The organism is Promicromonospora sp. NPDC057488, assembly GCF_042802395.1.
In the GTDB taxonomy this organism is placed as follows: Bacteria; Actinomycetota; Actinomycetes; order Actinomycetales; family Cellulomonadaceae; genus Promicromonospora.
Genome location: NZ_JBHVEG010000021.1, coordinates 1 through 56,016 on the forward strand (window position 1 = coordinate 1; position 56,016 = coordinate 56,016).

Consider the following 56,016-nt stretch of genomic DNA (forward strand, 5'->3'; position numbering starts at 1 on the left):
CCGCCCGGCCGGGCGGCGCCCCCTCTCGTCAGTCGGCCGGACCGGCCCTCACTGGTCCGTGAACACGGGGTCCACCCAGTACCCGGTGCTCTGCCAGGTGAACTGGGGGTACCCGCCGCCGTAGAGGTAGGTGCCGGCGTTCGCCGGCGCCGTCAGCGGGCCCACGGTGCGCGCCTGGGAGAAGTACCCCGACCCCGCCGCGTAGCCGCCGTTCGGCGCCAGGTACGACACGGTGAACGTCGTGCCCGCGGTGACCGCCACGCGCTGCGGCAGCGTGACCGTCTGCCAGCCGTCGCTCCCGCCCGACGGCGCCTGGGCGGTCGCCAGCCGGGTACCGGCGGACGACCACACCGACACCGTCTGCGTGCCCGTGTTCGCCGGCCCCCGGTAGAAGCGGACGGCGGTGACGTACCCGGCGCGGTTCGCGGAGAACCGGGTGCCGAGCTCCACCGCCGCGCCGTCGTCGGCCGAGGCCTCCGGCGGCACGTCCGAGCCGAAGATCGTGCACGGGCACTGGCCGTCGGCCGCCTTGGTGGTGAACGACCACGAGCTCGCCGCGATCGTCTGCCCGCCCGTGGTCCGGCCGGTGAACGACGCCGTGTAGGCCGTGCCCGGCGTCAGGGCGCTGCCCGGCGTCAGGGTCGCCGTGGTGCCGGAGACCGCGAGGCTGCCGGAGACCGCCTGGTTGCCGGGTCCGGCCAGCGTCAGCGTCGTGCCCGAGGTGGCCAGCGGCTGCGACGTGGTGACCGAGACCTTGGTGCCCGTCGCCACGTCGACCGCGCCGCCGGACGGCGTCCGCGACACGACGGCGGGCGTCGTGGCGGCCGGCTCGAACTGCACGTCGACGCTGTAGGACGTGGACGTCTGCGTCGTGGGTCGCCCCGTGCCGTAGGTGTACACGCCCGCGTTCTGCGGCGTGGTCAGGTCGCCGACCGTCTTCGCGGCGCCGAGCGCCCCGAGCGTCACCGGGTAGCGGCCCGACGGCGCGCGGTAGCCCACCGTGTACTCCTGGCCGGCGGTCACGTCGGCCGGCGTGGAGAACGTGACGTCCTGCCAGCCCTGTGCCACCGGGTCGGAGACGGTCGCGGTCGCGACCACCTGCCCGGACGGACCCCACAGGGAGGCCACGAACGGGCCGGTCATCTGGGTCGACTTCCAGAACTGGAGCCCGACCACCTTGCCGGTCACCCGGGGCGAGAAACGCGTGCCCAGGACGACGCCGGCGGTGTCCGCGGCGGCCGCCGTGCCCGGCACCGTCGTCTCGTCGAACAGGCCGCACGGGCACACCGCGGACGGCGGCCGCAGGGTGCGGAAGCTCCACGTCCCGCCGTCGGACAGCGTGGTGCCGTCGGCGGTCCGGGCGGTGGCCGCCACCCGGTAGGTGACGAACCCGGCCAGCGCCGAGGAGGGCGTGAAAGTGGCCGTGCGGGTGTTCGCGTCGTAGGCCACCGTGCCGGGGGCCGTCTGCCCGGCCTCGTCCGTCAGCGTGATGCCGACCGACGACGCCACGACGGCCTTCGAGAACGTGATGCGCACCGGGCTGTCCAGGCGCACGCTCACCTCACCGGGGACCGGGGTGCGCGCGGAGGCGACCAGCGGCGAGCTGTCGTTGATCGTGTAGACCGGGTCCACCCAGTAGGCGGCGTTGTCCCAGTTCTGCGTCGGTACGGTGCCGGGCGACCCGTACAGGCCCGAGGGGTCGGCGGTGAACCCGCCCGGCACGGTGAGCGGCCCGGCCTCGCGCCCCAGGGTCTGGAAGGCCCATGGCGTGGAGGTGTAGCCGCCGTTGGGCGCGGTGTAGGACACCACGTACGACTGCCCCGAGACGACGGGCACCGGGCTGGTGAACGATGCCTCCTGCCAGCCGGTCGCCGTCTCGCCCGAGAACCGGACGCTGGCGAGCTGCTGGCCGGACGCGCTCCACAGGTACCCGGTGTGGGTGCCCGTGTTCCCGGACGTCTTGTGGAACCGGACGCCGCTGACGTAGCCGTCGGAGGACGGGACGAACCGCATGCCGAGCTCGACCGCCGACGAGTCGTCGGCCGGCCCGTTCGGTGGCGTGGTGGTGCCGAACACGGTGCACGGGCACGTCACGGTGGAGCCCACCGTCGCCACGGCCCCGATGTTCGCGGAGTCGTCGATCGCGCGGGCGCGGAGCTGGACCGCCCCCGAGCCGAAGACCTGGCCGGTGTACTGCCAGCTCGCGCGGCCCTCGGCGGGGTGCCAGGTCTTGCCGCCGTCGAGCGAGACCTCGACGCCGGCCACACGGCCGGAGGCGTCCGTGGCCGTGCCCTTGACCGTGACGCTCGCCCCGCCGCGGTAGGACTGCCCCGCGGCCGGGCTCGTGATCTGGGTGGTCGGCCCCGTCGTGTCCGTCGTCTTGGTCGCCGCGGTGATGCCGGACGCCAGGGTGTTCGGCTGCACGCCCATGTCGGCGAACAGGTTGACGGTCGCCTGGCGCATCCGGGAGTCCGCGGGGGCGCCGTCGCCGTCGTGCGTCTGGTCCAGGCCCCAGGCCCACTGCACGGTGCCGGCGGAGAACACCAGCGCGCCGCTGCCCGCCCGGTACATCGTGATCGTGTGCTTGGTGACGCCGGGCGCGACCGTGTTGCCGAAGTCCTGCAGGTACTCGGGCACGTTGCCGACCGTGGTCGACATGCGGATCAGGCCCGCGGGTCTGAAGCCGTTGTCCAGGTCCTCGTTCGACTCGTACCCGACGGTGTGCTGCGCCAGGGCCTGCGAGGTCCCCGCCGGCAGCGAGCCGAGCGTCGTGCCCCGCCAGATCCGCAGCTTGCCGTCGTCGGACGTGACCGTGAGCGGCAGGTCGGAGTAGTTGGTCGTGTAGAGGGTGCCGATGACGCCGTTCTCGGGGCGCCCCGCGCCGGCCGCCGAGCTCGCGTACCGGGGGTCGCGCCAGGTACCGGTCCACTCGCTGGAGGGGTCGATCTTGTCCCGGCCCCAGGTCTCCTTGTACGACACCAGGGTGCGGTGGTCGGACGGCTGCCCGACGGCGGACGGCTCCCAGCGCGTGCGCCAGTACATGTCGTTGCCGGCGAAGAACCCGAGGTGCACGCCCGCGTCGCGGGCGCGCTCCACGGCGGCGCGCTGCGGCCCGGACCAGTACTCGTCGTGCCCCACGGACAGGAACGCCTTGTGGTCCAGCAGCCGGCCGCCGTCGCGGTCGGTGTCCACCCCGGCGATGTAGGTGACGTCGTAGCCGTTCTGCTCCAGGAACCGGACCATCGCGTACTCGGAGCTGAAGTAGAAGTCGCGGCCCTTCTCCAGCCCGCGGGTGGCGAAGGGGCGGTTGTAGCTGAGCTTGTAGGCGCGGCCGTTGGCGCCGCCCGTGTAGAAGCTCGACCCGCCGTACGTGTTGTAGGCCTGCCACGTGGTGTCCGACGTCTGGAAGACGATGTCGGACGTGGAGCCGTCGTCGCGCACGACGAACGTGATGTGGCTCTGCCCGCCGGTGTCCGTCCGGGTCAGCAGGGCGATGTACACCCCGGACACGGCGGTGGACGGCACGTCCCAGCCCGCCGAGACGCCCCAGCTCCCGCAGTCGACCAGCTCGGTCGTCTCGTCCCAGGCGCACTCCGGCTGCCGCTGCGGCAGTGTGGCGCTCGGCGAGACCGACGCGATCTTGCGGGCGCCGAGGCCCTGGTACCAGCCGGTGCGGTAGATGTCGATCGTGTACGCCCGGGCGTCGGTGTCGATCTTGAACGAGACGCGGCTGCCCGTGTCGACGCTCATCTCGGTCGCGAAGCCCTGGATGCTGGCGTCGCCCGACCTGTCGATGTCCCAGACCTCGGGAGATGTGCCGGGCTTCGAGTTCTCGCAGACGACCGGCTTGCTACCGGGTGCGCACGGGTCGGCCGCGTTCGCCGCGGGGACCGACGCCAGCAGCGCTGACGAGCCCGCGAGGACGGCGACCACGAAGGCCGCCAGGGAACGGCGGGCCCGGCGGGTCCGGTGTGACGAAATTGCGAAGGTGCTGCCCACATCGCAACCCTAGGAGCGGCGATGCCCAGGATGTCGCGCCAGAACGGGGAGATCACCCCCGGTTCACCCGGTTTCGAACAGCGCTGTCAGGCGCCCTCGACGGGCCCGGTCCCGGCCCCGCTCCGGCCCCGCCCCGGGCTCAGGCCTTGGCGACGTGGAACTTGCCCTGGGCCGCCAGCAGACCCTGCGTGAGCAGCATCTCGACGGCGTCGGCGGCGTCGTCGACGAGGATCGGCAGGTCCTTCTTCTCGGTCCCGCTGAAGTCGCGCAGCACGTAGTCCGCGGTGTCCATGCGGCCGGGCGGGCGGCCAACCCCGACGCGGACCCGGTGGTAGTCCTTGGTGCCGAGCGCCTTCGTGGTGTCGCGCAGCCCGTTGTGGCCGCCCTCGCCGCCACCGACCTTGAGCTTGATGGTGTCGAAGGGGATGTCCACCTCGTCGTGCACCATGACCACCTGGTCGGCGGGCACGTCGTAGTACTTGGCGAGCGCGCTGACGGGGCCGCCGGACGTGTTCATGTACGTGGCCGGCTTGGCCAGGATGACCCGGGGGCCGGGGGCCCCGCCGGGCAGCACCCCGAGCCGGGTCTCCGCCACGACGGCCTGGGCCCGCGCGTGCTTCGAGAAGCGCGCGCCGGCACGCTCGGCCAGCAGGTCCAGCACCATCTGCCCCACGTTGTGCCGGTTGCCGGCGTACTTGGGACCGGGGTTGCCGAGCCCGACGACGAGCCAGGGCCGGTCGCTCATGTCACGTTCCTTCCACGACAGCGGTCACGGTGGTCACGACGGCGGGGCCGCCCGCCCCGCGGCGGATACAGGTCGGGCCGAGGTGGAACCCGCGCCGCGCACGATCTTCTCGTGCGCGCGCCAGGAAGTTCCACCTCGGCCCGGTACGTCCGGCTCAGGCCGGGACGTTCTGGGACGCCGGAGGGGCTCAGCCCTCCGTGGACGCCTCGGCGGCCGAACCGGCGGACTCCGCCGACTCCTCGGCCTCGTCCGGGCTGGCCTCGCCGCGCGGCTCGGTGATGAGCACGACGACCGCGTTCGGGTCGGTGAGCAGCGTGGAGCCGGCCGGGAGGGTGACCTCGCTCGCGTGGACCTGCGCGCCGGTCTCGAGGCCCTCGATGGAGACCTCGACCGACTCGGGCAGGTGCGTGGCCTCGGCCTCGACGGAGAGGGTCTGCTCCTCGACCAGGTGGATGGTGCCCGGGGCCGACTCGCCCACGATGTTCACGGTGATGTCGACGGTGATCTTCTCGCCGGCGCGCACGACCTGCAGGTCGATGTGCTCGATGACGTTACGGACCGGGTCGCGCTGGATGTCCTTGGCGACGGCCAGCTGGCCCTTGCCGTCGAGCTCGATCGAGAACAGCACGTTGGCCTGGCGCAGCGCCAGCATCGACTCGTGGCCCGGCAGGGTCACGTGCACCGGGTCGGTGCCGTGCCCGTACAGGACGGCGGGAATCTTGTTGTCGCGGCGGATGCGGCGGGCCGCACCCTTGCCGAACTCGGTGCGGGGCTCAGCGGCGAGCTTGATCTCGGCCATGGGAACTCACTCCTGGAAGATATGTGTGCAACTCGAAGATGGCGGCTGCGTCGGCGCGGGACACGTGACGGGCGCGGAGCGGGCACGCGGGGCGAGGTGCTGGAGGGGTACTCCGCCCGGGGCCGCCGACGGCCGCCCAGTCGATCACGGACGCCGGCCGAGTGCTTGCGGGATCAGGTCCCGCCGCGGCCGTCAGACGTCCCTCGCCGAGGCAACCTGACTACTGTACCCGCTCGTCGGCGCGATCCGCACCGAGAGGCGGTGTGACGCCGATCGCCGGCTGCGTGCGCCGGGGCTTGTAGACGACCTGGACGTGGAACACGAAGCGCAGCAGGAACGCGACGACCAGGGTCACGGCCTGCACCAGGACTGGCCACATGCCGGTGTGCTCGACCAGCCACCACAGCACGGGCAGGCGGATCGCCGCCTCGGTGCCGTTGAACGCGAACGAGTGCGCGAACCGCGTCCAGACGCCGCGGCCCTCGTTGCGCAGGTCGCGGAACACGAACCGCTCCTGCAGCAGGAAGTTGATCAGGATCGTCACGACGGCGGAGATCACCGCGGCCTGCACGTAGTGCACGCTCAGCGCGGTGAGCAGCCACAGGATGAGCACGTTGAGCACGGCGCCGAAGCCGCCGATGATCGCGAACCGCGACATCCGCCCGAACCGCAGCGCGGCGAGCTGCTCCAGGTAGCGCAGGCCGGTCTTGAAGGTCGCCTTGGAGTGCCCGGCGTACCGCTCGCCGAACACGAACGGCTCCTCGCCCACGGCCAGGGTGTTGCGCGCGAGCAGCTCCAGCAGGATCTTGAAGCCGCGCGGGTGCAGGGCGTCGAGGTCCAGGGCGTCCACCCGGGCCGCGAAGAAGCCGGTGAGCGGGTCGGTGACGTTGCGCAGCCGCACCGGGAACATGGACCGCGCCAGCAGCGCCGACCCGATCGAGACGCCGTGCCGCCACCAGCCGTCCAGGCCGCCGGCGTCGCCGTCGCCCGTGTAGCGGGAGGCGACCACGAGGTCGAGCCCCGACTCGCGGCCACGCGTGACCAGCGCGGGCACCAGCTCTGGCGGGTGCTGAAGGTCGCCGTCCATCACGACCGCCCACTCGGTGGTGACGGTGCGCAGGCCCGCCACCACGGCGCCGCTCAGCCCGCCCTGCGGCGTCTCCCGGTGCAGCAGCCGCACCGGGACGGGCGCGGTGGCCGCGACCTCGCGGATCCGGTCGGGGGTGTCGTCCGTCGAGTCGTCGACGAAGAGGATCTCCGCCAGGGCGGGCGCCCCCACGGGGGCGGGCCCGCCCTCGGGTCCCTGCACGACGCCGGAGGCGCGACCGCCGTCGGGCAGCACTCCGAAGGCGGCGCACAGCCGCTCGGTGAGCGCCCGGACGTTCGGTCCCTCGTTGAACGTCGGGACCACGACGGTGACGGTCACTGACCCTCCCCCATAGATGTCAAGACACGGTCTCCCGTTGACCGCGCCTGAGTCAAGTGCCCCGCCCGGCGCTGCGGATCAGGAGTTGCCGTCGAACAGCGAGGTCACGGACCCGTCGGAGTGGACCTCGTTGATCGCCGAGGCCAGCAGCGGCGCGATGGAGAGCACCTTGAGCGTGTCGAACCGGCGGTCCTCCTCGATCGGCAGGGTGTCGGTGACGACCACCTCGCGCGCGCCGCACTCCGTGAGCCGCTGCTTGGCCGGACCGGACAGTACACCGTGCGTGGCCGCGACGGTGACCGACTTGGCGCCCGCGGCCATGATGACCTTGACGGCCTCGGCGATGGTGCCGCCGGTGTCGATCAGGTCGTCCACCAGCACGCAGTCCTTGCCCTGGACGTCGCCGACGACGCGGTTGGCCACGGACTGGTTGGGCCGCGTGACGTCGCGCGTCTTGTGCACGAACGCCAGCGGGCCGCCGCCCAGCTTGGACGCCCAGATCTCGGCGACGCGGATCCGGCCGGCGTCCGGCGACACGACGGTCACGTTGTCGACGTCCACCCGGGTGCGCACGTAGTCGACCAGGATCGGCATGGCCCACAGGTGGTCCACGGGCCCGTCGAAGAAGCCCTGGATCTGCGCGGTGTGCAGGTCCACGCTCATCAGGCGGTCCGCGCCCGCCGTCTTGAACAGGTCCGCGATGAGGCGGGCCGAGATCGGCTCGCGGCCGCGGCTCTTCTTGTCCTGCCGGGCGTAGCCGAAGAACGGCGCCACCACGGTGACGGAGTGCGCCGAGGCGCGCTTGGCGGCGTCGACCATGAGCAGCTGCTCCATGATCCACTGGTTGACCGGCATCGTGTGCGACTGCAGGAGGAACAGGTCCATGCCGCGCACGGAGTCGCTGAAGCGGACGTAGGTCTCGCTGTTGGCGAAGTCGTACGCGGACACGCCCAGCAGGTCGATGCCCAGCTCCTTGGCGACGTTCTTCGCCAGTTCGGGGTGTGCTCGGCCCGCGGCCAGGACGAGCGGGTGGCGGTTGGGTCCGGGAGTGGAGTTGGACATCAGTGGGACTTTCCTTCCTTGTCGGCCCCAGGTGCGGGGGCCTGGTCGGCCGGTTCGGCCTGGGTGGCCGCGGCCTGCGGGGCCACGGGGGCCCCGACTGCGTTCTGCTGGGCGAGCTGGCGCTGCGCCTGGTCACCCAGACCGGACTCGGCGCCGAGGGCGCTGGCGGCGGCGTCCGCCGCGGCCGTGCCGGGCCGGCGGCGGCCGACCCAGCCCTCGATGTTGCGCTGCTGCCCGGCGGTGACGCCGAGCGCGCCCGCGGGCACGTCCCGGCGGATCACGGAGCCGGCGGCGGTGTACGCGCCGTCGCCCACCGTGACGGGGGCCACGAACATGTTGTCCGCACCCGTGCGCGCGTGGGAGCCGATCACCGTGCGGTGCTTGTGCACGCCGTCGTAGTTGACGGTCACCGACGCGGCGCCGATGTTGGTGTGCTCGCCGATCGAGGCGTCGCCGACGTAGGAGAGGTGCGGCACCTTGCTGCCCTCGCCGATCTCGGCGTTCTTGGTCTCGACGAACGTGCCGATCTTGCCCTTGCGGCCCAGGCTCGTGCCCGGGCGCAGGTAGGCGAACGGGCCGACGGAGGCGCCCTCGCCGATCACGGCGAGCGAGCCGTGCGTGCGGACCACGGTGGCGCCGGCCCCGACCTCGACGTCGGTGAGCGTGGTGTCCGGGCCGATCGTGGCGCCCGTGGCCACCACGGTGGCGCCCTTGAGCTGCGTGTTGGGCAGGAGCGTGACGTCCGGGGCGAGCTCGACGTCGACGTCGATCCACGTGGTCGCCGGGTCCTGCACGGTCACGCCCGCGCGCTGCCACTCCTCGACGATGCGGCGGTTCATCTCGCGGGCCAGGACCGACAGGGCGACGCGGTCGTTGACACCCTCGACCAGCATCGGGTCGTCGGCGAGCAGGGCACGCACGTGCAGGCCCTGCGAGCGGGCGAACGCGACGACGTCGGTCAGGTAGACCTCGCCCTGCGCGTTCTTGCTGTCCAGGCCGGCCAGGCCGCGGCGCAGCGTGTCGGCGTCGAACACGTAGACCGACGAGTTGATCTCCCGGATGGCGAGCTGGTCCGCGCTCGCGTCCTTGTGCTCGACGATCTCGAGCACGTCGCCGGTGTCCTTCTCGCGGACGATGCGGCCGTAGCCCGTCGCGTCGTCCACCTCGGTGGTCAGGACCGTGACGGCGTTGCCGTCGGCGTGGTGCGCCGCCAGCAGCTGGCCGAGCGTGGCGCCGTCGAGCAGCGGGACGTCGCCCGCGACCACGACGACGGAGCCCTCGATGCCCTCGCCCACGACCTCGCCGTCGGCCAGGCCGGCGGCGGCCGCGGCGGCCTGCGCCTTGGAGTCGAGCGCCGCCAGGGCGCACTGCACGGCGCGGCCCGTGCCGGGGATCTCGTCCTGGTCCACGAGGATCGCCTCGGGATCGAGCTGCCCGACCTCCTCGGCGACCAGGTCACGCTCGTGCCGGACCACCACCGCGACGCGACCGGGCTGGAGCTCCCGGGCGGCGGTCAGCGCGTGCCCCACCATCGGCTTGCCGCCGAGCGGGTGCAGGATCTTCGGCAACGCTGACTTCATGCGGGTGCCCTGGCCGGCGGCGAGGACGATCACTGCTGCCGGCTGAGGTGTCTCGGTCACGAGTGCTCCGATCGGTGGGTTCGTCAGATCCGGATGGCTCCGCCCCCAGGATTCGAACCTGGACTAAAGGCACCAAAAACCTCTGTGCTGCCGATTACACCAAGGCGGACCGGGCGCGCGGGAGGCTCCGTCGTGACCCGAAGCAGGCGTGTGCCACCGTCGCACGTCCGTGAACAGTCTGCCAGGTCCCGGGGTATGCCCCATGCCGGACGGGTGGAGTCGTCAGCCACATCCACGCACATCCGCGGGCACACGCGCGCACACGGGCCGCCAGGCAACGCCCGGAACGCCCGCTCGGGCACAATGAACCCCATGGCCGCCGAAAACCGACGTACCCATAGACCTCGCATGACGGCCAGCCAGCGGCGTGAGCAGCTGCTCACGGTCAGCCGCGGCCTGTTCGCCCAGAAGGGCTTCGAGGGCACCAGCGTGGAGGAGATCGCGTCCCGCGCGGAGGTCTCCAAGCCCGTCGTCTACGAGCACTTCGGCGGCAAGGAGGGCATCTACGCCGTCGTCGTGGACCGCGAGGTGCAGGCACTCACGCACGCCCTGTCCGGAGCCCTGGGCTCCGGCGGGCACCCCAAGGTGCTCCTGGAGCGGACGGCGCTGGCCCTCCTGGACTACATCGAGTCGTCCGAGGACGGGTTCCGCATCCTCGTGCGCGACTCCCCCGTCGCCCAGGCGACCGGCACGTTCTCGAGCCTGATCGGTGACGTGGCCACCCAGGTGGAGGCGATCCTGGAGCCGCAGTTCCGCGCCAACGGGCTGGAGACCAAGGCCGCGCCCCTCTACGCGCAGATGCTGGTCGGCATGATCGCCCTCACCGGCCAGTACTGGCTGGACGCCCGCAGCCCCAAGAAATCAGAGGTGGCGGCACACCTGGTGAACCTGGCGTGGAACGGGCTGCACAACATGGAGAAGAAGCCCGCGCTGACAAAGCTGGGCCGCTGAGGCGGAACCGCCGAATAACTGACGGACCGTCAGCAGCACCAGCGAATTGCCGGACAACCCTGAAATGCCCGAAGCAGTCAAGTCAGTTTGCGCCCGCGCAACAATGTGTGCGCGGACGCAAAAGAACGAATGCCCTCTGCGCTTCCTGCGCAGAGGGCATTCGCTTTAGCTGGGGATGTTGCAAGCGCGGGTTTAAAACACCGCGCCCTCGTTCTCCCTGCTCAGAGACCCAGCAGGATGCGGATCTGCGCCAGGGTGATGCCGAGGGAGTCGAGCAGGGTCGAGACGATGTCAACAACAGACATGGTGCTTTTCCTTCCGGAAAACGGGAATCGCAGGATGATCACCTGCGAGCGGAACAGTGTTCGCGTTCCATACATTAAGCACACGACACGGACTCTGCAACGGGAAATGGATATTCACGTTTAATGAGCGCCCGGTTTCACCCTGTGATATTAGGGGTGAAACTGAACCATGGTCCGCCATGAAGTGGACATATTTCTGAGCGAGAGTCAGTTGCCAGGGACGACGCCAGGCCGCCCCAGGGCTCAGCGGGCAGGCGCACACCCAGTGGCATAGAGTTCATGCACGAGAAGGCGAGCTCCGAGAGTCCGGGGCTCGCCTTCGTGCATCCACGACGACAGGAAGCCCGTGCGGCCGACCGACGCCCACCGCCAGAAGACCGAGCACCAGACACCGGATCAGGTGCCGCGCCGCGCCCATGTCTTCGTCGACGAGTCGAAGTCGCGGGGGTACCTCATGGCGGCCGCCTTCGTCCACGCCAGGCACCTGCAGTCCCTTCGCCGTGCACTTCGTCAGCTCCGGCCACGTGGCCGGCGCAGCGTTCACTTCAACGGAGCGCGGGACGAGCTCCGCCATGCCGTCCTGGACGTCCTGGTCGCGCACGACGTCACGGCTGTGGTCGTCCAGGCCACCGGGCGGCGTGGACCGCAGCAACGGGAGGTGTGCGTCCGCAAGGTCGCACAGTGCTGCGTCGCGACGGAAGCCGGTGTGGTCGTCCTAGATCTTGACGAGAGCGTCGTCAGCAAGGACCGCCGCTGGTTGTACGAGGAGCTGCACAAGAGCGAGACCCGCTACGACCATCTGCACCGTCACGAGGAGCCGTTGCTCTGGGCCGCGGACGCGGTCGCCTGGGCCTGGCAGCGAGCCGGCTCCTGGCGCGACCGCGTGCGGCCCATGGTCACCCAGGTGCACGAGGTGTCCTGACAGCGCGAAGCCCGGGCCACCCACCTGAAGGGTAGGCTCCCGGGCTCACTTCTCGGGGCTAGTGCCCCTCGCACCGCCAATGATACTGCCGTCCGCGCGCCCGGCAAGCACCGGGGACGATCTAGGCTGCGGCGCGTGACGTCCTCCGAGCAGCTCGCGACCGTCCGTGCCGACTACGACGACAAGGCCCAGGCCTACACGGCCTTCATCGGCGAGGCGTTCGCCGGCCAGCCCCTGAACCACGTCATGGTCCAGGCCTTCGCCGACCTCGTTCGGCAGTCGGGCGGCGGCCAGGCGGGCGGCGGCCAGGTGGCCGACGTCGGCTGCGGGCCCGGGCACGTGACCGGCTACCTGCGGGAGCGCGGCGTCGACGCGTTCGGCGTCGACCTCTCGCCGGAGCTGGTGGCGATCGCCCGGGCCGCGCACCCAGGAGTGCGGTTCGACGTCGGCGACATGGGCGCGCTCAAAATGCCGACGGCGAGCCTGGCCGGGGTGCTGGCGAACTACTCGGTCATCCACACGCCGCCCGACGCGCTCCCGGCGACGCTCGCCGAGCTGTGCCGCGTGCTGGCGCCCGGCGGTCACCTGCTGATCGCGTTCCAGGCGCTGGACGCCGCGGACGGGACCGCCGAGGCCTTCGACCACAAGGTGTCGCCCGCCTGGCGGTACTCGCCCGACCATGTGCTCGGCCTGCTCGCGGGGGCGGGCGTGACAGAGGTCGCCCGCCTGGTGGTCGCGCCGGGCGAGGACCCGGTGCGCGGCTTCCCGCAGGCGCACCTGCTGTGCCGCAAGGGCGCCTGAGCCCACCGGGCAGGCCCCTCGGGCGCGCTCACCAGGGTCACCAGGCGGCGAGCAGCAGCTCCTCGACCTCGTCCGCGACGACCGGGCGCGGGTTCGGGTAGGGGGCGGCCGCCACCCGCTCGGCCACCTCGCGCAGCGCGGTGCGGGGCAGGCCGAGCGCGCCCAGCGTCGTCGGGCCGTCGTGGCGGGCGGCGAGCGCCGCGACCGCGCCGGCCGGGTCGCCGTCCGCCACCCGCGCGAGGCGGGCGGCCGGATCGGGGGCGGCGGGCAGGTCGAACCGCATCACGTGCGCCAGCAGCAGGGCGTGCAGCTCCGCGTGCGGCAGCCCGTAGGTGCCGCCGAGCACGTGCGCGAGCTGGTGGTGCAGCCCCATCCGCGCCTGCGCCAGGCAGGCGCCCGCGAGCCAGGCCGCCTCCTGCAGCCGGGCCCGCGCGTCGACGTCGCCCAGGTGGTCGAGCACCGCGGGGAGCGCGGAAAGGATGCCGTCCGCCGCCTCGACGCCGAACGCGCGGGTGGCCGCGCTCGCCTCGGCGTCCCACAGGGCCTCGACGGCGTGGGCCAACGCGTTGAGCGCGGAGGTCAGGGTGAGCCCGTGGGGCATGGACAGCGTGAGCTCGGGGTCGTACACGACGGTGCCGGGCGCGAGCGCCGGGTCGCGCCGCGTGGTCTTGACGCCGTCCTCGGTCTCGCCGAGCACGGGGGTCGCCTCGGAGCCGGCGTACGTGGTGGGCACGGCGACCTGCGGCATGCCGGTCCGCACGGCGAGCGCCTTGGCGAGCCCGATCGCCGACCCGCCGCCGATCGCGACGAGCGCGTCGGCGCGCACCTCGCGGGCCAGGGCCAGCGCCTGCGCGGTCACCTTGACGGGCGTGTGCTGGACGGGGCGGCCGAAGGTCGCGGCGTACCGATCCCCCAGGCTCGTGGCCACGTCCTGCGCCGTCTCGGCGGACGACGGCGCGGCCACCACCAGGACCCGCCGCGCCCCGAGCCGTTCGATCTCGTCGGGCACGAGGGTCCGCGCCCCGGCACCCTGCAGCACTCGACCGGCGTATACCTCGTGCACATGGATGTCTGTTCCCACGATGACTGAGCCTACGGTCGCCACGCCGCCGCCGACCACGTGCTTCACCCCGTGCATCCTGTCGAGATTCTTGATATCGAGACATCCGGTAGCCTCTCGCCATGGAGCACTCAGGTCACGGCGACGAGGTCGACCGCATCGTCGCCGCGTGGCACCACGTGCGCCCCGACCTCGACCTCGAACCACTGACGGTGTTCAGCCGGGTGTCCCGGCTGGCGCGGCACCTCGATCTCGCGCGCCGCACCGCGTTCGCCCGGCACAGCCTGGAGACGTGGGAGTTCGACGTGCTCTCGGCCCTGCGCCGCGCCGGCGAGCCCTTCCGCCTGTCGCCCGGCACGCTCGTGACGCAGACCCTGGTGACCAGCGGCACCATGACCAACCGGATCGACCGGCTGGAGTCGCGCGGGTTCGTCAAGCGGCACCGGTCCCCGGACGACCGGCGCGGCGTGCTCGTCGAGCTCACCGACGAGGGCCTGGCGCGGGTCGACGCCGCGATGAGCGACCTGCTCGACATCGAGGCCAAGGTGCTGACCGCCCTGTCCCCCGCGGAACGCCCACAGCTCGCGGCGCTCTTGCGCGCGGTCACCGCACAGTTCGACGAGTAGGACGGCTCAGCGGTCCCGCTTCACCATGACCTTCTCGCGGCCGACCTGGTCGGGCAGGAAGAACAGGTCGTCGGCGTCGGCGACGTACAGCGGCAGCTCGCCGAGCTCGGCCGGCATGCCGTCGGCGTCGGTGACCGTCAGCTCGACATGGTCCGCGGAGCTCTTCGAGTTGTACTTCCAGGTGCCCTCGATCTCGGCGGGGGCGTCGCCCACCACGTCGCCGAGCAGCTCGTCCGGAACTCCTACGGCGGTGAACGTCCGGTCCTCGCCGAGGGCGACGACGGTCGCGGCGCCGTCGCCCACGTAGGAGCCCACGAACTCCGGCTCGGTGTAGTCGATCTTGCCCAGATCGAAACCGCAGCCCGACGTCAGGAGTACGCCGACGAGTGCTCCCACCGCGGGGAGGACCTGTCGCTGGTTCATTCCACACCTCAGTTGTTCCAGTCGTGACCGGTCGCCCAATCTAGCGGTGATGCCGTAATACCTCCTGGCGGAACCGGGATGACAAGCAGCACACCCTGTGGCGATGTGATGGACGCCCCGCGCAACCAACCGACGCCGTCACGCACAATGAATGCATCATGAGCAACATCCGCACTGCGGCCGGCGGCTCCGCGCTGCTCGTCGCGGTACTCGTCTTCGCCCTGAACCTGCGCACCCCCATCACCTCGCTGCCGCCCGTCATGGGCGACGTCGCCGCCGGGCTGGGCCTGGACCAGACCCTCGCGGGCCTCCTCGTGGGCATCCCGGCGCTCTGCTTCAGCGTGGTGGCGCCGGCGGCGTCGACCCTGATCGCCCGGGTCGGCCCGTACGCGGCGGTGACGGTCGCCCTGGTCGGGGTGATCGCGGGGACGCTGATCCGGTCGGCGGGCTCGGGCACGGCGGGTGTGGTCGCGGCCTTCACGGGCACCGTGGTGCTGGGCGCGGCCATCACGGTGGGCAACGTGGTGGTCCCGGTGATCATCGCGCGGGACTTCCCGGCGCGGACGGCGCTGGCCACCGGCCTGTACTCCTCGGTGATGAACCTCGGGTCGGTCTTCGCGACGTCGCTGACCGCGCCCTTCGCGGCACTGCTCGGCTGGCGGGGCGCCGTCGCCTCGTGGGCGGTCGTCGCGATGGTCGCGCTCGTCGTGTGGCTGCTCACCACACGTCGCCTGCCGGACCCGCAGGCCCGCCCCCGGACCCGGCGGCCCCGCCGGGGCGGGGCGGACGACGGCGCCGCGCCGGGCGAGACCCCCGCCGGGTCGCTGGTCGACGGGCCCACCGGGACCCCCGCGCCGCCCCTGGTGGAGCTGCCGGGGGAGACCTGGGGCGGCGTGCTGCGGCGTCCGATCACGTGGGTGCTGACCATCGCGTTCGCGGGCCAGTCCTTCTCCTACTTCGCGGTCACGGGGTGGCTCCCGGAGCTGCTGCGCGACCTGCTGGGCGTGTCGGTGACCACGGCGGGCAACGCGGCCGCGCCGTTCCAGGGCCTCGCGATCGCGGGCAGCGTGCTCGTGCCGCTCGCGCTGGCGGCCCGCGTGCCGATGCGCGGCGCAGCCGTGGTGATGGGTCTGCTCTGGGTGTCCCTGCCCGTGGGCCTGCTGCTCGCCCCGCAGTGGTGGCTGGTGTGGGTGAGCCTCGCGGGCATCGCCCAGGGCGGCAACTTCGTGGTGATCTTCACCCTGGTGGCGCAGCAGTGCCGCACCGTCGCGCAGACCCGGCGGACGGTCGCGGCCGTGCAGGCGTTCGGGTACGCGGTGGCGGCGTCCGCGCCCGCGGTGATCGGCGCGGTGCACGCGGCGTCGGGCGGCTGGACGGCGGCGCTGCTGGTCATGCTGGGGTCCACGCTGGCACTGGGCACCGCCGAGCTGGTCGCGACCCGCCGTCGGGCCCCTCGGCCATAGCAGGAACTTTTCCAGAATCATTGAAAGTTGGCAGGATCATTGCCTACCTTTCCAGCATGACGACACACCTTGAGCCCACCGCTGTGCTCCCCACCCTTCGCGAGCACCTCCTGGTCGACGGGTTCGACCTGGTCCTCGACCTCACCCGGTCGCACGGCTCCACGCTCGTCGACGCGCGGGACGGCCGGGAGTGGCTGGACCTGTTCACCTTCTTCGCCTCCTCGCCGCTCGGCATGAACCATCCCGCGCTGGCCGACGACCCGGCCTTCCGGGAGGAGCTCGCCACCGCCGCGATCAACAAGCCGTCCAACTCCGACATCTACACGGTCGAGATGGCGCGCTTCGCCGACACGTTCGCGCGGGTGCTCGGCGACCCCGCCCTGCCGCACCTGTTCTTCATCGACGGCGGCGCGCTCGCCGTCGAGAACGCGCTCAAGGTGGCGTTCGACTGGAAGTCCCGCCAGAACGAGGCGAACGGCCGGTCCCCGGAGCTCGGCACCAAGGTGATGCACCTGGAGCACGCGTTCCACGGCCGCTCCGGGTACACGATGTCGCTCACGAACACCGAGCCGGGCAAGGTCGCGCGGTTCCCGAAGTTCGACTGGCCGCGCATCCCCTCGCCGTACATCGCCGAGGGCAAGGACATGGACGCCGCCGAGGCCGCGGCGCTCGGGGCCGCCCGTGCGGCGTTCGAGGCGAACCCGCACGACATCGCGGCCTTCATCATGGAGCCCATCCAGGGCGAGGGCGGCGACCACCACTTCCGTCCGTCGTTCCTGCAGGGCATGCAGGCGCTGTGCCGGGAGTTCGACGCGCTGTTCGTCATGGACGAGGTGCAGACCGGCGCCGGGATCACCGGGACCGCCTGGGCCTACCAGCAGCTCGGCGTGGCCCCCGACGTCGTCGCGTTCGGCAAGAAGACGCAGGTCTGCGGCATCATGGCCGGCGGCCGCGTGGACGAGGTCCCGGACAACGCGTTCGCCGTCTCCTCGCGCATCAACTCCACCTGGGGCGGCAACCTCACCGACATGGTGCGCTCCCGCCGGATCCTGGAGACCTACGAGGAGGAGGGCCTGGTCGACCGGGCCCGGACCATGGGCAAGCAGCTCCAGGACGCCCTGGGCGAGCTGGCCGCGCGGCACGAGGGCGTGACCGACGTGCGCGGCAGCGGCCTGATGTGCGCGCTGACCCTGCCGTCGCGCGAGGTCCGTGACCGCGTGCTGGCCGCGCTCACCGAGCGCAGCGTGCTGCTGCTGGGCTGCGGCGAGCGGTCGGTGCGGTTCCGTCCCGCCCTGACCGTCACCACCGAAGCGCTCGAGGCCGGCGTCCAGGCCCTCGACGAGGCGCTGACGGCCGCCCTCTGAGACCGGTCAGGCGCTCGGGCTCCCAGACCTCCCGAGCGCCTGACCCCCGTTCACTCGTCGTCGGCCGCGACGCTGTCGGCGATCCTGATCAGCTCGGCCACCGACGGCCCGGCGTTCGCCGTCGGCGTCCGGCCGACGGTCGAGAGCAGCAGGTAGGACCCGGCGTCGTCGGTCCACTCGACGCGGACCGGGCCGAACCCGTTGTTGTCCACCCGGGTGACGCGCGCCTCCAGGCCGGACTCCTTGAGGTCCTGCCACTCGATCGTCACGTTGTCGCCCGCGAGCTTGCCGGACAGCTCCTGCGCCCCCGGGTAGGCCACGTAGATCACGGCCGACGCCGGGTGGTACGCGCCGCTGCGCACCTCCTCCTCCGGCCACGCGGGGCCAGGGCCGCCGCGGAACGTCTCCTCGTTCTCGGCGCCGTCCAGCACGTACGTGATCCAGGTGCCGAGGTGGTCCTCCGCGGTGGTGCGGCCCATCCCCGCCGAGATCTCGGCGGGGCACTCGACCACGGCGCGCCGCACGTCGTCGGGCACCCAGTGCGGCTGGCGAAGGTCCTCGGCACAGGTCCCGGCGGTGAGCTCCGTGGCGTCCGCGGGGACGACGACGGGCTCGTCCTCCCCTGCGCCGAGCACCATCGTGACCACCACGATGATGATCGCGCCGAGCAGCGTCACGGCACCACCGAGCAGCCACTCGGGCCGGATCCTGGGCTCGTCGATCGTGGTGACCACGTCAGCCCCCGCACTCGATCTCGGTCACGGCGTCCCGCGAGAGCGCGATGATCTTGTTCGACGAGACGGGGCTGCGCGCCACGCCGGGCAGCACGTAGGAGCCCCAGTCGCAGTCGTTCTCGGCGAGGTAGGCGTCCCGCGCGCCGTCCGGGGCGGCGTACCGGATGCGGTGGTCGGGACCCTGGCAGCTGTAGTCCGGGTCGCACAGGGAGATCGCCAGCGCGCGCATGGTCACCCAGGTGCTGGTGTCCACGCAGCCGTCGACCGGCAGGCCGTTGTACGCCTGGAACGCGCGGGTCGCGACCTCCGACTCCGCGTCCCAGTTCCCGTCCACCGGCTCCAGCCCGGTGGCGGCCGACAGCACGTTCTGGGCCGCGACCACCTGGCCGCCGGAGGTCTTGCCGCACTGGCCGACCGGGTCGTTCGACACCCACGTCGCGCTCGAGTTCGCCGCCTGGACCACGGCGGCGACGATCAGGGCGACGACCACGGTGCCACCGCCCGCCTGCAGCCAGGTTCGGGTGGTGGGCATTCCCTCGGCGCTCCTTCGTGCCCGACGGCGGAGCCGGGCGGATCTACTGGCAGTTGCGAGCGTAACAATCTGCACTTACAAGACGGAAGCGACGCACCAGTCGAAACCGGATCTCATGCCTTTCGATGGGTCACCGGGTCGTGTGCGCTCCCCCGTTCACGTGCAGCGTCTGCCCCGTGACGTGCCGGGCTGCCGGCGAGGCGAGGAACGCGACCAGGGCGGCGACGTCGTCGGGCAGGCCGGGGCGCTTGTCGTGCGTGGCGGCGACCAGCCGCTCGCGGCGCTGCTCGCTGAGCCGCCCCTTGAAGTACCCGGTCTCCGCGATGTAGCCGGGCGCCACGCAGTTCGCCGTGATGCCGCGCGGCCCCACCTGCGCGGACAGGCCCGCGGTCCACGCCTGCACGGCCGCCTTGGCCACGCCGTACGACGTGCCGGCGTACTCGGCCCCGATCGAGCCCACGGTGACGACCGAGCCGCCCGCCGGCATCCGCTCCAGGACTGCGGTCGCGACCAGCACGGTGCTCAGCAGGTTCGCGTCCAGGTTGGCCCGCCAGGCGTCGGCCACCGCGGCGAGCCGGGCCGGCTCCGGCTCGACGGGCGCGGGCCCGTCAGCCGGCGGCCCGTCGAAGTCGGTGTTGCCGCCGGCCATGGCCACGAGCACGTCGACGGGCGCGTCGAGCCGCGCCACGAGCTCCTCGACGTCGTCCGGCCGCCCCACGTCGCAGCGGATCCCCCGCGCGCCCGTGGCGGCCGCGGCCCGCTCCAGGCGGGCGGCGTCGCGCCCGGTGATCACCACCGTGTCGCCCTGCTCGACGAACCGGCGCGCCACCGCGCTCCCGATGCCGCCCGAACCGCCGGTGACGAGTACGAGTGCGGACATGCTGCTACCTCCCTACGTTGTATGTTTAGACCTAAACGTACAGGAGGTCCGTGTGTCCGAGTACCCCTTCGACGGGACGGCGGCCGTGCCGCCCGACGCCATCGCCGCGGCGTGGGAGCGCGAGCTGCCGGGTGTCCCGGTGTCGTCCATCGGCGTGATCACGCCGCTCTGGCGCGCCGCCAAGACCCTGGCCGACGAGCGCCGCCGCACCCTGCACCGCATCGGGATCGACCCCGGGACGCTCGACCTGCTCAGCACCCTGCGCCGCGCGGGCGCGCCGTGGTCGCTGACCACGCGCGAGCTCGCGGCGCTCACGCTCGTCACGGCCGGGGCCATCTCGCAGCGGGTCGCGCGGGCGGAGGCGGCCGGTCTGGTCGCGCGGTCGTCGTCCGACGCCGGACGGCGGGCCGTCGCGGTGACCCTGACCGACGCCGGGCACGAGCTGGTGGAGCGCGCCGTGCGGGAGCTGCTCACCCACGAGGAGGAGCTGCTGGCCGGGCTGCCGGCCGAGGACCGCCGGCTGCTGCCGGGCCTGCTCGGCCGGTTCACCGTCGCGCTGCGCAGCCAGATTTCAGATGAGTGAAAGAAAGTGGCGCCGCCGGGCGCACGCCGGACCAGGGGGTAGCGTCGGCGACATGCTGCGTCCCCTGACCAGCCCGCCGCGCCTGCGCCCGGGCGACACCGTCGCCGTCGTCGCCCCGTCCGGCCCCGTACCGGCCGACCGGCTCGACGACGGGGTGCGCCACCTGCGGGACTGGGGACTCGACGTGCAGGTCATGCCGCACGTCCTGGATCGGCACCCGGGCCACGCCTACCTGGCCGGCACCGACGAGGCGCGCGCGGCCGACTTCCAGGAGGCCTGGCTGGACCCCGACGTCCGGGCGGTCGTGGCGGCCCGGGGCGGGTACGGGGCGGCGCGCATGGTCGACCTCGTCGACTGGGACGCGCTCGCCGCCACCGACCCCAAGGTGCTCGTCGGGTACAGCGACTGCACGGTGCTGCACCAGGCGGTCGCGAACCGGCTCGGGCTGGTCTCCCTGCACGGGCCGATGTCGGGGACCGTGTCGTTCCTCAAGTCGGAGCCCGCCCGGGAGCACCTGCGGCGCACGCTGTTCGAGCCGGGCAGCACGCAGGTGCTCACCGGCCCGGACGCCCATCCGCTGGTCGGCGGCACCGCCCGGGGCATCACGACCGGGGGCTGCCTCTCGCTGCTGACGACGTCCACCGGCATCGGGCCCACCTCGCCGTCGGCCGCGGGCGGCCTCGTGCTGCTGGAGGACATCGAGGAGAAGGCCTACCGGATCGACTCGTTCCTGACCCACCTGCTGCGGTCAGGCTGGTTCGACGGCGCGACCGGCATCGTGCTGGGGTCGTGGCAGGACTGCGAGCCCGCCGAGCCGGTCGTCCTGGACCTGCTCGGGCCGCTCGGCATCCCGATCCTGGGCGAGCTGGGGTTCGGGCACGGGCCCGACCCGCTCACCGTGCCGTTCGGCGTCGCGGCGGAGCTGGACGCCGACGCCGGCACGCTCACGCTGGACCACCCGGCCCTGGCGCCGCACTGAGGCGCCGGGCCCGGCTCGGTCGCCGGGCTCGGCCCCCGGGCTCGGCAGAGCCCTGCCCGTCGCGCCCGGCTCAGTCGAGCTCGGCGGCCTGCCCCTCGAAGTACGTCTGGAGCACCACCGTCGTGCGCGTGGACACCTTGGCCGTGCGCCGGATCTTGCCGAGCAGCTCCTCCAGCGCGCGCGGCGACGCCACGCGCGCGGTGAGCAGGTAGTTCGCGTTGCCGGCCACCGAGTAGCACGACTCGATGCCGGTCATGCCGCGCAGCCGCTCGGGCGCGTCGTCCTCCTGTGCCTGGTCCAGGGGCGTGATCTCGATGAAGGCGGAGAGCGGCAGGCCCACCGCCTCCGGGTTCACGACCGCCCGGTAGCCCGTGATGACGCCGCGCGCCTCCAGCTTGCGCACCCGCACCTGCACCGCGGACAGGGAGAGCCCCGAGATCTCGGACAGCACCGCGAGCGTGGTGCGGCCGTCCTTGCGCAGTGCGTCGACGAGTGCTCTGTCGACCCCGTCGAGCGGTGTCAGCTCGTTGTCGGTCATCCCGCCACCTCCGCCGCTTCCAACCAGGCCGCCTCGAGCTCGTCGCGTTCGGTCACGAGGTCGCGGAGCTCCGCGTCCAGCCGCGCGACGGCCTGGTAGTCCGTTGCCTGCTGCGCGATGGATTCGTGCAGCTCGGCCTCCTTCTGGGCAATCTTCGCAAGTTGCCGCTCGATTCGGGAGACCTCCTTCTTCGCGGCGCGGATGTCGCGCTGCGAGAGCTCCTCGGCCGGGGCGCCGTCCGACGCCGGGGACGCCCCCGCCGTCGCCCCGCCGGAGCCGTTGCCGGAACCCGTGCGCGTGCCGGCGCCCGCGGCCGCGCCCGAGGTGCCGGTGGACCTGGCCGCCGCCCGCAGCCGCAGGTACTCCTCCACGCCCCCGGGCAGGTCGCGGATGGTGCCGTCGCCGAGGAGCGCGACCTGTCGGTCGGCCACCCGCTCCAGCAGGTACCGGTCGTGCGAGACCACGATCAGCGTGCCCGGCCAGCCGTCCAGCAGGTCCTCGACGGCGGCCAGCGTGTCGGTGTCGAGGTCGTTGGTGGGCTCGTCGAGCAGCAGTACGTTGGGCTCGGACACCAGCAGCCGCAGCAGCTGGAGCCGACGCCGCTCGCCGCCGGACAGGTCCCGCACCGGGGTGTAGGCCCGCTCGCGCGTGAAGCCCAGCTTCTCGGTGAGCTGCGCCGCGGTGAGCTCCTTGCCGTCGACGACGACCCGGCCCTTCTCCTGCTCGATCACCTCGACGGCCTTCAGCGGCCCCAGCTCGTCGAGCTCGGCGACGTCCTGCGAGAGCTCCCGCACATGGATGGTCTTGCCGCGCTTGACCCGGCCCGAGTCCGGTTCGCGGCGGCCGGCCAGCAGCGCCAGCAGCGTGGTCTTGCCCGCGCCGTTGACGCCCACGACGCCGTACCGGTCGCCCGGGCCGAGGCGCCAGGTCACGTCGTCGAACAGGACCTTGCCCGGCACCGCGACGCTCACGGACTCCAGGTCCAGCACGTCCTTGCCCAGCCGCCGCGTGGCCATGCGGGTCAGCTCCATCGAGTCGCGCGGCGGCGGCTCGTCGTCGATCAGGGCGGACGCGGCGTCGAGGCGGAACTTCGGCTTCGACGTCCGGGCCGGCGCCCCGCGGCGCAGCCAGGCGAGCTCCTTGCGCAGCAGGTTGTCCCGCTTCTCGGCGGCCGTCGCGGCCTGCCGGGCCCGCTCGGCGCGCGCCAGGATGTAGGCCGCGTACCCGCCCTCGTACCCGTCGACGGCGCCGGTCCCGTCGCCCCGCACCTCCCACATGCGGGAGCAGACCTCGTCGAGGAACCAGCGGTCGTGGGTGACGACGACGAGCGCGCCCGACGTGCCCAGGCGGCCGTACCGCTCGCGCAGGTGGGCGGCGAGCCAGGCCACGCCCTCGACGTCGAGGTGGTTGGTGGGCTCGTCGAGCAGCAGCACGTCCGGGTCCTGCACGAGCAGGGCCGCGAGCGCCACCCGGCGGCGCTGGCCGCCGGACAGCTTGGCGACGGGGGCGTCCCAGGCGAGCTCGGCGATCAGGCCGTCGTGGACCTCCCGGACGCGCGCGTCCGAGGCCCATACGTGGGTCTCGGCGTCGCCGTGCACGATGTCGAGCACGGTGGCGTCCTCGGGCAGCTCGTCGCGCTGGTCGAGCATGCCCAGGGTGGAGCCGCCCACCCGGGTGACGCGGCCGCCGTCGGGCAGGGCTGTGCCCGCGAAGATGCGCAGCAGGGTGGACTTGCCCGCGCCGTTGGGACCGACGATGCCGACGCGGTCGCCGTCGTCGAGCCCCAGCGAGACGTCCGCGAGGAGGGTGCGAGTACCGATGGTCAGCGCGATGCCGTCTGCGCCGAGGAGATGTGCCACCTACCAAGGGTAGTCGCGCGCTACGCTCACCCCGGCCGACGGTGACCACGCAGCAGGACTTCGCCGCCGCACCCCCAGAACGACGACGCCGAGGAGCACAACGTGGCCCAGTTCGACATGCCGCTGCCCGATCTCGAGAAGTACACCCCGGAGGTCGACGAGCCCGGCGACTTCGACGAGTTCTGGTCGACCACGCTGGCCGAGGCCCGTACGTTCGACACGGCGCCGCAGGTGGAGCGCGTCGACGTGGGCCTCACCGAGATCCTGGTGGACGACGTGACGTTCCCCGGGTTCGGCGGGCACCCGGTCAAGGCGTGGCTGACGCGGCCCGCGCACGCGGCCGGCGACCTGCCGGTGGTGGTCGAGTACCAGGGCTACGGCGGCGGCCGGGGCCTGCCGCACGAGCGGATCCAGTGGGCGGCCGCGGGCTACGCGCACCTCATGATGGACACGCGCGGCCAGGGATCCGGCTGGGGTGCGGGCGGGGACACGCCTGACCCGGTGGGCTCCGGCCCCGCGTCCCCCGGGTTCATGACCCGCGGCGTGCTGGACCCCCACGACCACTACTACCGGCGCGTCTTCACGGACGGCGCCCGCGCGGTCGACGCGGTGCGCGCGATCGACGGGCTCGACCCGGCGCGCGTGGCGCTGAGCGGCGGCAGCCAGGGCGGCGGCATCACCATCGCGGTCGCGGGCCTGGTGCCCGACGTCGTGGCCGCGATGCCCGACGTGCCGTTCCTGTGCCACTACCGCCGCGCGGTGTCGATCACGGACAACGCGCCGTACAGCGAGATCACCAAGTACCTCTCGGTGCACCGCGACCCGGCGGTCGAGGAGCAGGTCTGGCGCACGTTCTCGTACCTGGACGGGGTGTCGTTCGCGCGGCGCGCCCGCGGGGCCGGCCTGTTCTCGGTGGCGCTGATGGACGGCACCTGCCCGCCGTCCACCGTGTACGCCGCGTACAACGGCTGGGGGCCGGGCGGCTCCCGCGCGGTGGACAAGGAGATCGACGTCTACCCCTACAACAACCACGAGGGCGGCGGGGACTACCGGTTCCCCCGCAAGCTCGCATGGCTGAACAAGGTCATCTGACGGCCGGGGGCCGCGGACCGGCGTCTGGAGTGTCGGGGACTGGCGGTACGCTCCGAGCGCACGCCCAAGACCCGGAGGTACCGCCCGTGCCCGAGTACGACCTGCCGCTCGTCACGGTGGCGCCGGCCGCTCCGCCCGCCACCGACGAGCCCGAGGACTTCGACGCGTTCTGGGCGGCGAACCTCGCCGCCCACCGGGACATCGAGGTGGCGCCGACCCTCGTGGCCGCCGGCACGCGCTCGCGTGACCTGCAGGCGGAGACGGTGACGTTCGCCGGGTTCCAGGGCCGCCCCGTGACGGGCTGGCTGCTGCTGCCCGTCGGCGCGGCCGCGACGCTGCCCGGGCTGGTCGAGCTGCGCCCGGCCGGCGGGGCCGCGGCGCGCGACCTCGAGTGGCTCGCGTCCGGCGGGTTCGCCCACCTGGTCGTCGAGGTGCCGCCGGACGACCTCGACGACCCGTACAACCGCGGCGCCTTCACCGACGCGTTCCGGGCGGTGCAGGCCCTGCGGACGCTGGAGAGCGTGGACCCGTCGCGGGTAGCGGTGCTGGGCACCGGCCCGGTGGCGGCCGCGGCGGTGGCCGCGGCCGGCCTGCTGCCCGACCTCGCGTGCGCCCTGGTCGAGGGCGACATCCCGGCGGCGCACAAGGACTCGCTGGTCGCGTTCGCCCGCCGGGCGAGCACGCCGCTGCAGCTCACCCAGGGTGCGGGCGCCCAGGTGCTGCTGGAGGAGTGGGGCCGTAACGCCGCCCTCGCGCTCGCCGCGATGACGGGCTCGGTCGAGCGCGTGGTCGAGTGCGTGCTGACCGCCGAGAGCAACCTGACGACGCGGCGCACCCGCTGGGTCACGCGGCACACGCACCTGACGAACGTCTTCGTGCCCCAGGTCGCGTACTGACCCGTCGCCGACCGCCCCGGTGCGTGCTCAGGCGCGCATCGGGGTGACGACCTGGGTCCCCGGGGCGGGCCCGGTGGCGCACCAGACCGCGTCGACGACGTCGGCCGCCGTCCACGCGGCGCCCAGCGCGAGCGCGTGCTGCCGGGACCGGCCGAGAGCCGCGACCGTGGGTCCGGACCCGGAGACGATGACGCCGAGGGCACCGGACTCGGTGGCGACCTCCACCACGTCGGCGAGCTCGGGGCGCAGGTCGAGCGCCGGTCCCTCCAGGTCGTTGTGCAGCGCCTTGCCGAGGGCCACGGGGTCGCCCGCGCGCAGCGCGTGCATGATCGCGGTGTCGTCGGTGGGCGCCACCCGCGGCGTCGACGGGCCGGCCAGCTCGTCGAACCGGCGGAACACGGTGGGCGTCGAGAGGCCCTCCCGCTGCGTCGCGAAGCACCAGTGGAACTCGCCGCGCGTCATGGCGGGCGTCAGCAGGTCGCCCCGGCCCGTGCCGACGGCGGTGTGCCCCAGCAGCGAGAACGGCACGTCCGCGCCGAGCTCGGCGGCCAGCTCCACGAGGTCCGGACGGGGCATGCCGGCCTCCCAGAGCGCGTCGCAGGCCACGAGCGCCGCGGCGGCGTCGGCCGAACCGCCCGCCATGCCGCCGGCGACCGGCACGCCCTTGGTGATGTGCAGCTGGACGTCGGCCGCCAGGCCCGTGCGCTCGGCCAGCAGCGCGGCGGCGCGCCAGGCGAGGTTGGACTCGTCGGTCGGGACGCCGTCGGCCTGCGGCCCCGAGACCGTCAGCGTGATGCCGGACCCGGGCGTCACCTGGGTGGCCGTCACCTCCTCGTAGAGGGAGACGGCCTGGAAGATCGTCGCGAGCGGGTGGTAGCCGTCGTCGCCGACAGGACCCACGCGCAGCCCGAGGTTCACCTTGCCGGGCGCGCGGACCCGGACGGACGGCGGCGGAGCCGCCGCGAGACGCGGGATCACTGGTCCTCCTCCTCTCGCTGATCGAGCTTGTCGAGATCCGAGGTCTCGACAGGCTCGACCGACGAAGTCGCAGAAAGCTGCTCCGCGATGCGCGCGAACTGCTCGACCACGAGCGTCTCACCCCGGGCGCCCGGGTCGACGTCCGCGGCCCGGAGCGCCGTCTCGGCGGCGGCACCGGAGCCGAACACCCCGGACAGGGCGGCGCGCAGCGTCTTGCGGCGCTGCGCGAACGCGGCGTCCACGACGGCGAAGACCTGCTCGCGGGACGCGGTGGTCGACGGCGGGTCGCGGCGCTCGAGGTACACGAGCGCGGAGTCGACGTTCGGGGCGGGCCAGAAGACGTTGCGCCCGATGGTCCCGGCCCGGCGAGCCGACGCGTACCACGCGGCCTTCACCGACGGGATGCCGTAGATCTTGTTCCCCGGCACGGCGGCGATGCGGTCGGCCACCTCGGCCTGGACCATCACCAGCACGCGCTCGAGCGAGTCGAACCGCTGCAGCATGGTGAGCAGCACCGGGACGGCCACGTTGTACGGGAGGTTCGCGACGAGCGCCGTCGGCGCCGCGCCGGGCAGGGCGGTGACGTCCAGCGCGTCGGACAGCACGACCTCGAAGTCGGAGTCCGGGAACCGGGTGTGCACGGTGTCGGCGATCTGCCCGGCCAGGACCGGGTCGATCTCGATCGCCACGACGGAGGCGCCGGCCTCCACGAGGCCCAGTGTCAGGGAGCCCAGCCCGGGCCCGACCTCCACGACCCGCTCACCGGGCCGCAGCCCCGCGGTACGCACGATCTTGCGGACGGTGCCGCCGTCGTGCAGGAAGTTCTGGCCGAGCGTCTTGGTGGGCCGGACGCCCAAGCGCCCTGCCAGGTCGCGGATCTCCGCGGGACCGAGCAGGGCGCCTGAGGTGTCGTTCATGCAGGTGAGCCTAACTGGAGATTGTCACCATCAGCGGATCAGTACCAACCCACCGACTCCGAGTGGCCCCACGCACCGCACGGCGTGCCGTAGCGGTCCGCGATGTAGCCGAGGCCCCACTTGATCTGGGTGGCCGGGTTGGTCGCCCAGTCCGAGCCCGCGGAGCCCATCTTGGAACCGGGGAGCGCCTGCGGGATGCCGTAGGCGCCCGACGACGGGTTGGCCGCCTTGTAGTTCCAGCCGGACTCGCGCTCCCAGAGGGACTCGAGGCAGGTCCACTCCGAGCCGCTCCAGCCGCGCGCGGCGGCCATCTGCTGACCGATCTGCTTGACCGAGCCGGACGGCACCGAGGTGCTGGTGGATTTCTTGGTGGAGGTCGCCTGGACCTTCTCGACCGGGCGCTCCTTGGTGCCGAAGACGACCACGCGGTCGACCGGCTCCTTGGTCACCTTGTTGGAGAGGACCTTGCGGTGCACGACCTCGCCGTCGACCGTACGCACCTGGATCACCTTGGTGCGGACACCCTTGGTGCCCTTGCTCTTGACGAGCTTGCCCTCGTCCTCGTAGCGGTCGGAGTCCTTGCTGGTGTGGGTGTCGAAGCCCACGGCGCCGTCGCGGCTGACCTTCTTGGTCTCGACGCGCTGCACCTGGACGGCGACGTCCGCGCCCGCCTTCTCGGCGGTCTCGGCGGACTTCGCGTCGATCGCCTTGTCCTTCGCCAGGGTCGCGACTGGGACGACGTTGACGAGGTCGTCCTTGTCGAGCTCGATCTCGGTGCTGTTCAGCACGCTGTCGACGCTGTCGGCGTGGTCCTCGATCACGCGCGTCTCGCCGTCCGCGACCACGGCGACGGGGCCGTCGTCGTTCAGGCGGAGCGGGAGCGAGGCGCGGTCGCCGGAGCGGGACGCCACGAGGGCGACGTCGCCGCCGCGCTCGGCGAGCGTGGTCAGGGCCTCGGCGGCGTCGGTCACGTTGACCCAGACGTCGCGCTCGTCCTCGCCGTCGGACATGGTGACCTGGCGGGCGTAGCGGACCACGATCTGGTCGCCGTCGGAGAGCTTGGCGCCGGTCCCGGGGGCGACGACGTCGCGCTCGCCCAGACGGACGCCCTGCGAGTCGAGCATGCCCTGGACGGAGCCGGAGTAGGTGGTGACGGTCTTGACGGTGCCGTCGAGGTCGAGGGTGACGGTCTTGCGCGCCTCGGCGAAGGCGACTGATCCGGAGGCGGCGAGCGCTACGGCTGCGAGGCCGGCGACCAGGGGCCAGCGGCGGCGACGCTTCGTGGGGGTCGTCCGAGAGCTCGTGGCCTCGGACTCTGAGTTGATGCTGGGGATGGAGCCAGAACTCTGCTGCTCAGAACGGGGGTTCACTCGTGTCCAGTCGTCGGACGTCCCGGGCACGGGCGGCGAGCCGGGGCACGCGCAGGCGCGAGTGTCCCTACCACGATTCGGCCTGGGGGCCAGGCGACTCTTGCGAGCCGTCGCGGTCTCGACCGGCCGATCCGGCGGTCTCACACCGGGCGCGAAATACCGCGTCCGGTGCCGCCCCTGCCGGCGTGGTGACGCTGTGGCCTACACCACTTCGCACCCTCACGCCAGCGAGGACAACCGAACGTAACTGATCCGTTATCGTCCGGCCAAGTTTCTCGGTGCTGTCAGGCTGTGTTGTCGATCACTCGTCTAGGACAACCGTCCAACTCGCTCCCCGTGTCAGACGCACAGATCACTCGGGTGACCTGTACGTCTGACACGTCGGGAGAGGTCAGAGCAGGCCGAGCTTCGCGGCACAGCCGGGCCACTGTCCCCAGCCGGACTGCGCCTGGAGCTTCTGGGCCCGCATGGTCTGCTCGCTGGCCGAGGCGTCCGACGGGAGGCCGGAACCGCCCATGGCCGCCCAGGTCTGCTGCGAGAACTGGTAGAGGCCGTAGTAACCGTTGCCGGTGTTGGTGGTGGGGTCGCCGCCGGACTCGCACTGCGCGAGCTGGGCCCAGACGCCGCTGGTCGCCACGACGTCCGCCTTCGGCTTGGGCGCCGCCTTCTGCACCTTCTCCCGCGCCACGGGCTTCGGTTCCGGCTTCGGTTCCGGCTCGGGCTCCGGGCGGGCCTTGGTGCCGTACACGGTCACTTGGTCCACGGGCTTGCGCTCGACCTTCGACGAGAGCTTCTCCCGCTCCACGACCTTGCCGTCCACCGTGGTGACGTCCCACGTGGTGACGCGCTTGCCGACGACGCCCTTGGTCGCCACGTAGGACGCGAGGTCCTCGAACCGGTCGGGGTCCGCCTTCCGCACCTTGTCGTACGACAGCTTGGTCACGGTCTTCCGCTCGGCGGTCCGCACCTGCTCGACGACGACGGACAGCGTCGGCGTGCCGGCACTGACCGACCGGCCGCCCTCGGCGGCGTCCCGCTGGACGGTGACCCGGTCGTCGGCGTCGACGGTGACGTCGTTCGCGGCGAGCAGGTCGTCGAGCTGCGCGGCGCCGTCGGCCACCCGCTGGGTCTTGCCGCCGACCACCAGGTTGACCGGGCTGTCGGCGTCGAGCCGCAGCGGGAGGGACACGCGTCCGCCGGAGCGGGACGGGACCAGGGCGACGTCGTCGGCTCGTTCGGCGAGCGTGGCGAGCGCCTGGTCGGCGTCGAGCGCGGTGACCCAGGTCGACCGCTCCTTGCCGTCGGCCCGCAGGGTGACCTCGTGGCCGTAGCGGACCACGACCATCCCGCCGTCCCGCAGGGTGCCGTCCGTGCCGGGCGTCACCGCGTCCCGGCTCGTGACGTCGACGCCCTGGTCGGCCAGGAGGCCGGCGACGTCGCCCTGGAAGGTCTCGACCGTCGTGACCCTGCCGTCGACGTCCAGCGTGACGGTCTTGTGGGCCGAGGCGAAGGCGGTGATGCTGCCGGCGCCGACGACCGCGATGGCCGCGGCCCCGGCGAGGAAGGCTGCTCTGCGGCGGGGTCTGCGCGGCGGGGCCGGCACGGGGGTGACCGGTACTTGGATGACCGGTTCGGTTGGGGTGCGATCCGTTGGGGGCGGACCGAAGATCTCGGTGATTCCGGCGGGGGCGCCGGCCTCAGGGTTGGGGGGCAGTTCGTCGGGGATGCCCTGAGCTGGGTGGGGAGATGACACGCGGGTCCAGTCCTCGCGCGGTCCGGGCACGGGGGCCGGGACGGCACGAGTCGCACGCACCTCCCGCGCGGGGCGCGGGCCCGACCGGCCGATCCGGCGGTCCAGGAGACCGTAACCCTGCCGTTATCAATTGCAAGACCTATCCGAGAAATGCGGCGGAGAAACGTATGGTTAGGTCCTGCAATGTCCCAAATGTTCCAGGGTGAAAAACCCTCGGATCAGTACCAGCCGATGTCCACGGAGTGCGCCCAGGCGCCGCACGGCGTGCCGTAGCGCCCGGAGATGTAGCCCAGGCCCCACTCGATCTGGGTGGCCGGGTTGGTCAGCCAGTCGCTCCCGACGGTGGCCATCTTGGATCCCGGGTTGGCCTGGGCGATGCCGTACGCCTGGCTGCTCGGGTTGTCGGCGTTCCAGCGCCAGCCGCTCTCCTTCTGCCAGAGCTGGTCCAGGCAGGAGAACTCGTCGGCGCCCCAGCCGCGCTCCGCGGCCATCGCCTGGCCCAGGGCCCGCGCGGAACCCGGGTCGACGGGCGCGGTGGCGACGTCCATGGTGCCGACCACGAGCACCTCGTTCACCGGCTTGCGGGTGACCTTGCGGTCCACCAGGGTTCGTTCGACCACGGCGCCGCCGACCGTCTTGATCTCGTACGTCGCCTTGGCCTCGCCCGCCACGCCCGCGGTCCGGATGGACTCGTAGCCCTGGGGCAGGCTCGGGTCCTCGACCGTCTCGGTCTCGAACGGCACCACCTCGGTCACCGTGCGCGACGACGACGCGTCGCGGCTGACCATGACGATCATCCCGTCCACCGCCGCGGCGTCGAGCGGCACCGACGTGACGTCGCCCTTGGCCAGCGCGATGCCCGCCTCCTCGAAGACGGACCGCACCGTGGACCCGGTGGTGCTGAACTCGAGCACCGATCCGTCCACGGCGATGTTGACTTCCTTGACCGTGGAGAACCGCACCGGGTCACGGTCGAGTTGCGTGGTGCGGGAGGCCGTGGCGACGGCGCCGTCGCCGCGCGGCCCGAGCGCCGCGAGCAGCTCGCCCACCGTGCCGGCGGTGGTGCGCAGCGTCATGGTCTGGCCGTCGAGCTCGACGGTGACGTCGCGGCTCGTGCGGACCACCACGGTCCCGCCGGCGCCGACGGCGGACGTGGCGGCCGGCTGCACGACGTCGTCGCGCTCCAGGTCGATGTGCTGCGAGGCGAGGGCCTCGGCGACGGTGCTGCCGTAGACGCCGACCGTACGGACGTCGCCGTTGTAGTCGATCGTGAGCGTCGCCGCGTTGGCGACGTACATGCCGCTGGCGCCCGCGAGCACGCCGACGACGGCACCACGGACCAGCCAGCGGGCCGGTTTGCTCGCGAGCCACGGCCGTGCGTACCTCACCACGAGCACCAGACCGTAACGGAACAAACCTCGCAGGAAAAGACGTGGGGTTATGAAATCAAATGCCGCTTTCTTCGCCCCAATGCGCCATTCTTACCAGTTGCCGTAGACACGCCCGGAGTTGGCGCTGATGTCGGCACACAGCGTGGCGAGGTCTTCGCCCAGGTGGGCGGCCATGGCCCGCACCGTGTGGGCCGCCGCGAAGGGGGCGTTCGGCTGCCCCCGGTACGGGTGCGGCGTGAGGTACGGGGCGTCGGTCTCCAGGAGGACGAGCTCCCGCGGCGCCACGGTCAGCGCGGCGCGCAGGTGGTCGTTCGCCTTGAACGTGACGGGGCCGGCGAACGACAGGTACCAGCCGTTCTCGGCGCAGACCCGGGCCATCTCGGCGTCGCCGCTGTAGCAGTGGAAGACGGTGCGCTCGGGCGCGCCGTCGGCCAGCAGGACCTCGATGACCTGGGCGTGCGCGTCCCGGTCGTGGATCTGCAGGGCCAGGCCGAGCTCCTTGGCCAGCGCGATGTGCGCGCGGAAGCTCTGCCGCTGGGCCTCCTCGCCGCGCGGGCCGGTGCGGAACAGGTCCATGCCCGTCTCGCCGATCGCGCGGACGCGGTCGTTGCCCTTGGCCAGGTCGGCGATCTCGGCGATGGCGTCGTCGAGGCCCACGGCGTGGTGCTCCTGGGGCTCCGGCACGAGGCCGTCCGGGCCCACCTCGTCGATGCCCGCGTGCAGGGTGGCCTCGTTGGGATGGATGGCGAGCGCGCCCACCGCCCGCACCTCGTCGCGGACGAGGGCGTCGGTCCACCGGGCCGACGGCAGGTCGCAGCCCACCTGGACCACGCGGTCCACGCCCGCGGCCGCGGCCCGCGCCAGGTGGTCGGCGACGGACGGCGGCCAGGTGCCCGGCTCGCCGTCGGGCGCCGTGGGTGGCAGCACCGAGGCGATGTGGTCGAGGTGGGTGTGGTTGTCCACGACGGGGACGGGCAGGGGCTCCGGGGCAGCCGGGAACCCGCGTTCGCGTGTGCGCTTGGCCATCGTCGGCTCAGGCGGCCGTGTCGTCGAGGCGCGGGAACAGGGCGGCGCCCTTGGTCACGGTGGTGCCCGCGGGCAGCGCGCCGAACGTCGCCGCGCCGTCGAGCGGCTGGGCGTCCAGGGCCCCGAGCGTGGCCTCCGCGCCCAGCAGCTCCCACAGCCCGGCCGCCGCGCGCGGCGTGATCGGGTTGAGCAGCACCGCGAGCGAGCGCAGCGCCTCCGTGGCGGTGACCAGCGACGTCGCCAGGCGGCCGCCGTCGACCCCCGCGCCGGACTCGTCGACCTCGCCGGGCTCCTTGGCGAGCTTCCACGGCTGGGTGTCCGCGAGGTAGCCGTTGGTGGCGTCCACCAGGGTCCAGACCGCGGAGACCGCGTCGTGGATGGCCAGCCGGTCGATCGCCGCCTCGGCGTCGGCGACGGCCTGGGCCGCGACCCGGGCGAGGCCGGTCTCGGCGTCGGTGAGCAGGCCCGGGGCGGGCAGCGAGCCGCCGAAGTACTTGCCGATCATCGCGGCGGTCCGCGAGGCCAGGTTGCCGAACCCGTTGGCGAGCTCGCCGTTGTAGCGGGCGGTCATGTCCTCCCAGGAGAAGGAGCCGTCACCGCCGAACGCGATGGTCCGCATGAAGTAGTACCGGAACGCGTCCGAGCCGAACGTGTCGATGATGTCGGCCGGCGCGATGCCCGTGAGCTTGGACTTGCTCATCTTCTCGCCGCCCACCAGCAGCCAGCCGTGCGCGAAGACCGTCCTGGGCAGCGGCAGCCCGGCGGCCATCAGCATCGCCGGCCAGATCACGGCGTGGAACCGCAGGATGTCCTTGCCCACCAGGTGCACGTCGGCCGGCCAGGTGCGCGCGAACTGCTCCTTGCACTCCGGGTCGTCGCTGTCCAGGCCCACGGCCGTGGCGTAGTTGAGCAGCGCGTCGAACCAGACGTAGAGCACGTGGGAGGTGTCCCACGGGATGGGGACGCCCCAGTCGAACGTCGAGCGCGAGATCGACAGGTCCTGCAGGCCCTGCCGCACGAAGCTGACCACCTCGTTGCGGGCCGACGCCGGCTGCACGAACTCGGGGTGCTCCTCGTAGAGCGCGAGCAGCCGGTCGGCGTACGCGCTCATCCGGAAGAAGTAGTTCTGCTCGGAGAGCATCTCGACGGGCCTGCCGTGGATGGAGCACACCTTCTGCCCCGCGTACTCCCCCGTGCCGTCGAGCAGGTCGCCCGGGAGCTTGTACTCCTCGCAGTCCACGCAGTACGGCCCCTCGTAGGAGCCCTCGTAGATCTCGCCCTTGTCGTACAGGTCCGTCAGGAACGCCTGCACCGCCGTCTCGTGCCGCTCCTCCGTGGTCCGGATGAAGTCGTCGTTGCGCACGTCGAGGGTCTGCAGCACGGGTTTCCACGCGGTCTCGACCAGCCGGTCGGCCCAGACCTGCGGGCTCACGCCGTTGGCCTCGGCGGTGCGCAGCACCTTCTCGCCGTGCTCGTCCGTGCCGGTCAGGAACCAGACGTTCTCCTGCCGCTGGCGGTGCCAGCGGGTCACGACGTCGGCGGCAACCGTCGTGTACGCGTGCCCGATGTGCGGGGCGTCGTTCACGTAGTAGATCGGCGTCGTGAGATAGAAGGACTTCTGGGCTTCCGGCATGGCGTCAATGGTAGTTGCGCGGGGCCTGCTGACCACGCGGTTATCCACAGGCCTGGGCGGTGGCTCAGCGGGCGACGGCGGGGTCGATGTCGTCGGCCCAGTCGAGGAATCGCGCGACGATCTCGGCGCGCCAGTCCTCACCGACCTCGTAGGCCGCGAACTCGGCCGCCTCCTTGCCCCGCGCTGCCCGGAACCGGTCGGCGAGCATGGCCCGGTCGAACGGCAGCGCCTCCTGCCGGTCGCCGATCGCGAGCACCTCGTCCCGGGAGAAGCGCCCGGACTCCACCACCGCGTCGATGTCGATGAAGTCGCGGGTCTCGCCGCGCGACCAGAGCGCGCTCATCTTTCCCGCCACGGCGTCACGCACGTCGAGCACCGGCCCGATCTCGAACCTCGCCGGGGCGAACTCCCGGTAGTTCACGCCGATCTGGATCGAGCTGGTCTCCTGGGTCGCCTCATCGGTCACGTTGAAGTCGGCGAAGGTCTGGCCGATCAGGTTGTCGTGGACCGAGAACCCCGCTCCCAGGAACGCGGCACGGAGCTTGGCCACGGCGACCTCGAACAGGCTCGGCGCGTAGACGTTGGTGAACAGGTCGACGTCGGCGGACGGCCGGTCCCCGATGCCGTTGGTCGAGATGGCGTAGCCACCGGCAAGCACGAACCCGTGACTCTCCAGCGCCTGGAGCCCGATCCGGGCCAGGCGCTCGTGGAACGGCAGCATCAGGCGACCCGCTGCTTTCCGGACCGGGCGGCCAGCACCGGGAACTTGCGTTCCCAGATCGTCCTGCACCTGTCCGGCAGGTTCAGCGACGGCCAGAGCACCAGCAGCGTCCGCTGGTCGAGGAACCGGACCTGGTCAGGTACGAACCCCGACCGCACGACTCGTGCGTACAGGTTCCGCTGCCGGTCCGGGTCGCCCAGGTCGTAAGTCGGGTTCAGGCTCGTGTCGATGTGCGGCCCGACCGTGACGACCCCCGTCGTCGGCCCCTTGAGGTCGTCCAGCGACTCCGGCGTGACGTAAGGGATGTGGTCGGCATAGACGTAGCCGCGCGGCACCGTGCGGTACCCGCCAGGTTCTGCGGACATCCTGTTCACCCCTTTCGAAAGCCGGTGGTCCGAGCCTACGACGCGGCCCCTTCCCGGCGGCCAGGATATCCACAGACCTAGACGTCTGCCAGTGGATACCCGTGGGGCCGGCCGGCCCGCCGGGTGGCTACTCCGGCGGCGTCAGCGTGACCCGCAGCAGCCGGTCGTCGACCACCCGGCCGTCCTCGGTCGCGGGCTCACCCCGGCCGTCGGTGTTGCTGGTCAGCACGTACAGCTCGCCGTCGGGCCCGGCCTGGACCGCGCGCAGGCGACCGAGCTCGCCTGCCAGCAGCGCCTGCGGCTCACCGAAGCCCGGGCTCTCGCCGGCCTCGATCTCCTCTGCCGTGCCGAGCAGCGGCACGCGCCACAGCCGCTCCCCGCGCAGGGCCGCCAGGTAGACCGCCTCGTCGGTGACCGCGATGCCCGACGGCGACGCCTCCGACGTCGGCCACCACGCCACCGGGTCGACGAAACCCTCCTGGTCACCCGGCCCCTCGACGTCGGGCCAGCCGTAGTTGCCGCCCGGCTCGATCACGTTCAGCTCGTCCAGCCGGTCCTGCCCGAACTCGCTCGCGAACATGCGGCCGCTCGCGTCCCAGCCCAGGCCCTGCACGTTGCGGTGCCCCAGGGACCACACGGGCGAGCCGGGGTCCGGGTTGCCCGGAGCGGGCTCGCCGTCGGGCGTGATCCGCAGGATCTTGCCGCCCAGCGAGTCCGGGTCCTGCGCGTTCGCGGGGTCGCCGGCGTCGCCGGTCGCGACGTACAGGTACCCGTCCGGGCCCACCGCGAGGCGGCCACCGTTGTGGTTGGACGAGCTCGGGATGCCGTCCAGGATCGTCGTGACGTCGCGCAGCGTCATGCCGTCCAGGTCGAGCTCGGCGCGCAGCACCGCGTTGTCCTCCGCGCCCGTGCGGTACAGGTAGACCGTGAACGCGGGCCCGGTGTCCTCCGGGTCCACGGCCACACCGAGCAGGCCGCCCTCGCCGCCGGGCACCGTCTGGTCGGCCACCTCCCGCACGCCGTCGGAGTCCTCCAGCGGGTGGACGTCGCCGTCCGGGTGCACCACGGCGAGCGACGCGTCGTCGCGCATCGTGACCAGGAAGCGCTCGCCCGGCAGCGGGGCGATGCCCCACGGCACCGGGAGCTCCTGGGCCACCACCTCCGCCTCGGCGGTCACCTCGCCGTCCCAGGGTTCCGCCCCGTCCGACGGCGCGGAACCGCCCGACGGCGCCGCGCTCGCCGAGGCGCTCGGGCTCGGCGACACGACGCCGGGCTCGGCCGCCCCGCCGCACCCGGCCACCCCCACGACCAGGGCCGAAACCAACGCGGGCACTGCTATCCGACGCGCGAAGAGGTCCACGCCCCCATCCAATCACCGAGGGGAGCGGCGCGGTCGGTAGAAGGTCAGACGATCGGCAGTCCGGGCTGCCGATCATGTGACGAACTACCGACCAGCGCGGGTACCTCCGGCATCCATCGCGGTGGAAGAGTGGGGGTATGAGCCTTAGCGAGTTCGGGACCGAGCGCAGGGCGCTCATCGTCGTCGACGTGCAGCCCACGTTCTGCGAGGGAGGCGAGCTGGCCACGGAGGGCGCGAACGAGATCGCGCACCGCGTCGCCGCCTACGCCGCGGCCCACCGCGACCGGTACACCACCGTGGTGACCACGCAGGACTGGCACATCGACCCCGGCGAGCACTTCAGCGAGACCCCGGACTTCGTGGACTCGTGGCCGCCGCACGGCGTCGCGGGCTCGCCGAACGCCGAGCTGCACCCCGCGCTCGACGACCTCGCCCCCGACGTCCGGCTGCTCAAGGGCCAGTACTCGCACGGCTACTCCGGGTTCGACGGCGCCGACGAGCACGGCCGCAGCCTCGCGACGGTCCTGTCGGAGGCCGCGGTGACCGCCGTCGACGTCGTAGGCCTGGTGCAGTCGCACTGCGTCAAGCACACCGCGCTCGACGCACGCCGCGCCGGCCTGCACGCCCGGGTGCTGACCGACCTGACCATCCCGGTCTCGCCCGCCCAGGGCGAGGAGGCCGAGCGCGAGCTGACGGCCGCGGGCGTGGACCTCCGCGACTCGTCGGCCCTCTGAACGCCCCCCGCTAGATCCAGCTCGGGAGCAGCATCAGCCGCTGCCAGTACTCGTACGGCACCGGCATCGCGGTCCAGATCGGGTAGTAGAGCACGCTCACGCCCACGATCAGCAGCATCAGCACCGCGGCCAGCCAGCACACGATCCGCCGGTCCGCGCTGCGGCGCGGGGTCCGTTCCAGCCCCACGGCCAGCAGGTACACGAGCGTGAGGATCACGAACGGCGTGAACACGATCGAGTAGAACGTGAAGATGGTGCGGTCCGCGAGCGGCCACGAGTACAGGAACCAGGGCAGCCAGCCGGCGGCGATCCCCACGAGGGCCGCGGTGCCCCGCCAGTCGCGGTAGCGGAGCACGAGCACCAGGGCCACGGGTATCGCGATGGCACCCAGCCACCACAGCAGCGGGTTGCCGAGGGACGTCACGGCGGTGGCGCAGTCGCTGGTGGCGTCGGCGGGGCAGGGCCCCTGGCCCGGCGCGAACTTCTCCCAGAAGAACGACGTGGGACGCCACTGCACGATCCAGCCCAGCGGGTGCGACGCGTAGTTGTGGTCCGAGTCCAGGCCCGTGTGGAAGTCCCACATCATGCGGTGGTACTCCCACAGCGACCGCCCGGCCTCCCAGGCGCCCTGCGCCCAGCCCCAGTCCGGCCACCAGCCCGGCGGGTGCACCCCGTTGACCACGGCCCAGTCGCGCAGGTACGACTTCGGGTGCGCGAACCAGGCCGACCACGACGCGACGTACACCGCGAGCACGGTGGGCAGCATGACCAGGGCGGCCGGGACGGCGTCGACCACCGCTGCGTCCTCCCACCACCGCCCGATGCCGGCGGTGCGCCGCGCCGTGAAGTCCCACACCACGGTGAGCAGGCCGAACGCCGCGACGAAGTACAGGCCGGACCACTTCACGCCGCACGCGAGGCCCAGCGACACGGCCGCCGCCAGCCGCCACCACCGGAACCCGAGCCGCGGCCCGTACTGCCCGACCGAGCCGCCCGCCTCGACGATCTGGGCCACGCGGTCCGCGAGCCTGCGTCTGGCCCACTCCCGGTCCATCACCAGGCAGCCGAACGCGACGAGCACCCAGAACATGAGGAACTGGTCCAGCAGGCCGGTGCGCGAGTGCACGATCGCCTCGCCGTCGACGGCGAGCAGCAGGCCCGCGGCCAGCCCCAGCAGCGTGGACGAGAACAGGCGGCGCGCGATGCGCACCATGAGAAACACGGCCACGATGCCGATCACGGCACTCGCGATGCGCCACGCCATCGGGTCGGTCGCGCCGCCCATGAGACGCATCCCGATGGCGATCATCCACTTGCCCACGGGCGGGTGGACCACGTACTCGGCCTCGTCGGTCTTGTACGAGCTCACGTCGCCGGCCTCGAACGCCGGGTTGGGCTTGTCGGGCCACGCGGCCTCGAAACCGAGGCTGGCCAGCGACCAGCCCTCCTTGACGTAGTACGTCTCGTCGAAGACCAGCTTGCCCGGGCGGCCCAGCGCGTACAGCCGCGCGCCCGCGGCGATCGCCGTCACGACCAGGGCGCCGAAGATGCCCCAGAACCGGTCGGAGACGGTCCGGCCGAGGGCGAGCCGGCGCTCGCCCAGCAGGTCGCGCAGGAGACGATCGCGCACTGGCGGCTCGGCCGGCGGGACGGCTGCGTACGACCCCGTGGGTGTCATCCGCGCGCCCACCGCCTCGCGGCGCACGTGCGCGCCGTACGTTCCGGGCAGAGCCTGCTGCGCTGCGGCGTGACGCGCTCCGGTGGCTTCAGGCTGCTGAGACACCGGGCCAGCATAGAGCGTGGGACAGTGTGGTTCATGACCGACTCGTCCCCGGCTCCTGGGCCCGCGCCCGAGGCCGGCACCCTCGTCCTGGCCGCCACCCCGATCGGCAACCCGGAGGACGCCTCACCCCGGCTGGTCCGCCTGCTGGCCGACGCCGACGTCGTGGCCGCCGAGGACACCCGCCGCCTGCACGCGCTCGCCGGGCGGCTCGGGGTCGAGGTGCGCGGCAAGGTGACGAGCTACCACGAGCACAACGAGACGGCCCGCGCGGACGAGCTGCTCGACGTCGTCGCCGACGGCGGCACCGTGGTCGTGGTGACCGACGCCGGCATGCCGTCCGTCTCCGACCCGGGGTACCGCGTCGTGGAGCGGGCGATCGAGCGCGACCTGCGGGTGACGGCCGCCCCCGGGCCGAGTGCCGTGCTGACGGCGCTGGCGCTGTCCGGGCTGCCGACCGACCGGTTCACGTTCGAGGGCTTCCTGCCGCGCAAGGCCGGCGACCGGTCCCGCACGCTCGCCGCCGTGTCCGCCGAGCCGCGGACCATGGTGTTCTTCGAGGCGCCGCACCGGATCGCGGAGACGCTGGGCGCGATGGCGGTCGCGTTCGGCGACACCCGCCCGGCCGCCGTCGCGCGCGAGCTCACCAAGACCTACGAGGAGGTGCTGCGCGGACCGCTCGCCGAGCTGGCCGAGCGCGCCGCCGCCGAGCAGCTCCGTGGCGAGATCTGCGTGGTGGTCGGCGGGGCGCCCGCCGTCCAGGCCAGCGTGGACGACGTCGTGGGCGAGGTCCTGGAGCGGGTCGCCGCCGGCGAGCGGCTCAAGGCCGTGGTCGCCGAGGTGGCCGACGCCGCGGGCGTTGCCAAGCGCGACCTGTACGCGGCGGCGCTGGCGGCCCGCCCGGCGAAGTAGAACGTGTCAGACGTACAGGTCCCTCGGGGGACCTGTACGTCTGACACGTGTGGGGGCTACCAGTCGATCTGCGGCGTCGGGTGGTACGAGGCGCCGTCGCGGCGCCAGGCGCCCGCCTCGACCGCGATGCGGCCCCGGAACGATTCCCAGTCCTTGGCGCCCGGCTGCGACCAGGCGGCCTCGGCCACCGCGGCGAGCCGCGGCAGGAGCATCGAGAACAGGTGGTCGCGGTTGAGCAGGGTCTCGGTCCAGACGGCGGCCGACACGCCCTCGATCGCCGACTCGGGCAGCCCCTCGATGAGCGTCGCCGGGTCCCAGTCGTAGGAGTCGTGCAGCTCCACGAACGCGGCCCACTGCTGGCCCAGCGGGTGCTCGGGCGTGTACTTCATGTCCAGGTAGGCCTTGTCGGCCGGGGACATCACGAACCGCGCGCCGGACCGCGCGGCCCGCAGGAACGGCGCCGGGTCAGGCCGCGTGTCCCAGTACTGCAGCACCGTGCCGGCCTCGACCAGGACGGGCACCTCGCCGGCGCCGTGCCCCGCGTCGGCCCCGGCCTCGACCGCGCCCGCCGGGGCGTCGCCGTCGGCCGCCAGCGCGGCCACGGCCGCCTGGTCGCCGTGTGCGGAGCCCGCGGCCTCCTGCCAGGCCACCGGCGTCTTGCCCGCGCCCGTGATGATCTCCTGGCACAGCACCACGAACCGGCCGAACTCCTCGGGCTGCATCACCAGCACCTCGTCGCCGCCGAAGTGCACCCACGGCCCCAGCGTCATGCGCGCGACGTCGGTGAACACGTCGCGCAGGAACGGCTCCGTGGTGGGCAGGTCGAAGTGCAGCTTGGAGAAGCCCACCTCGATCCCGTCGTAGGCGTCGGTGGCCTCGCCCGACGGCATGAGCTCGCCGTAGGCGTGCGTCGCCGCGTTGACGTGCCCCGGGACGTCGATCTCCGGGACGATCACGATCTCGCGCTCTGCCGCGTACTCCTGCAGCTCGCGGTACTCGTCGGCGGTGAGGAACCCGCCGGTCGCACCCGACACGGCGCCCTGCGACGACTTCTCGGTCAGCGCCGGCCGGGACGGGATCTCCAGGCGCCAGCCCTGGTCGTCGGACAGGTGCAGGTGCAGCCGGTTCATCTTGTAGGAGCCCACGAGGTCCACGACCGCCCGCAGGTCGGCCGGACCGAACCAGTGCCGCACCACGTCGAAGGACAGGCCGCGCCACGAGTACCGCGGCTCGTCGCGCACCACGACGGCGCGCACCTCGAGCGGGGCCTCGGGCCCGGCGTCCTGCCCGGACCGGCCCGCGTTGGCGAGCTGGCGCAGGGTCCGCACGCCGTGCAGCAGACCGGAGCGCTCGGGGGCCGCGACGGACACGCCCTCGGCGGTCACCGTGAGCGTGTACCGCTCGGGGTTCGCGGAGCCTGCGGGGCCCGCGGCGGGGTCGGACGTGAGGGTGACGGGCACCCCGCCGTCCGGCGCGACGGCGGCGCCGGCGCTCGTGAGCAGCTCACCCGCGAGGCGCGCGGTCACGGCGTCGGGCGCGCCGATCGTGACGGTCCTGAGGTCCAGCACCCCCTCGCCCGGCTGGAGCTCGACAGGTACGGGGATGATGGCGTCGGCGACGACGGCCGCGCCGCTGCTCACGGTGGTCACGATTGTTAGGGCCCCTTCGCTCCGATGGATGCCCGCAGTTTGGCAGGTTCAGCTGGCGGAGACCAGGCCCAGGAGCGGTTCGGTGGGCAGGATGCTCGTCGCGTCGGCGGGCACCTCGCTCGGCGCGGACCAGCCGAGCACCGCGTGCGCGGGCAGGCCGCCGGCCACGTCGGCCCAGACGCCGTCGGCGGTGGCCTGGCCCGCCGCGGGGCCCGCGGCGGTGAAGACCACAGCGACCTGCGACGGGATCCGCAGCTTCGCCCGGTCGACCACGGACGCCGCCGTCGACTGGTGCACCTCCAGCATGATCTGCGGCAGACCCTTGGCGGTGGCCAGCGCCGCCAGCCGGTCCACGACCTCCTGCAGCTCCGCCACGGGGACCGTCCCGGCCGCCGCGCCGTTCCCGGCGAGCCGGAACTCCGGGTGCACCGAGAGGCCGACGCCCGGCTTGGCCAGCAGCGGCTCGAGGTCGTCGATCTGCGCGGCCAGCGGCTGGTCGCCCGGCGCGACGTCGAGCAGCACGACCTGCCCGGCCTTACGGATGGTCTCGACCGCCGGGGTGAGCACCTCCAGCGGCTGCTCGTCCACGTAGTCGCCGTCCTCGCCCGCCGCGCCGGACCGCACGCTCGCCGTCACGAGGACCAGCGGCGACCCGCCCAGCGTCGTACCGTTCGTGGCGGCGGCCTCCGTGGCGCGCAGGGCGTCCGCGGCCGGGTCGGCCACGCCGGCCGGCACCGTGTACGACGTCGACACGTAGCGCCCCGGGAAGAGCTGCACCGCACCTCCCGGCAGCGTGACGCCCGACGTCACCACCGACACCTGCCAGGCGAGCTCCTCGGCCCGGCCGAACTTCTCGCCGATCCCGACGACGCCGAGCGGGTTGAGCGCGCGGATGGTCTCGACTGTCCCGGCGCCCGCCGCGACGTCGCCGCCCGGCACCTCGACCGGGATGGCGCCGGCGGCCAGGGCCGTGCCGATGGCCGCCTCCTGCCCCGGCTCGGGGTCGACGACGACCATCGTCTCCTGCAGCAGCTCGGGATCGGTGACGTCGGGGATGTCCGCACGCAGGTTGTTCAGCTCGGTCGCGGGCAGCCGCTCGGCGGTCGGCAGCTCGACCTTGGTCGCCCGCTTGCCGCCGCCCTTGCCCTCGCCGTCGGCGTCCTCATCGGCGTCGGCGTCGGCACCCTTCCCGGCGGAGGCCGCGGCCTCGGCGGCCGCGTTCAGCGCGCCCGGGTCGAAACGGACCACCTCGGACTCCCCCGCGGCGGGGCCGACGGCGGCCGCGGCCTGCTCGTCGCCGATGACCACGACGGTGCCCGCACCGAGCCGCTCGAGCTCGGCCACGACGTTGGTGTCCGAGACGCCGCCGTCGGTGAGCAGCACCGGCGCGGTGACGGCGACGCCGGTGGCCGCGGCGGTCGCGCGGGCGCCGGCGTCGTCGGCCGAGGCGATCACGGCGACCGGGCTGGCGTGGAAGAAGGCCTGGCTCGCGGTGAGCGCGAGCTCGGCGGGGTCGGTCGAGTCGAGCACCAGGGCGGGCCCGGAGGGCTCCCTGACCTGGAACTTCTCCCCGGTCTTGCCGTCGTCGCCCTCGGCCGTCGGCACCGTGCAGCCGGTGAGGACGAGGGCGGCGGCCGCTAGCAGTGCCGCGGCGGAGGCAGATCGGTGGTGCGGGACGAATCGGGCGTTCCGGATAACCACGGATGCCATTCTCCCCCACCGGGCGGCGAAGTGGAAACCCCTGGCCGGTAGACGAACCCGTCAGTACACCACGAGTAGAATCATCTCTTTCAGATCCTCGAACGAGTACGGAGGCAGGTGCGCGCATGGGCACCACGACGGCCCCTTCCACCCGGGACCGCATCCTCGACGCGGCCACCGAGCTGTTCTACGCGCACGGGATCCGCGCGATGAGCGCCGACAAGATCATCGACCGCGCCGGCATCACCAAGGTGACGTTCTACCGGCACTTCCGCACCAAGGACACCCTCGTGGTGGCCTACCTGGAGCGGCAGGCGGCCTGGGAGCGCGGGGCGCTCGACGGCCTGCGCGCGTCCGCCGGCGACGCCGAGGCGCTGCACCGGTTCGCGGCGAGCGTCGGCACCGAGGCCTGCAAGCCGGGCTTCCGCGGCTGCTCGTTCATCAACGCGGCCGCCGAGTACGCCGAGCCCGGCAGCCCGGTCCGCGCGGTGGTCGCCGAGCACCGCGCCTGGTACCGGCAGACCTTCGCCGAGATGGCGGAGCAGCTCGGCGTGACCGACCCCGAGCAGGCGTCCGACGAGCTGATGATGCTGCGTGACGGCGCCATGCTGTCCGGCTACCTCGACGACCCCGCCCGCGTCGGCAGCGCCCTGGACCGCGCGATCTTCGCCGTCGTTGACGCCGGCCGGCCGGCCGGTTCACGCAGGTAGCGGCACCCGCCCAGGTTCGCCGGAGCCCGTCGTCACGCACCGTGACGACGGGCTCTCGCGTTGCCCGGCTTGTGCCTGTGCGTTCCGTGCGGCTAATGTAGACGTACTAGTTCGTCTACATCGACCGGTCGAGCACCGGCCTCAAGAAGGAGCGCATCCATGGCTGACAGCATCTACACCGCGGTCGCGACGTCCACCGGTGACGGCCGCGCCGGAGGCCGCACGGTGAGCGACGACGGCATCCTGGACCTCAAGCTGGCGATCCCCGCCGACATGGGCGGCCCGGGCGGCGCCACCAACCCCGAGCAGCTCTTCGCGGCGGGCTGGGCCTCGTGCTTCCACAGCGCGCTCAAGGCCGTCGCCTCCGCGCGGAAGGTCGCGATGAGCGACTCCGCTGTGGTCGCCGAGGTCAGCATCCACCCGGCCGACGGCGGCGCGTTCAACCTGAGCGCGGCACTGCACGTCGAGCTGTCGGGCGTGGACCAGGCCACCGCGGACGAGCTGGTCGAGGCCGCCCACGCGGTCTGCCCGTACTCGAACGCGACCCGCGGCAACATCGAGGTCACGGTCGACGCGACCGTCGACTGAGCCGGAGGTGCAGCGCAGGGTGCGGGCCGAGGCACGAGGCACGCGCCCGGAGCGGAACCGCAGGCTCAGTCGACCGACAGGCAATGCCTGAGCCGAAGGTGCAGCGGAGGGTAGGGGCCGAGGCACGAGGCACCTGCCCGGAGCGGAACCGCAGGCTCAGTCGACAGAAGGCGGAGCCTGAGACGCACCCGCGGGAGTGTCAGAGGCTCAGGTCACCATGGTGACCTGAGCCTCTGACATCTGCTGGGAAGAGAAGGAACCACATGCCGTTCGCCGACGAGCTCATCAGTGACCGCACCGCGCAGACCCTGGCCCGCGCGATCGGTGCGGCGGCGCCGGACGCCGTCCTGCGTGCGCTGCCCGCGGCCGCGGGCCGGCTCGGCGACCTGTCGCTGCGCGAGCGGGCGGACCTGCTGCGCGACGCCCTGCTCGCCGACCTGCCCGGCGACTACGCGGGCCTCGCCCGGGTGGTGCGTGCCGCGCGCGACGGCGCGGAGCCGTTCGGGGGCTGGCTCATCTGGCCGGTCACGAGCGCCGTCGCGGCCCGCGCCGTCGAGCAGGGCACGGACGCGGCCTTCGACGACGCGATGGCCCTGCTGGCCGAGCTGACCGGCCGCCTCACCGCGGAGTTCGCCGTCCGCACTCTGCTGCGGCAGGACCTGGACCGCGCGCTCGCGACGGCGACGGCCTGGGCCGCGTCGGACGACGTCGACGTGCGCCGCCTGGCCAGCGAGGGCACCCGCCCGTACCTGCCCTGGTCCGTCCGGGTGCCGGAGATCCTGGCCCGCCCCGGGGTGACGGTGCCGGTGCTCGACGCCCTGTACCGGGACGAGAGCGAGTACGTGCGCCGGTCAGTGGCCAACCATCTGAACGACCTCAGCCGGGACCACCCGGAGCTGGTGGTCGCGACGGCGGCGCGCTGGCTGGCCGACCCCGCGCCGACGACGCCGGGCCTGGTCCGGCACGCCCTGCGCACGCTGGTCAAGCGCGGCGACCCGGGCGCGCTGGCACTGCTCGGGTTCGGCCCGGCGACCCTGGAGATCAACGGGCCGCTGCTCGACGTCGCCCGCGTGCCGTTCGGCGGCACGGTCCGCTTCACGGCCGCGGTGCGCAACGTCGGCGCCGACGAGGCGCGGCTGGCCATCGACTACGTGGTGCACCACCAGAAGGCCAACGGCTCGCAGACCACCAAGACCTTCAAGCTGACCACCCGGACACTGGCACCCGGCGGGCAGGTCGAGCTCAGCCGGGAGCACTCGTTCCGGCCGATCACCACACGCCGCTACTACCCCGGCCCGCACGCCGTGACGTTGCAGGTCAACGGCGTCGCGACGGACCCGGCGGTCTTCGAGCTGGACGCGCCCGCGGGCGACTGAGGGCGGCACCCCGCTGGTCGAGCCTGTCGAGACCTGGTTTCGACACGCTCAACCAGCGGCGCGGCTCAGCGCAGCGACGTGCGCACGATCCCGGCGACCACGTCCGCGAGGTCCGCGGGGATCGGTCGGCCGCCGCTCAGGTAGCGCCGCACGGCGGCGTAGGGCAGGTCGACCACGACCAGCAGCAGTTCGGTGGTCGACACGGACGTCTCGGCCCGGACCCGGCGGGTCAGCCCGCGGATCGCCTCGTTCCAGCGCGCACCCTCGGCCGCCTCGGTGTCCCGGGCGACCGCGGGCCAGGCGTCGGGCTCGAACCGCGCGCGGCCGGCGAGCAGCGCGTGCGCGTGCGCGTGCTCCGCCTCGCACCACCGCACGGTGTAGGCGGCGAGCGCCGCCGCGGCCTCGACCGGGTCCCCCTCGAACAGCGGGTACGCATCGCGGTGGTAGCTCTCGATCGCGCGGTTCCACAGCGCGGCCAGCAGGGCGGGGCGGTCGGGGAACCGGTAGTAGAGGGATCCGCTCGGCACGCCGGCCTCCCGGATGACGGCCGCCATCGTGACCTGCGCAGGCCCGCCGTCACCGAGGATCCGGCCCGCGGCGTCGAGGATCGTCGAGGTGTCGTGGGTCGGGCGCGGCATGCGTTGACGGTACTCCAGCGCCTCGTTAGAGTCCGGTCTCTAGATAGAGATCTCTACAACTTGCGACCGAGAGGAACCACCCCATGACACTGACCGCGGACGAGGTCTACGCGGCTGCGCCGTTCGTCAGGACGCTCGGCGTCGAGCTCGACCGGATCACGCCGGAGGCCGTCGTCGCGCGCCTGCCGTACTCGCAGCCGCTGTCGACGGTCGGCGGTGGCCTGCACGGCGGGGCACTGATGGGGCTGGCGGACGGCACCGCCGCCGTCTGCGCCGCCGCGAACGGCGGGCCCGGCACGCTGCCCGCGACGGTCGACTCGACCACCCACTTCCTGCGCCCCGTCGCGGGCCAGGCCACCGCCACGGCCGTGCCGCTCCGGGCGAGCGGCCGCCAGGTGCTCGTCGAGGTCCGCGTGACCGACGAGTCCGGCGAGCTGTGCGTGCACGTGCTCCAGACGGTGCGCCTGGTCCTCCCGGCGTGAGAGCACCGGACCGGGCGAGCCCCCTGCGCTCTCCCGGTCCGGCAAGTCAGGCACGACGGCTCGGTCAGCCGAACGTCATCGTGAACACCTGCACGCCGGCCGGGACCTGAAGGTCGATGAGGCCCTCGGTCGGCTCGTCGCCCTCCAGGACCGGGTAGAGCCGCGGGTTCCCCGAGACGTCGATGCTCCGTGTCTCCTCCCGGCCGTCGGCGGTGACCGTCGCCTCGACGGTCCCCTCCCCGCCGAGCACCACGAAGACGTCGGTCGACCGGTAGGCGAGGCGCACGCGGGCGTCGTCGGACACGGCCTCCGCGCCCTCGAAGTCGACGTTCCACGTGCCGCCGAGCGAGAACGTGTCCTGCCGCTGGTCGTCCGCGAGCGTGAACTCATTGCGGCCCGCCGCGTACTGCGGCTCGCCGGCGTAGTTGATGACGCGCTTGATGGAGAAGTAGGTCTCGGGCGTGACCTCGTCGAGCGGGGTCGCGTCCTTGACGGTCGTGGCACCGGGCAGGTCGACGCCGGGGTTGGCGTCGGCGAGCAGCTCGCGGATCAGGTTCTCGGTGTCCTGGTACCCGCCCTCGCCGAGCCGGATGTGCCGCACGGTGCCGTCGGCGTCGATCAGGTACTGCGCGGGCCAGTAGCGGTTCCGGTACGCCGTCCAGGTCGCGTACGAGTTGTCCTGGGCGATCGGGTAGGTCACGCCGAGGTCCTTCGCGCCCTCGATCACGTTGCGCGTCTCGCGCTCGAACGCGAACTCCGGCGTGTGCACGCCGATCACCTCGAAGCCCTTGCCGACGTCGGCGTACCGGTCGTACCAGGCGCTGATGTGCGGGATCGAGCGCTGGCAGTTGATGCAGGAGTACGTCCAGAAGTCGATGAGCACCACCTCGCCGCGCATCGCCTCGAGCTGGAGCGCCTTGCCGTCCGGCGTGTTCAGCCACTTCTCGATGCCGCGGATCTCCGGCGCGGTGCCGCAGTCCTCCAGCACCGGGGCGCCGTTCGAGCAGTTGGACAGCTCGCGGTTCTCGTCGGTCACGAGACCGCCGAGGTCGAGCGCCTCGCGCACCGTCTCCGAGGAGTCGATGCGCTGCTGGAGCGCGCCGGTGTAGTCCGGGAGCAGGCGCTGGATCGCCGCCGGCACGTTGAACGCCAGCGCGACCGCCAGCAGGATGACGACGATGCCGCCCCCGGTGCGGATCGCCTTGGTGTGCCGTTGGAAGGCCTGCACGCGCTCCGCGATCTGGCGTCCGGCCAGGGCGAACAGGAGCAGCGGCAGCGCGGCTCCGACGGCGAACGACACGGTCAACGCGACTGTTTCGACGCCGATGTTGCCCGTCGCGCCGGCGACGGTGATGGCCGCGAGCACCGGCCCGGCGCACGGCACGTACAGCACGCCCAGGCCGAGGCCGAGAACGAAGGCGCCCCGGTCCTGCCGGGCCGCCCCGCGCTTGGCCCCGAACGCGGCGATCCGCTGGAAGGGCCGCTCCAGGATCATCTCGAACCGGGGCACGATCATGCCGATTCCCAGCAGCACGAGCAGGGTGATCCCCGCCCAGCGCAGCAGGTCCTGCGGCAGTCCCAGGGCGGACAGGATCAGGGAGCCCAGCAGCGTGAAGAAGCTGAAGCTCAGCACCAGCCCGGCGATCACGATGTAGGGCCGCAGCGAGGGGCGCCTGCGGACGGCGACGTCCGGCGTCGCGGTGGCGACCCCGCCCCCACCCGGTCCGTCGGACGCCGGCCGGGAGCCGGCGGTGCCGCGGTCGCGCGCCCCCTGCACACCGCCGGCGAAGAAGATCGCCGGGAGCATCGGGAGGATGCACGGCGAGATTCCGGTGATCAGGCCGCCGAGCAGGCCGATGACGATGAGGGTTCCCATGTGGCGGGTTCGGTGCCCCGGTCGATCCGGATGGGTGCCCGGCCGGGCTCGCCCCGGTTTCCGGCGGCCGGGAGAACTGGATCACATCCACCCCCATCCGGGGCGGCGACGGCTCCGAACCAGGGACAAGACGCCCCGTGAGACGCGGGGTGACGCCACACCGAGGAGAGACCGATGAACGCTCGAACCCGCACGTCCTATGCCGTCGCCGGTATCGCCACGCTGGCCATGCTCGGCCTCTCGGCCTGCAGCATGGACTCGTCGGGCGACGACACCGGATCCGACACTTCCGCGTCCGAGGAGGCGACCGACTCGATGACCGAGGAGTCGCCCGCCGAGGACGACGCCATGGCCGACCCGGCCGCGAACCTCGTGGGCCCGGGCTGTGCCGACTACGCCGAGCAGGTGCCGGACGGCCCCGGCTCGGTCACGGGCATGTCCACCGACCCGGTGGCCGTGGCAGCCTCCAACAACCCGCTGCTGACCACGCTGGTGTCGGCCGTCAGCGGTGAGGTCAACCCCGACGTGAACCTCGTCGACACGCTGAACGGTGACGAGTTCACCGTGTTCGCCCCGGTGGACGACGCCTTCAAGGCGATCGACTCGAAGACCATGGACACCCTGTCCACGGACGGCGACCTGCTGACCTCGATCCTCACGTACCACGTGGTGCCCGGCCAGCTCACGCCCGACCAGGTGGTCGGCGAGCAGACCACGGTCGAGGGCGACACCCTTGAGGTCACCGGCAGCGGCGACGAGCTCAAGGTGAACGACGCGAACGTGATCTGCGGTGGCGTGATGACGCAGAACGCGACCGTCTACCTGATCGACTCGGTGCTCATGCCGCCGATGTGATCCACCAGCAGTGACCGAGAGAAGCCCCGTCCGTCCGGACGGGGCTTCTCTCGTGTCCGCGGGTGCGGACCGGTTCGGTACGGGCGGACCGGGTCAGGCGCCCAGCACGACGATCGGCGCGGTCGTGGGCTCCTCGGAACCCGACGCCGGCTCGACCGACACCGCCATGCCCACGCCGTGCTCCCCCTGGACGAGCGCGCTCGTCTGGTCACCCCGCAGGGCGAGCAGGCCCGCCGAGGAGACGCTGCCGTCGCCCTCCACCACCCAGAGCTGGTACGCCTTGCCCTGGTCGAGAGCCGGGAGCCCCTCGGCGTGGAAGAACATGTCGTCGCCGGAGACCAGCACGGACGCCTCGCCACCACCCTCGACGGAGGCCCGCAGCACCGAGCTGTCCGGGTCGGCCAGCATCTCGGAGACCGCCTGGGCCTGCTCGCGCAGCTGGTCGCGCTCGGCGGTCACCTGGACCGCGATCGTCGACGGCACCGCGATGGCGGCCGCCGCGGCGACCGCGGCGACGGCCACACCCCAGCGCCGACGACGGCGGCGACGGTCGGCGAGGTCCACGACGTCGGCGCCCGAGGGCGGACCGCTCGCGGGGGCCGGTGTCGCCGGGGCCGACGTCGCCGGACCCGAGCCGGGCTCGGAAGCCGGCGCGGGGGCCGGGACGGGCGTGCCCGCCGTCCGGTCGTGGAGCTGTGGCGTGCCCTGCACCTGGGCGAGCACGCTCGACCGCAGCGCGGCGGGCGGCGCGGCCTCGACCACGAACGCCGCCAGCACGTCGCGGTACTCGTCCAGCGCCCGGCGCGCGTCGGCGTCGGACGACAGGAGCCGCTCGACCGCCTCGCGCTCGGCGTCGTCGAGCGCGTCCATGGCGTAGCCGGGCAGCAGGTCCCACACGTCGTCGGGCACGCCGCCCGGGCTCGTCGTCCGATCAGCCATGACGCACCCCCAGGCAGTCGCGGAGCCGGTTGAGGCCGTCGCGGATCCGGCTCTTGACGGTGGGCAGGGCCTTGTCGAGCTGCTCGGCGACCTCGCGATACGTGAGGCCGCCGTAGTACGCGACCACCACCGCCTCACGCTGGGTCGGGGTGAGCCCCTCGATGCAGCGGCGCACGGCCGAGCCCTCCAGGCGCCGCTCGACGTCCTCGACCACCACGTCCCGCGCGGACTCGTTGGTCCGCAGGTCGGTGTCGCGCTGGTCCCGGTCGCGGTGCGCCTGCTCGGAGCGGACACGGTCGACCGCGCGCCGGCGCGCGAGCGTCGCCACCCAGGTGCGGGCGGAGCCGCGCGCGGCGTCGAACCGCGAGGCCGTCTGCCACACCTCCACCATCACCTCCTGGGTCACCTCGGCCGCATGATCGGGGTCACGCAGGATGCCGAGCGACGCGCCGTAGGCTACCGGCCCCAGCGCGTCGTAGACGGGCGCGAAGGACGCGGGGTCGCCGTCTGCGCACGCGACGAGGAGCGCGTCGACGGCATCGTGCGACGAGGTCCGGACTGGTGGTGAAGCCACCTTCTCAGTCTGCCCCACGAACACCCTTCGTCTGGTCGGCGACATGGCAGTCGGCACGAATGGCTGGTTCAGCACGATGGTCACCCGGTCCTCACCACCCTCCGGAGCTCCGCACGCACGGTCCTGCGCAGCACCGGCTCGGTCCTGCTCAGGAGGTTCGGTGCCGAACCGGTCCCGGATGGGGTGAGGCCGGGGTGACCCGCGTCACCAGTCGTGCACGGACCCGTCCTGGAGCCGGTTGACCGGCAGGTAGCCGGGCTCGTACGGGTGCGCGGCCGCCAGCTCCTCGTCCAGCTCGACACCGATGCCGGGGGCCTCACCCGGGTGCAGGTGGCCGTCCTCGAACGTGTACGCGTGCCGGAAGACCTCGTTGGTGAGGTCCGTGTGCCCGGAGTACTCCTGGATGCCGAAGTTGTGGATCGCCAGGTCGAGGTGGATCGCGGCGGCCATGCCGACCGGCGAGATGTCCTCGGGGCCGTGGATCGCGCTCTTGATCCCGCGCTGGCCCGCGTAGTCGAACAGCTTCTTCATGGGGCTGACGCCGCCGAAGTGCGTGACGGCGGAGCGCACGTAGTCGATCAGCCGGTCGTCGATGAGGGTCTGGTAATCGAACACGGTGTTGAACACCTCGCCGATCGCCAGCGGGGTGGTCGTGTGCTGCCGCACCAGGCGCAGCGCCTCCTGGTCCTCGGCGGGCGTGCAGTCCTCGAGCCAGAACAGGTCGTAGGGCTCCAGGTCCTTGCCGAGGCGGGCGGCCTCGATCGGGGACAGCCGGTGGTGCGCGTCGTGCAGCAGCGGCAGGTCCGGGCCGAACTCGTTGCGCACGGCCTCGAAGACCCTCGGGATGTACCGCAGGTAGGCGGCGGTGTCCCAGTCCTCGACGACCGGCCGGGCGAGCACGTCGGGCGCCGAGCCGTCGTCCGACGTCGTGGTGTGCACGCCGTAGACGGACTTCAGGCCCGGCACGCCGCTCTGGATGCGGATGCTCTGGTAGCCGCGCTCCTGCAGCGCCCGCACGGAGTCGAAGATCTCGGGCAGGCTGGAGCCGTTCGCGTGCCCGTAGGCGCGGATCCGGTCGCGGCTCGCGCCGCCCAGGAGCTGGTACAGCGGCAGGCCCGCGACCTTCGCCTTGATGTCCCACAGGGCGACGTCGACGGCGGCGATCGCCGCCATCGTCACCGGGCCGCGGCGCCAGTAGGCGCCCCGGTAGAGGTACTGCCAGGTGTCCTCGATGCGGTGCGGGTCGCGGCCGATCAGCAGCGGCGCGACGTGGTCGCGCAGGTAGCTGACGACGGCCAGCTCGCGGCCGTTCAGGGTGGCGTCGCCCAGGCCGGTCACCCCGTCGTCCGTGGTGATCTGGAGCGTGACGAAGTTACGGCCGGGCGAGGTGACGACGACCTTCGCGTCGACGATCTTCATGCGGAAACCTTCTGTCGGTGGTGAGGAAGCAGGGGTGCGGGCGTCAGCCCTTGGTGGCGCCGGCGGTGAGGCCGGCCACGAGGAAACGCTGCCCGAAGATCGCGGCCAGCAGCAGCGGAACGGTCATCAGGGTCGCGGCCGCCATGAGCCCGCCCCAGTCGGTGCTGGCGTAGGACATGAAGTTGAACAGCAGCACGGGCATCGTCATCGTCCGCTCGTCGGCGAGGATCAGCGCGAAGATGAAGTTGTTCCAGCTGAAGATGAACGCCAGCACCGCGGCCGACGCCGTGCCCGGCGCCGCGAGCGGCAGCGCGATCCGCAGGAACGCGCCGAAGGCGGACAGGCCGTCGGTCCGGGCGGCGTCCTCCAGCTCGACCGGCAGACCCTCGAAGAAGCCGATCATGATCCACAGGATCAGCGGCACGGAGACGAACATGTGGCTCAGGATCAGCACCAGGTGGCTGCCCACCAGGCCGAGCTGCGCGAACATGTAGTACCAGGGCACCAGCAGCGAGATGGCCGGGATGATGCGGGCCACGAGGACCGTGGAGCCGGTGCGGCGCATGCGGAACCGGCCCACCGCCCAGGCGGCCGGCACGGCGATGACCACGCTCAGCGCCGTCGAGACGACGCCGATCAGCATCGAGTTGCCGAACGAGTGCACGAGGGCGCCGTCGGCCAGGACGTTGCGGAAGTTGTCCCAGGTAGGCGAGAAGACGAGGCCGACCGTCGGGTCGGTGACCTGCACGTTGGTCTTGAAGGCGGCGGCGATCATCCAGATGATCGGCAGCGCGATCACCGCGCACACGACGGTGATCAGCACGCCGCGCAGGACGCGGAAGGTGGTGGTGGCGCTCACGAGGCGCTCCTCTCGGTGCGGCGCCGCAGCACGACCACGATCGCGACGATGAACAGCGTGAACAGGACGAGCACCGCGGAGGCGAGACCGTACTCCTGGTAGTCGAAGGTGAGGCCGTAGGCGTAGACGTTCAGCGTCTCGGCCTCGAAGTCCGAGCCGCCGCCGGGACCCTTGGTCGCGTAGATCAGGTCGAACGTCTTCAGGGCGTCGACCCCGCGGAGCACCAGCGCCGTGAGGATCGTGGTGCGGAGCATCGGCAGGATGATGTGCACGAACCGCTGCCAGGCGTTGGCGCCGTCCACGCGGGCGGCCTCCTCCGGCTCCTCGGGCAGCGTGGTGAGGCCGGCCAGCAGCAGCACGGTCATCATCGGGGTCCACTGCCACACGTCGATGAGCATGAGGGTGGGCAGCGACTGCGACACCGAGCCCAGGAACTCCTGGGGCGGGATGCCGACGAACCCGAGCAGGTGGTTGGCGATGCCGTTGGTCGGGTCGAGGATCAGCATCCACAGGATGCCGATGGCGACCGGGGTCGCCAGCAGCGGGACCATCAGGATGGTGCGGACGATCTCCATGCCGCGGAACGCCTTGCGCATGAGCATCGCCAGGGCCAGCCCGAGCACGGTCTCCAGCACGACGGCGCCGAGCGTGAACGTGACCGTGCGGCCGACGGCGGGCCAGAACCGGCGCGTGTCCGTGAGGGCGTCGGCGAAGTTCTGCAGGCCCACGTAGGAGTTGCCCGCGTTCACGGCGCCGAACGCGTCGGTGAGGCTGAGGTTGATCGTGAACACCAGCGGGAACGCGATCATCAGGCCCACGAAGCCGAGGGCCGGCGCGAGCAGGGCCCACTTGAGGCGGCGGTTGGCCTGCTCGAACGTCACGAACGGCTTGCCCGACGGCGGCGTGCGGCGCGTGCTCTTGCCGGAGCCGGCGGCGGCGCGGGTGGTGGTGGTCGTCGTCATCAGAACTCCCGCTGACGGTTGTCGCGGACGAGGAAGTCGTTGAACTCGGCGTCGGCGTCCGCGGCCACGGAGGCCACGTCCTCGCCGACGATCCCGGAGACCAGGGGGCGGCCGACGATGTCGCGGGCGCGGCCCACCTGCATCACCTCGGGACGGTCGTGCCCCACGCCGTTGGCGGCGTTGACGCGCATCGCCTCGGCGAGGTCGGCCGGGAACGACGCGAGGGTCGCCGGGTCGTCCCAGACCGACTGGCGCGCGCCCGGGATGCCCTCGGACTGCAGCCTGGCCACCATCTCGGGGCTGGAGGCCCAGCGCACGAACTCCCAGGAGTCGTCACGCAGCAGCGAGAACTCGTTGACCGCCAGGCTCCACGACGGGATGTTGTGCGGCACGGAACCCGCCTGACCTGCGGGGAAGGGCGCGAAGCCCACGGTGTCGGTCACCGTGGAGATCGAGTCGTCGAGGAAGTTGCTGTAGATCGCGTCGGCGTCGACGTACATCGCCGCCTTGCCCTGCGCGAAGATCGGCATGGCCTGCTCGAGGCTCATGTTGGTGGCGCCGGGCGGGCCGGCGTCGTGCAGGAGGCGGCCGTAGTACCGGTACGCCGCGACCGCCTCGGGGCTGCCGATGCCCGACCGGCCGTCGACCGTGAAGTCGCCGCCGAACGAGTAGAGGAAGCTGGACCACTGGGTCACGGCGCCGCTGCGCTGGCCGCGGCCGACGAACCCGTAGAACCCCTCGTCGCGCCGCTGGAGCTCCAGGGCGATGT

52 protein-coding genes and 1 tRNA gene (1 of these 53 only partly in view) are annotated in these 56,016 nt (G+C 72.6%); 17 read left to right on the plus strand and 36 right to left on the minus strand.

Translation table 11 applies throughout. The features are described 5' to 3' along the window. Positions 1–48: 48 nt before the first annotated feature. The 7 genes from ACFU5G_RS06575 to ACFU5G_RS06605 all read right to left on the minus strand — a co-directional run bounded on the left by ACFU5G_RS06575 (position 49) and on the right by ACFU5G_RS06605 (position 9,780). Positions 49–3,999 carry a DUF4082 domain-containing protein gene (locus tag ACFU5G_RS06575; RefSeq protein ID WP_377241984.1) on the minus strand — a complete coding sequence of 1,317 codons (3,951 nt, stop codon included), beginning with the start codon at positions 3,997–3,999 and terminating at the stop codon, positions 49–51. A 139-nt stretch (positions 4,000–4,138) separates the two neighbouring features. Beyond that, positions 4,139–4,744 carry an aminoacyl-tRNA hydrolase gene (gene pth / locus ACFU5G_RS06580; protein WP_377241986.1) on the minus strand — a complete coding sequence of 202 codons (606 nt, stop codon included), beginning with the start codon at positions 4,742–4,744 and terminating at the stop codon, positions 4,139–4,141. Positions 4,745–4,931: 187 nt separating this feature from the next. Next, positions 4,932–5,543, minus strand: coding sequence for a 50S ribosomal protein L25/general stress protein Ctc (locus ACFU5G_RS06585; protein ID WP_377241988.1), 612 nt, complete (start codon positions 5,541–5,543; stop codon positions 4,932–4,934). A gap of 220 nt (positions 5,544–5,763) precedes the next feature. Next, positions 5,764–6,969 carry a glycosyltransferase gene (locus tag ACFU5G_RS06590; protein ID WP_377241990.1) on the minus strand — a complete coding sequence of 402 codons (1,206 nt, stop codon included), beginning with the start codon at positions 6,967–6,969 and terminating at the stop codon, positions 5,764–5,766. Between the two features lie 78 nt (positions 6,970–7,047). Continuing rightward, positions 7,048–8,031 (minus strand): ribose-phosphate diphosphokinase, encoded by a 984-nt coding sequence (locus ACFU5G_RS06595; protein WP_377241993.1) that lies wholly within the window; start codon positions 8,029–8,031, stop codon positions 7,048–7,050. Beyond that, positions 8,031–9,611 carry a bifunctional UDP-N-acetylglucosamine diphosphorylase/glucosamine-1-phosphate N-acetyltransferase GlmU gene (gene glmU, locus ACFU5G_RS06600; protein WP_377242087.1) on the minus strand — a complete coding sequence of 527 codons (1,581 nt, stop codon included), beginning with the start codon at positions 9,609–9,611 and terminating at the stop codon, positions 8,031–8,033. The genes ACFU5G_RS06595 and glmU overlap by 1 nt, the downstream gene beginning before the upstream one ends. A gap of 94 nt (positions 9,612–9,705) precedes the next feature. Continuing rightward, positions 9,706–9,780: transfer RNA gene (locus ACFU5G_RS06605), tRNA-Gln, on the minus strand. A gap of 239 nt (positions 9,781–10,019) precedes the next feature. Here ACFU5G_RS06605 and ACFU5G_RS06610 point away from each other — a divergent pair. Next, positions 10,020–10,622 carry a TetR/AcrR family transcriptional regulator gene (locus ACFU5G_RS06610; RefSeq protein WP_377241995.1) on the plus strand — a complete coding sequence of 201 codons (603 nt, stop codon included), beginning with the start codon at positions 10,020–10,022 and terminating at the stop codon, positions 10,620–10,622. A gap of 221 nt (positions 10,623–10,843) precedes the next feature. Here ACFU5G_RS06610 and ACFU5G_RS06615 read toward each other — a convergent pair whose 3' ends face one another. Beyond that, positions 10,844–10,969, minus strand: a complete 126-nt coding sequence (locus tag ACFU5G_RS06615; protein WP_269637221.1) for a hypothetical protein — start codon at positions 10,967–10,969, stop codon at positions 10,844–10,846. A 304-nt stretch (positions 10,970–11,273) separates the two neighbouring features. Between ACFU5G_RS06615 and ACFU5G_RS06620 the strand changes: the two genes are divergently transcribed. Together ACFU5G_RS06620 and ACFU5G_RS06625 are read left to right on the plus strand one after the other, a co-directional pair. Next, positions 11,274–11,849: a DUF3800 domain-containing protein gene (locus ACFU5G_RS06620; RefSeq protein WP_377241997.1), complete on the plus strand. Its 576-nt coding sequence runs from the start codon at positions 11,274–11,276 to the stop codon at positions 11,847–11,849. 135 nt (positions 11,850–11,984) lie between these two features. Continuing rightward, positions 11,985–12,650, plus strand: a complete 666-nt coding sequence (locus tag ACFU5G_RS06625) for a class I SAM-dependent DNA methyltransferase (protein WP_377241999.1) — start codon at positions 11,985–11,987, stop codon at positions 12,648–12,650. Between the two features lie 37 nt (positions 12,651–12,687). Here the strand turns inward: ACFU5G_RS06625 and ACFU5G_RS06630 are convergent, their stop codons facing one another. Then, the gene (locus tag ACFU5G_RS06630) at positions 12,688–13,731 is read right to left on the minus strand and encodes a maleylacetate reductase (protein ID WP_377242001.1); all 1,044 of its coding nucleotides are present in this window, start codon (positions 13,729–13,731) and stop codon (positions 12,688–12,690) included. A 101-nt stretch (positions 13,732–13,832) separates the two neighbouring features. On the opposite strand from ACFU5G_RS06630, the gene ACFU5G_RS06635 reads away from it, so the two are divergent. Next, the gene (locus tag ACFU5G_RS06635; protein WP_377242003.1) at positions 13,833–14,336 is read left to right on the plus strand and encodes a MarR family winged helix-turn-helix transcriptional regulator; all 504 of its coding nucleotides are present in this window, start codon (positions 13,833–13,835) and stop codon (positions 14,334–14,336) included. Positions 14,337–14,342: 6 nt separating this feature from the next. On the opposite strand, the gene ACFU5G_RS06640 is transcribed toward ACFU5G_RS06635, so the two are convergent. After that, the gene (locus ACFU5G_RS06640) at positions 14,343–14,759 is read right to left on the minus strand and encodes a hypothetical protein (RefSeq protein ID WP_377242005.1); all 417 of its coding nucleotides are present in this window, start codon (positions 14,757–14,759) and stop codon (positions 14,343–14,345) included. Between the two features lie 158 nt (positions 14,760–14,917). Between ACFU5G_RS06640 and ACFU5G_RS06645 the strand changes: the two genes are divergently transcribed. After that, positions 14,918–16,222, plus strand: a complete 1,305-nt coding sequence (locus ACFU5G_RS06645; RefSeq protein ID WP_377242007.1) for a CynX/NimT family MFS transporter — start codon at positions 14,918–14,920, stop codon at positions 16,220–16,222. Between the two features lie 56 nt (positions 16,223–16,278). Further along, positions 16,279–17,586 carry an L-lysine 6-transaminase gene (gene lat / locus ACFU5G_RS06650; RefSeq protein WP_377242009.1) on the plus strand — a complete coding sequence of 436 codons (1,308 nt, stop codon included), beginning with the start codon at positions 16,279–16,281 and terminating at the stop codon, positions 17,584–17,586. Positions 17,587–17,636: 50 nt separating this feature from the next. Here lat and ACFU5G_RS06655 read toward each other — a convergent pair whose 3' ends face one another. From ACFU5G_RS06655 to ACFU5G_RS06665, 3 genes are all read right to left on the minus strand, one after another. Next, positions 17,637–18,320, minus strand: coding sequence for a hypothetical protein (locus tag ACFU5G_RS06655; RefSeq protein ID WP_377242012.1), 684 nt, complete (start codon positions 18,318–18,320; stop codon positions 17,637–17,639). 1 nt (position 18,321) lies between these two features. Next, entirely contained in the window at positions 18,322–18,852 is a 531-nt protein-coding gene (locus tag ACFU5G_RS06660) for a peptidoglycan-binding protein (protein WP_377242013.1), read from the minus strand. Between the two features lie 130 nt (positions 18,853–18,982). Beyond that, a complete protein-coding gene (locus tag ACFU5G_RS06665; protein ID WP_377242014.1) occupies positions 18,983–19,732 on the minus strand; it encodes an SDR family NAD(P)-dependent oxidoreductase in 750 nt (249 codons plus the stop codon). 52 nt (positions 19,733–19,784) lie between these two features. Here ACFU5G_RS06665 and ACFU5G_RS06670 point away from each other — a divergent pair, with 52 nt between their 5' ends. Together ACFU5G_RS06670 and ACFU5G_RS06675 are read left to right on the plus strand one after the other, a co-directional pair. Further along, complete coding sequence (locus ACFU5G_RS06670) at positions 19,785–20,315, plus strand: MarR family winged helix-turn-helix transcriptional regulator (RefSeq protein WP_377242016.1); 531 nt, start codon at positions 19,785–19,787, stop codon at positions 20,313–20,315. Between the two features lie 52 nt (positions 20,316–20,367). Further along, positions 20,368–21,294 (plus strand): LD-carboxypeptidase, encoded by a 927-nt coding sequence (locus tag ACFU5G_RS06675; protein ID WP_377242018.1) that lies wholly within the window; start codon positions 20,368–20,370, stop codon positions 21,292–21,294. A gap of 70 nt (positions 21,295–21,364) precedes the next feature. On the opposite strand, the gene ACFU5G_RS06680 is transcribed toward ACFU5G_RS06675, so the two are convergent. Next, a complete protein-coding gene (locus ACFU5G_RS06680; protein ID WP_377242020.1) occupies positions 21,365–21,832 on the minus strand; it encodes an Lrp/AsnC family transcriptional regulator in 468 nt (155 codons plus the stop codon). Beyond that, positions 21,829–23,691, minus strand: a complete 1,863-nt coding sequence (locus ACFU5G_RS06685) for an ABC-F family ATP-binding cassette domain-containing protein (protein ID WP_377242022.1) — start codon at positions 23,689–23,691, stop codon at positions 21,829–21,831. Before ACFU5G_RS06685 ends, ACFU5G_RS06680 begins: the two co-directional genes overlap by 4 nt. Positions 23,692–23,793: 102 nt before the next feature. On the opposite strand from ACFU5G_RS06685, the gene ACFU5G_RS06690 reads away from it, so the two are divergent. Together ACFU5G_RS06690 and ACFU5G_RS06695 are read left to right on the plus strand one after the other, a co-directional pair. Next, a complete protein-coding gene (locus ACFU5G_RS06690; protein WP_377242024.1) occupies positions 23,794–24,783 on the plus strand; it encodes an acetylxylan esterase in 990 nt (329 codons plus the stop codon). Between the two features lie 86 nt (positions 24,784–24,869). Further along, the gene (locus ACFU5G_RS06695) at positions 24,870–25,679 is read left to right on the plus strand and encodes an acetylxylan esterase (RefSeq protein WP_377242026.1); all 810 of its coding nucleotides are present in this window, start codon (positions 24,870–24,872) and stop codon (positions 25,677–25,679) included. A gap of 27 nt (positions 25,680–25,706) precedes the next feature. On the opposite strand, the gene ACFU5G_RS06700 is transcribed toward ACFU5G_RS06695, so the two are convergent. The 10 genes from ACFU5G_RS06700 to ACFU5G_RS06745 form a co-directional block, all read right to left on the minus strand. Continuing rightward, positions 25,707–26,657, minus strand: a complete 951-nt coding sequence (locus tag ACFU5G_RS06700) for a 4-(cytidine 5'-diphospho)-2-C-methyl-D-erythritol kinase (RefSeq protein WP_377242028.1) — start codon at positions 26,655–26,657, stop codon at positions 25,707–25,709. After that, positions 26,654–27,574, minus strand: a complete 921-nt coding sequence (gene rsmA, locus ACFU5G_RS06705) for a 16S rRNA (adenine(1518)-N(6)/adenine(1519)-N(6))-dimethyltransferase RsmA (RefSeq protein WP_377242030.1) — start codon at positions 27,572–27,574, stop codon at positions 26,654–26,656. Before rsmA ends, ACFU5G_RS06700 begins: the two co-directional genes overlap by 4 nt. Before the next feature lie 38 nt (positions 27,575–27,612). Further along, positions 27,613–28,944 carry a ubiquitin-like domain-containing protein gene (locus ACFU5G_RS06710; protein WP_377242032.1) on the minus strand — a complete coding sequence of 444 codons (1,332 nt, stop codon included), beginning with the start codon at positions 28,942–28,944 and terminating at the stop codon, positions 27,613–27,615. Between the two features lie 391 nt (positions 28,945–29,335). Further along, positions 29,336–30,547, minus strand: a complete 1,212-nt coding sequence (locus tag ACFU5G_RS06715; RefSeq protein ID WP_377242034.1) for a transglycosylase family protein — start codon at positions 30,545–30,547, stop codon at positions 29,336–29,338. A gap of 368 nt (positions 30,548–30,915) precedes the next feature. After that, positions 30,916–32,088 (minus strand): ubiquitin-like domain-containing protein, encoded by a 1,173-nt coding sequence (locus tag ACFU5G_RS06720; RefSeq protein WP_377242036.1) that lies wholly within the window; start codon positions 32,086–32,088, stop codon positions 30,916–30,918. 90 nt (positions 32,089–32,178) lie between these two features. Beyond that, on the minus strand, positions 32,179–33,114 hold the full coding sequence (locus tag ACFU5G_RS06725) for a TatD family hydrolase (protein ID WP_377242038.1): 936 nt from the start codon (positions 33,112–33,114) through the stop codon (positions 32,179–32,181). A 7-nt stretch (positions 33,115–33,121) separates the two neighbouring features. After that, on the minus strand, positions 33,122–34,747 hold the full coding sequence (metG, locus tag ACFU5G_RS06730; RefSeq protein ID WP_377242040.1) for a methionine--tRNA ligase: 1,626 nt from the start codon (positions 34,745–34,747) through the stop codon (positions 33,122–33,124). 64 nt (positions 34,748–34,811) lie between these two features. Beyond that, the gene (locus ACFU5G_RS06735) at positions 34,812–35,468 is read right to left on the minus strand and encodes a nucleotidyl transferase AbiEii/AbiGii toxin family protein (protein WP_377242042.1); all 657 of its coding nucleotides are present in this window, start codon (positions 35,466–35,468) and stop codon (positions 34,812–34,814) included. Beyond that, positions 35,468–35,833, minus strand: coding sequence for a hypothetical protein (locus ACFU5G_RS06740; protein ID WP_377242044.1), 366 nt, complete (start codon positions 35,831–35,833; stop codon positions 35,468–35,470). The genes ACFU5G_RS06735 and ACFU5G_RS06740 overlap by 1 nt, the downstream gene beginning before the upstream one ends. A 127-nt stretch (positions 35,834–35,960) precedes the next feature. Continuing rightward, the gene (locus ACFU5G_RS06745; RefSeq protein ID WP_377242046.1) at positions 35,961–37,166 is read right to left on the minus strand and encodes a PQQ-dependent sugar dehydrogenase; all 1,206 of its coding nucleotides are present in this window, start codon (positions 37,164–37,166) and stop codon (positions 35,961–35,963) included. A gap of 164 nt (positions 37,167–37,330) precedes the next feature. Here ACFU5G_RS06745 and ACFU5G_RS06750 point away from each other — a divergent pair, with 164 nt between their 5' ends. Further along, the gene (locus tag ACFU5G_RS06750; protein ID WP_377242048.1) at positions 37,331–37,927 is read left to right on the plus strand and encodes an isochorismatase family protein; all 597 of its coding nucleotides are present in this window, start codon (positions 37,331–37,333) and stop codon (positions 37,925–37,927) included. Positions 37,928–37,937: 10 nt separating this feature from the next. Here ACFU5G_RS06750 and ACFU5G_RS06755 read toward each other — a convergent pair whose 3' ends face one another. After that, complete coding sequence (locus ACFU5G_RS06755; protein ID WP_377242050.1) at positions 37,938–39,557, minus strand: dolichyl-phosphate-mannose--protein mannosyltransferase; 1,620 nt, start codon at positions 39,555–39,557, stop codon at positions 37,938–37,940. A 186-nt stretch (positions 39,558–39,743) separates the two neighbouring features. On the opposite strand from ACFU5G_RS06755, the gene rsmI reads away from it, so the two are divergent. Further along, positions 39,744–40,619 carry a 16S rRNA (cytidine(1402)-2'-O)-methyltransferase gene (gene rsmI, locus ACFU5G_RS06760; RefSeq protein WP_377242052.1) on the plus strand — a complete coding sequence of 292 codons (876 nt, stop codon included), beginning with the start codon at positions 39,744–39,746 and terminating at the stop codon, positions 40,617–40,619. 56 nt (positions 40,620–40,675) lie between these two features. Here the strand turns inward: rsmI and ACFU5G_RS06765 are convergent, their stop codons facing one another. Next, a complete protein-coding gene (locus ACFU5G_RS06765) occupies positions 40,676–42,268 on the minus strand; it encodes a family 20 glycosylhydrolase (protein ID WP_377242054.1) in 1,593 nt (530 codons plus the stop codon). A gap of 48 nt (positions 42,269–42,316) precedes the next feature. Continuing rightward, positions 42,317–43,969: a hypothetical protein gene (locus tag ACFU5G_RS06770; RefSeq protein ID WP_377242056.1), complete on the minus strand. Its 1,653-nt coding sequence runs from the start codon at positions 43,967–43,969 to the stop codon at positions 42,317–42,319. Positions 43,970–44,094: 125 nt separating this feature from the next. Between ACFU5G_RS06770 and ACFU5G_RS06775 the strand changes: the two genes are divergently transcribed. From ACFU5G_RS06775 to ACFU5G_RS06785, 3 genes are all read left to right on the plus strand, one after another. After that, entirely contained in the window at positions 44,095–44,679 is a 585-nt protein-coding gene (locus tag ACFU5G_RS06775; protein WP_377242058.1) for a TetR/AcrR family transcriptional regulator, read from the plus strand. A 159-nt stretch (positions 44,680–44,838) separates the two neighbouring features. Further along, a complete protein-coding gene (locus ACFU5G_RS06780; protein ID WP_377242060.1) occupies positions 44,839–45,267 on the plus strand; it encodes an organic hydroperoxide resistance protein in 429 nt (142 codons plus the stop codon). A 263-nt stretch (positions 45,268–45,530) separates the two neighbouring features. Beyond that, positions 45,531–46,643, plus strand: coding sequence for a DNA alkylation repair protein (locus ACFU5G_RS06785; protein ID WP_377242062.1), 1,113 nt, complete (start codon positions 45,531–45,533; stop codon positions 46,641–46,643). 65 nt (positions 46,644–46,708) lie between these two features. On the opposite strand, the gene ACFU5G_RS06790 is transcribed toward ACFU5G_RS06785, so the two are convergent. Further along, positions 46,709–47,281 (minus strand): TetR/AcrR family transcriptional regulator, encoded by a 573-nt coding sequence (locus tag ACFU5G_RS06790; RefSeq protein WP_377242065.1) that lies wholly within the window; start codon positions 47,279–47,281, stop codon positions 46,709–46,711. An 83-nt stretch (positions 47,282–47,364) separates the two neighbouring features. On the opposite strand from ACFU5G_RS06790, the gene ACFU5G_RS06795 reads away from it, so the two are divergent. Further along, positions 47,365–47,763, plus strand: coding sequence for a PaaI family thioesterase (locus tag ACFU5G_RS06795; RefSeq protein WP_377242067.1), 399 nt, complete (start codon positions 47,365–47,367; stop codon positions 47,761–47,763). A gap of 64 nt (positions 47,764–47,827) precedes the next feature. Here the strand turns inward: ACFU5G_RS06795 and ACFU5G_RS06800 are convergent, their stop codons facing one another. Next, a complete protein-coding gene (locus ACFU5G_RS06800; protein WP_377242069.1) occupies positions 47,828–49,639 on the minus strand; it encodes a cytochrome c biogenesis protein CcdA in 1,812 nt (603 codons plus the stop codon). A gap of 174 nt (positions 49,640–49,813) precedes the next feature. Between ACFU5G_RS06800 and ACFU5G_RS06805 the strand changes: the two genes are divergently transcribed. Next, positions 49,814–50,494: a fasciclin domain-containing protein gene (locus tag ACFU5G_RS06805; RefSeq protein WP_377242071.1), complete on the plus strand. Its 681-nt coding sequence runs from the start codon at positions 49,814–49,816 to the stop codon at positions 50,492–50,494. A 93-nt stretch (positions 50,495–50,587) separates the two neighbouring features. Here ACFU5G_RS06805 and ACFU5G_RS06810 read toward each other — a convergent pair whose 3' ends face one another. The 6 genes from ACFU5G_RS06810 to ACFU5G_RS06835 all read right to left on the minus strand — a co-directional run. Next, positions 50,588–51,433, minus strand: a complete 846-nt coding sequence (locus ACFU5G_RS06810) for an anti-sigma factor domain-containing protein (protein ID WP_377242073.1) — start codon at positions 51,431–51,433, stop codon at positions 50,588–50,590. Next, positions 51,426–52,007, minus strand: a complete 582-nt coding sequence (gene sigK / locus ACFU5G_RS06815; protein ID WP_026365993.1) for an ECF RNA polymerase sigma factor SigK — start codon at positions 52,005–52,007, stop codon at positions 51,426–51,428. Before sigK ends, ACFU5G_RS06810 begins: the two co-directional genes overlap by 8 nt. Positions 52,008–52,211: 204 nt before the next feature. Next, entirely contained in the window at positions 52,212–53,426 is a 1,215-nt protein-coding gene (gene manD, locus ACFU5G_RS06820) for a D-mannonate dehydratase ManD (protein ID WP_377242075.1), read from the minus strand. Between the two features lie 43 nt (positions 53,427–53,469). After that, positions 53,470–54,285, minus strand: coding sequence for a carbohydrate ABC transporter permease (locus tag ACFU5G_RS06825; RefSeq protein WP_377242077.1), 816 nt, complete (start codon positions 54,283–54,285; stop codon positions 53,470–53,472). Continuing rightward, a complete protein-coding gene (locus ACFU5G_RS06830) occupies positions 54,282–55,247 on the minus strand; it encodes a carbohydrate ABC transporter permease (protein ID WP_377242079.1) in 966 nt (321 codons plus the stop codon). The genes ACFU5G_RS06825 and ACFU5G_RS06830 overlap by 4 nt, the downstream gene beginning before the upstream one ends. After that, a protein-coding gene (locus tag ACFU5G_RS06835; protein WP_377242081.1) for an extracellular solute-binding protein crosses the window boundary here: on the minus strand, positions 55,247–56,016 show its 3' portion. Its footprint extends 544 nt past the window's final position; 770 of the gene's 1,314 nt are visible here — the last part of the coding sequence; the start codon falls outside the window, past its right edge; it ends in the stop codon at positions 55,247–55,249. Before ACFU5G_RS06835 ends, ACFU5G_RS06830 begins: the two co-directional genes overlap by 1 nt.

What these genes read in the sequence shown, in the direction of transcription:
- pth (WP_377241986.1), bottom strand. Translation starts at nt 4,744, where the DNA reads ATGAGCGACCGGCCCTGGCTCGTCGTCGGGCTCGGCAACCCCGGTCCC.
- ACFU5G_RS06585 (WP_377241988.1), bottom strand. Translation starts at nt 5,543, where the DNA reads ATGGCCGAGATCAAGCTCGCCGCTGAGCCCCGCACCGAGTTCGGCAAG.
- ACFU5G_RS06595 (WP_377241993.1), bottom strand. Translation starts at nt 8,031, where the DNA reads ATGTCCAACTCCACTCCCGGACCCAACCGCCACCCGCTCGTCCTGGCC.
- glmU (WP_377242087.1), bottom strand. Translation starts at nt 9,611, where the DNA reads ATGAAGTCAGCGTTGCCGAAGATCCTGCACCCGCTCGGCGGCAAGCCG.
- ACFU5G_RS06610 (WP_377241995.1), top strand. Translation starts at nt 10,020, where the DNA reads ATGACGGCCAGCCAGCGGCGTGAGCAGCTGCTCACGGTCAGCCGCGGC.
- ACFU5G_RS06635 (WP_377242003.1), top strand. Translation starts at nt 13,833, where the DNA reads ATGGAGCACTCAGGTCACGGCGACGAGGTCGACCGCATCGTCGCCGCG.
- ACFU5G_RS06640 (WP_377242005.1), bottom strand. Translation starts at nt 14,759, where the DNA reads ATGAACCAGCGACAGGTCCTCCCCGCGGTGGGAGCACTCGTCGGCGTA.
- ACFU5G_RS06645 (WP_377242007.1), top strand. Translation starts at nt 14,918, where the DNA reads ATGAGCAACATCCGCACTGCGGCCGGCGGCTCCGCGCTGCTCGTCGCG.
- lat (WP_377242009.1), top strand. Translation starts at nt 16,279, where the DNA reads ATGACGACACACCTTGAGCCCACCGCTGTGCTCCCCACCCTTCGCGAG.
- ACFU5G_RS06660 (WP_377242013.1), bottom strand. Translation starts at nt 18,852, where the DNA reads ATGCCCACCACCCGAACCTGGCTGCAGGCGGGCGGTGGCACCGTGGTC.
- ACFU5G_RS06665 (WP_377242014.1), bottom strand. Translation starts at nt 19,732, where the DNA reads ATGTCCGCACTCGTACTCGTCACCGGCGGTTCGGGCGGCATCGGGAGC.
- ACFU5G_RS06675 (WP_377242018.1), top strand. Translation starts at nt 20,368, where the DNA reads ATGCTGCGTCCCCTGACCAGCCCGCCGCGCCTGCGCCCGGGCGACACC.
- ACFU5G_RS06680 (WP_377242020.1), bottom strand. Translation starts at nt 21,832, where the DNA reads ATGACCGACAACGAGCTGACACCGCTCGACGGGGTCGACAGAGCACTC.
- rsmA (WP_377242030.1), bottom strand. Translation starts at nt 27,574, where the DNA reads ATGAACGACACCTCAGGCGCCCTGCTCGGTCCCGCGGAGATCCGCGAC.
- ACFU5G_RS06725 (WP_377242038.1), bottom strand. Translation starts at nt 33,114, where the DNA reads ATGGCCAAGCGCACACGCGAACGCGGGTTCCCGGCTGCCCCGGAGCCC.
- metG (WP_377242040.1), bottom strand. Translation starts at nt 34,747, where the DNA reads ATGCCGGAAGCCCAGAAGTCCTTCTATCTCACGACGCCGATCTACTAC.
- ACFU5G_RS06735 (WP_377242042.1), bottom strand. Translation starts at nt 35,468, where the DNA reads ATGCTGCCGTTCCACGAGCGCCTGGCCCGGATCGGGCTCCAGGCGCTG.
- ACFU5G_RS06740 (WP_377242044.1), bottom strand. Translation starts at nt 35,833, where the DNA reads ATGTCCGCAGAACCTGGCGGGTACCGCACGGTGCCGCGCGGCTACGTC.
- ACFU5G_RS06750 (WP_377242048.1), top strand. Translation starts at nt 37,331, where the DNA reads ATGAGCCTTAGCGAGTTCGGGACCGAGCGCAGGGCGCTCATCGTCGTC.
- rsmI (WP_377242052.1), top strand. Translation starts at nt 39,744, where the DNA reads ATGACCGACTCGTCCCCGGCTCCTGGGCCCGCGCCCGAGGCCGGCACC.
- ACFU5G_RS06775 (WP_377242058.1), top strand. Translation starts at nt 44,095, where the DNA reads ATGGGCACCACGACGGCCCCTTCCACCCGGGACCGCATCCTCGACGCG.
- ACFU5G_RS06780 (WP_377242060.1), top strand. Translation starts at nt 44,839, where the DNA reads ATGGCTGACAGCATCTACACCGCGGTCGCGACGTCCACCGGTGACGGC.
- ACFU5G_RS06785 (WP_377242062.1), top strand. Translation starts at nt 45,531, where the DNA reads ATGCCGTTCGCCGACGAGCTCATCAGTGACCGCACCGCGCAGACCCTG.
- ACFU5G_RS06790 (WP_377242065.1), bottom strand. Translation starts at nt 47,281, where the DNA reads ATGCCGCGCCCGACCCACGACACCTCGACGATCCTCGACGCCGCGGGC.
- ACFU5G_RS06795 (WP_377242067.1), top strand. Translation starts at nt 47,365, where the DNA reads ATGACACTGACCGCGGACGAGGTCTACGCGGCTGCGCCGTTCGTCAGG.
- ACFU5G_RS06800 (WP_377242069.1), bottom strand. Translation starts at nt 49,639, where the DNA reads ATGGGAACCCTCATCGTCATCGGCCTGCTCGGCGGCCTGATCACCGGA.
- ACFU5G_RS06805 (WP_377242071.1), top strand. Translation starts at nt 49,814, where the DNA reads ATGAACGCTCGAACCCGCACGTCCTATGCCGTCGCCGGTATCGCCACG.
- ACFU5G_RS06810 (WP_377242073.1), bottom strand. Translation starts at nt 51,433, where the DNA reads ATGGCTGATCGGACGACGAGCCCGGGCGGCGTGCCCGACGACGTGTGG.
- manD (WP_377242075.1), bottom strand. Translation starts at nt 53,426, where the DNA reads ATGAAGATCGTCGACGCGAAGGTCGTCGTCACCTCGCCCGGCCGTAAC.
- ACFU5G_RS06830 (WP_377242079.1), bottom strand. Translation starts at nt 55,247, where the DNA reads ATGACGACGACCACCACCACCCGCGCCGCCGCCGGCTCCGGCAAGAGC.